The sequence below is a fragment of the Streptomyces sp. NPDC017529 genome (assembly GCF_044329785.1).
Lineage (GTDB): Bacteria > Actinomycetota > Actinomycetes > Streptomycetales > Streptomycetaceae > Streptomyces.
The window spans coordinates 564,394-621,089 of sequence record NZ_JBIRJY010000001.1; the positions used below are offsets into that span (position 1 = coordinate 564,394).

At 73.0% G+C, this 56,696-nt stretch carries 47 protein-coding genes and 1 tRNA gene (1 of these 48 running past the window's edge); 14 read left to right on the forward strand and 34 right to left on the reverse strand.

Features of this window, described 5'->3' with window-relative positions; all coding sequences use genetic code 11:
* The 4 genes from ACH4K4_RS02085 to ACH4K4_RS02100 all read right to left on the reverse strand — a co-directional run.
* A partial coding sequence (locus ACH4K4_RS02085; protein WP_398164107.1) for a hypothetical protein occupies nt 1-1,489 on the reverse strand: 1,489 nt, incomplete at its 3' end.
* 98 nt (nt 1,490-1,587) lie between these two features.
* Complete coding sequence (locus ACH4K4_RS02090; RefSeq protein ID WP_398164509.1) at nt 1,588-2,409, reverse strand: SAM-dependent methyltransferase; 822 nt, start codon at nt 2,407-2,409, stop codon at nt 1,588-1,590.
* 92 nt (nt 2,410-2,501) lie between these two features.
* Nucleotides 2,502-2,783 (reverse strand): DUF397 domain-containing protein, encoded by a 282-nt coding sequence (locus ACH4K4_RS02095; protein ID WP_398164108.1) that lies wholly within the window; start codon nt 2,781-2,783, stop codon nt 2,502-2,504.
* Between the two features lie 3 nt (nt 2,784-2,786).
* The gene (locus ACH4K4_RS02100) at nt 2,787-3,653 is read right to left on the reverse strand and encodes a helix-turn-helix domain-containing protein (RefSeq protein WP_398164109.1); all 867 of its coding nucleotides are present in this window, start codon (nt 3,651-3,653) and stop codon (nt 2,787-2,789) included.
* A 136-nt stretch (nt 3,654-3,789) separates the two neighbouring features.
* Here ACH4K4_RS02100 and ACH4K4_RS02105 point away from each other — a divergent pair, with 136 nt between their 5' ends.
* Complete coding sequence (locus ACH4K4_RS02105; RefSeq protein WP_398164111.1) at nt 3,790-4,248, forward strand: ATP-binding protein; 459 nt, start codon at nt 3,790-3,792, stop codon at nt 4,246-4,248.
* 51 nt (nt 4,249-4,299) lie between these two features.
* Here the strand turns inward: ACH4K4_RS02105 and ACH4K4_RS02110 are convergent, their stop codons facing one another.
* Nucleotides 4,300-5,100 carry an SGNH/GDSL hydrolase family protein gene (locus tag ACH4K4_RS02110; protein ID WP_398164113.1) on the reverse strand — a complete coding sequence of 267 codons (801 nt, stop codon included), beginning with the start codon at nt 5,098-5,100 and terminating at the stop codon, nt 4,300-4,302.
* 299 nt (nt 5,101-5,399) lie between these two features.
* Between ACH4K4_RS02110 and ACH4K4_RS02115 the strand changes: the two genes are divergently transcribed.
* Entirely contained in the window at nt 5,400-6,209 is an 810-nt protein-coding gene (locus ACH4K4_RS02115) for a tyrosine-protein phosphatase (protein ID WP_398164115.1), read from the forward strand.
* Nucleotides 6,210-6,297: 88 nt separating this feature from the next.
* On the opposite strand, the gene ACH4K4_RS02120 is transcribed toward ACH4K4_RS02115, so the two are convergent.
* The 17 genes from ACH4K4_RS02120 to ACH4K4_RS02200 all read right to left on the reverse strand — a co-directional run bounded on the left by ACH4K4_RS02120 (nt 6,298) and on the right by ACH4K4_RS02200 (nt 26,750).
* Nucleotides 6,298-7,680 carry an aspartate aminotransferase family protein gene (locus tag ACH4K4_RS02120; RefSeq protein ID WP_398164116.1) on the reverse strand — a complete coding sequence of 461 codons (1,383 nt, stop codon included), beginning with the start codon at nt 7,678-7,680 and terminating at the stop codon, nt 6,298-6,300.
* Between the two features lie 13 nt (nt 7,681-7,693).
* Entirely contained in the window at nt 7,694-9,574 is a 1,881-nt protein-coding gene (gene dxs, locus ACH4K4_RS02125) for a 1-deoxy-D-xylulose-5-phosphate synthase (RefSeq protein ID WP_398164117.1), read from the reverse strand.
* 37 nt (nt 9,575-9,611) lie between these two features.
* On the reverse strand, nt 9,612-10,805 hold the full coding sequence (gene ispG, locus ACH4K4_RS02130; RefSeq protein ID WP_398164119.1) for a flavodoxin-dependent (E)-4-hydroxy-3-methylbut-2-enyl-diphosphate synthase: 1,194 nt from the start codon (nt 10,803-10,805) through the stop codon (nt 9,612-9,614).
* A 4-nt stretch (nt 10,806-10,809) separates the two neighbouring features.
* Nucleotides 10,810-11,832, reverse strand: a complete 1,023-nt coding sequence (gene hpnH / locus ACH4K4_RS02135; RefSeq protein ID WP_398164120.1) for an adenosyl-hopene transferase HpnH — start codon at nt 11,830-11,832, stop codon at nt 10,810-10,812.
* 5 nt (nt 11,833-11,837) lie between these two features.
* Nucleotides 11,838-12,524 (reverse strand): 1-hydroxy-2-methyl-2-butenyl 4-diphosphate reductase, encoded by a 687-nt coding sequence (locus tag ACH4K4_RS02140; protein WP_398164121.1) that lies wholly within the window; start codon nt 12,522-12,524, stop codon nt 11,838-11,840.
* A complete protein-coding gene (gene shc / locus ACH4K4_RS02145; RefSeq protein WP_398164122.1) occupies nt 12,524-14,539 on the reverse strand; it encodes a squalene--hopene cyclase in 2,016 nt (671 codons plus the stop codon). Before shc ends, ACH4K4_RS02140 begins: the two co-directional genes overlap by 1 nt.
* A gap of 145 nt (nt 14,540-14,684) precedes the next feature.
* Nucleotides 14,685-15,806, reverse strand: a complete 1,122-nt coding sequence (locus ACH4K4_RS02150) for a polyprenyl synthetase family protein (RefSeq protein ID WP_398164123.1) — start codon at nt 15,804-15,806, stop codon at nt 14,685-14,687.
* Nucleotides 15,803-17,263 carry a hydroxysqualene dehydroxylase HpnE gene (gene hpnE / locus ACH4K4_RS02155; protein WP_398164125.1) on the reverse strand — a complete coding sequence of 487 codons (1,461 nt, stop codon included), beginning with the start codon at nt 17,261-17,263 and terminating at the stop codon, nt 15,803-15,805. The genes ACH4K4_RS02150 and hpnE overlap by 4 nt, the downstream gene beginning before the upstream one ends.
* Before the next feature lie 118 nt (nt 17,264-17,381).
* Entirely contained in the window at nt 17,382-18,359 is a 978-nt protein-coding gene (gene hpnD, locus ACH4K4_RS02160) for a presqualene diphosphate synthase HpnD (RefSeq protein ID WP_398164126.1), read from the reverse strand.
* Nucleotides 18,356-19,306, reverse strand: a complete 951-nt coding sequence (hpnC, locus tag ACH4K4_RS02165; protein WP_398164127.1) for a squalene synthase HpnC — start codon at nt 19,304-19,306, stop codon at nt 18,356-18,358. Before hpnC ends, hpnD begins: the two co-directional genes overlap by 4 nt.
* A 424-nt stretch (nt 19,307-19,730) precedes the next feature.
* The gene (locus ACH4K4_RS02170) at nt 19,731-20,528 is read right to left on the reverse strand and encodes an ABC transporter ATP-binding protein (RefSeq protein ID WP_398164128.1); all 798 of its coding nucleotides are present in this window, start codon (nt 20,526-20,528) and stop codon (nt 19,731-19,733) included.
* Nucleotides 20,521-21,450: an ABC transporter permease gene (locus ACH4K4_RS02175; RefSeq protein ID WP_360123356.1), complete on the reverse strand. Its 930-nt coding sequence runs from the start codon at nt 21,448-21,450 to the stop codon at nt 20,521-20,523. Before ACH4K4_RS02175 ends, ACH4K4_RS02170 begins: the two co-directional genes overlap by 8 nt.
* Before the next feature lie 79 nt (nt 21,451-21,529).
* Nucleotides 21,530-22,402, reverse strand: a complete 873-nt coding sequence (locus tag ACH4K4_RS02180) for a glycosyltransferase family 2 protein (protein ID WP_398164129.1) — start codon at nt 22,400-22,402, stop codon at nt 21,530-21,532.
* Nucleotides 22,403-22,416: 14 nt separating this feature from the next.
* Nucleotides 22,417-23,196, reverse strand: coding sequence for a CDP-alcohol phosphatidyltransferase family protein (locus ACH4K4_RS02185; RefSeq protein WP_398164130.1), 780 nt, complete (start codon nt 23,194-23,196; stop codon nt 22,417-22,419).
* Complete coding sequence (locus ACH4K4_RS02190; protein ID WP_398164131.1) at nt 23,174-24,235, reverse strand: iron-containing alcohol dehydrogenase family protein; 1,062 nt, start codon at nt 24,233-24,235, stop codon at nt 23,174-23,176. The genes ACH4K4_RS02185 and ACH4K4_RS02190 overlap by 23 nt, the downstream gene beginning before the upstream one ends.
* Complete coding sequence (locus tag ACH4K4_RS02195) at nt 24,223-24,960, reverse strand: sugar phosphate nucleotidyltransferase (RefSeq protein WP_398164132.1); 738 nt, start codon at nt 24,958-24,960, stop codon at nt 24,223-24,225. Before ACH4K4_RS02195 ends, ACH4K4_RS02190 begins: the two co-directional genes overlap by 13 nt.
* Nucleotides 24,957-26,750, reverse strand: a complete 1,794-nt coding sequence (locus tag ACH4K4_RS02200) for a DUF5941 domain-containing protein (protein WP_398164510.1) — start codon at nt 26,748-26,750, stop codon at nt 24,957-24,959. The genes ACH4K4_RS02195 and ACH4K4_RS02200 overlap by 4 nt, the downstream gene beginning before the upstream one ends.
* A 697-nt stretch (nt 26,751-27,447) precedes the next feature.
* Here ACH4K4_RS02200 and ACH4K4_RS02205 point away from each other — a divergent pair.
* Nucleotides 27,448-28,368, forward strand: a complete 921-nt coding sequence (locus ACH4K4_RS02205) for a cation diffusion facilitator family transporter (protein ID WP_398164511.1) — start codon at nt 27,448-27,450, stop codon at nt 28,366-28,368.
* A gap of 57 nt (nt 28,369-28,425) precedes the next feature.
* Nucleotides 28,426-29,034: an isopentenyl-diphosphate Delta-isomerase gene (gene idi / locus ACH4K4_RS02210; protein WP_398164133.1), complete on the forward strand. Its 609-nt coding sequence runs from the start codon at nt 28,426-28,428 to the stop codon at nt 29,032-29,034.
* Here the strand turns inward: idi and ACH4K4_RS02215 are convergent.
* The 4 genes from ACH4K4_RS02215 to ACH4K4_RS02230 form a co-directional block, all read right to left on the reverse strand.
* Entirely contained in the window at nt 29,009-29,506 is a 498-nt protein-coding gene (locus tag ACH4K4_RS02215) for an ATP-binding protein (RefSeq protein WP_398164134.1), read from the reverse strand. The genes idi and ACH4K4_RS02215 overlap by 26 nt on opposite strands.
* A gap of 105 nt (nt 29,507-29,611) precedes the next feature.
* Nucleotides 29,612-30,271 (reverse strand): HdeD family acid-resistance protein, encoded by a 660-nt coding sequence (locus tag ACH4K4_RS02220; protein WP_398164136.1) that lies wholly within the window; start codon nt 30,269-30,271, stop codon nt 29,612-29,614.
* Nucleotides 30,272-30,388: 117 nt separating this feature from the next.
* Nucleotides 30,389-30,462 (reverse strand) — tRNA-Met (locus ACH4K4_RS02225).
* 65 nt (nt 30,463-30,527) lie between these two features.
* Nucleotides 30,528-32,180 (reverse strand): ABC-F family ATP-binding cassette domain-containing protein, encoded by a 1,653-nt coding sequence (locus tag ACH4K4_RS02230; RefSeq protein WP_398164137.1) that lies wholly within the window; start codon nt 32,178-32,180, stop codon nt 30,528-30,530.
* A 55-nt stretch (nt 32,181-32,235) separates the two neighbouring features.
* On the opposite strand from ACH4K4_RS02230, the gene ACH4K4_RS02235 reads away from it, so the two are divergent.
* Together ACH4K4_RS02235 and ACH4K4_RS02240 are read left to right on the forward strand one after the other, a co-directional pair.
* On the forward strand, nt 32,236-32,988 hold the full coding sequence (locus ACH4K4_RS02235) for an enoyl-CoA hydratase/isomerase family protein (protein WP_398164138.1): 753 nt from the start codon (nt 32,236-32,238) through the stop codon (nt 32,986-32,988).
* A gap of 189 nt (nt 32,989-33,177) precedes the next feature.
* Nucleotides 33,178-35,271 (forward strand): hypothetical protein, encoded by a 2,094-nt coding sequence (locus ACH4K4_RS02240; RefSeq protein ID WP_398164140.1) that lies wholly within the window; start codon nt 33,178-33,180, stop codon nt 35,269-35,271.
* On the opposite strand, the gene ACH4K4_RS02245 is transcribed toward ACH4K4_RS02240, so the two are convergent.
* Together ACH4K4_RS02245 and ACH4K4_RS02250 are read right to left on the reverse strand one after the other, a co-directional pair.
* Nucleotides 35,255-35,893, reverse strand: a complete 639-nt coding sequence (locus ACH4K4_RS02245) for a DJ-1/PfpI family protein (RefSeq protein ID WP_398164141.1) — start codon at nt 35,891-35,893, stop codon at nt 35,255-35,257. The genes ACH4K4_RS02240 and ACH4K4_RS02245 overlap by 17 nt on opposite strands.
* 66 nt (nt 35,894-35,959) lie before the next feature.
* Nucleotides 35,960-36,928, reverse strand: coding sequence for a GlxA family transcriptional regulator (locus ACH4K4_RS02250; protein WP_398164143.1), 969 nt, complete (start codon nt 36,926-36,928; stop codon nt 35,960-35,962).
* 168 nt (nt 36,929-37,096) lie between these two features.
* Between ACH4K4_RS02250 and ACH4K4_RS02255 the strand changes: the two genes are divergently transcribed.
* The 3 genes from ACH4K4_RS02255 to ACH4K4_RS02265 all read left to right on the forward strand — a co-directional run bounded on the left by ACH4K4_RS02255 (nt 37,097) and on the right by ACH4K4_RS02265 (nt 41,396).
* Entirely contained in the window at nt 37,097-37,966 is an 870-nt protein-coding gene (locus tag ACH4K4_RS02255; RefSeq protein WP_398164145.1) for a hypothetical protein, read from the forward strand.
* Between the two features lie 99 nt (nt 37,967-38,065).
* On the forward strand, nt 38,066-38,803 hold the full coding sequence (locus ACH4K4_RS02260) for an SAM-dependent methyltransferase (RefSeq protein ID WP_398164146.1): 738 nt from the start codon (nt 38,066-38,068) through the stop codon (nt 38,801-38,803).
* 160 nt (nt 38,804-38,963) lie between these two features.
* Nucleotides 38,964-41,396, forward strand: coding sequence for a Tex family protein (locus ACH4K4_RS02265; protein ID WP_398164147.1), 2,433 nt, complete (start codon nt 38,964-38,966; stop codon nt 41,394-41,396).
* A 45-nt stretch (nt 41,397-41,441) separates the two neighbouring features.
* Here the strand turns inward: ACH4K4_RS02265 and ACH4K4_RS02270 are convergent, their stop codons facing one another.
* The 3 genes from ACH4K4_RS02270 to ACH4K4_RS02280 all read right to left on the reverse strand — a co-directional run bounded on the left by ACH4K4_RS02270 (nt 41,442) and on the right by ACH4K4_RS02280 (nt 45,148).
* Nucleotides 41,442-41,669: a hypothetical protein gene (locus tag ACH4K4_RS02270; protein WP_398164148.1), complete on the reverse strand. Its 228-nt coding sequence runs from the start codon at nt 41,667-41,669 to the stop codon at nt 41,442-41,444.
* Nucleotides 41,670-41,843: 174 nt separating this feature from the next.
* Nucleotides 41,844-43,841 (reverse strand): FUSC family protein, encoded by a 1,998-nt coding sequence (locus ACH4K4_RS02275; RefSeq protein WP_398164149.1) that lies wholly within the window; start codon nt 43,839-43,841, stop codon nt 41,844-41,846.
* Between the two features lie 269 nt (nt 43,842-44,110).
* A complete protein-coding gene (locus ACH4K4_RS02280) occupies nt 44,111-45,148 on the reverse strand; it encodes an oxidoreductase (protein ID WP_398164150.1) in 1,038 nt (345 codons plus the stop codon).
* Nucleotides 45,149-45,285: 137 nt separating this feature from the next.
* On the opposite strand from ACH4K4_RS02280, the gene ACH4K4_RS02285 reads away from it, so the two are divergent.
* Nucleotides 45,286-46,248 (forward strand): FAD-dependent oxidoreductase, encoded by a 963-nt coding sequence (locus ACH4K4_RS02285; protein ID WP_398164151.1) that lies wholly within the window; start codon nt 45,286-45,288, stop codon nt 46,246-46,248.
* Nucleotides 46,249-46,452: 204 nt separating this feature from the next.
* The gene (locus ACH4K4_RS02290) at nt 46,453-46,821 is read left to right on the forward strand and encodes a hypothetical protein (RefSeq protein WP_398164152.1); all 369 of its coding nucleotides are present in this window, start codon (nt 46,453-46,455) and stop codon (nt 46,819-46,821) included.
* Here ACH4K4_RS02290 and ACH4K4_RS02295 read toward each other — a convergent pair.
* The 3 genes from ACH4K4_RS02295 to ACH4K4_RS02305 all read right to left on the reverse strand — a co-directional run bounded on the left by ACH4K4_RS02295 (nt 46,818) and on the right by ACH4K4_RS02305 (nt 52,125).
* A complete protein-coding gene (locus tag ACH4K4_RS02295) occupies nt 46,818-48,512 on the reverse strand; it encodes a BCCT family transporter (RefSeq protein ID WP_398164513.1) in 1,695 nt (564 codons plus the stop codon). The two genes, ACH4K4_RS02290 and ACH4K4_RS02295, sit on opposite strands and share 4 nt — an antisense overlap.
* A gap of 110 nt (nt 48,513-48,622) precedes the next feature.
* On the reverse strand, nt 48,623-49,936 hold the full coding sequence (locus ACH4K4_RS02300; RefSeq protein WP_398164153.1) for a M14 family metallocarboxypeptidase: 1,314 nt from the start codon (nt 49,934-49,936) through the stop codon (nt 48,623-48,625).
* 98 nt (nt 49,937-50,034) lie between these two features.
* Entirely contained in the window at nt 50,035-52,125 is a 2,091-nt protein-coding gene (locus tag ACH4K4_RS02305; RefSeq protein WP_398164154.1) for a Xaa-Pro dipeptidyl-peptidase, read from the reverse strand.
* A gap of 113 nt (nt 52,126-52,238) precedes the next feature.
* Here ACH4K4_RS02305 and ACH4K4_RS02310 point away from each other — a divergent pair, with 113 nt between their 5' ends.
* From ACH4K4_RS02310 to ACH4K4_RS02320, 3 genes are all read left to right on the forward strand, one after another.
* Complete coding sequence (locus ACH4K4_RS02310) at nt 52,239-53,750, forward strand: M1 family metallopeptidase (protein ID WP_398164155.1); 1,512 nt, start codon at nt 52,239-52,241, stop codon at nt 53,748-53,750.
* Between the two features lie 198 nt (nt 53,751-53,948).
* Entirely contained in the window at nt 53,949-54,941 is a 993-nt protein-coding gene (gene sph, locus ACH4K4_RS02315; RefSeq protein ID WP_398164514.1) for a sphingomyelin phosphodiesterase, read from the forward strand.
* A gap of 96 nt (nt 54,942-55,037) precedes the next feature.
* A protein-coding gene (locus ACH4K4_RS02320) for an MFS transporter (protein WP_398164156.1) crosses the window boundary here: on the forward strand, nt 55,038-56,696 show its 5' portion. 252 nt of this gene lie beyond the right edge of the window; only the first 1,659 of its 1,911 coding nucleotides appear in the window; it begins with the start codon at nt 55,038-55,040; its stop codon lies beyond the right edge, outside the window.

The following is a 56,696-nucleotide window of genomic DNA, read 5'->3' on the forward strand; positions in this document are numbered from 1 at the left end:
GGGGGGGGGGGGGGGGGACAAACACCCCCCCCCCCCCCGGGGGGGGGGCCCCCCCCGGGGGGGGGGGGGGGGGGGGGGGGGGGGGCGCCGGGGGCCCCCCCCCCCGCGGCAGCAGGAGGGTGCGCAGGACCATGCGCGGGGCCATCAGGCGGGACGGCGGAGCGGTGAGGCACAGGACGTCGCGGAGGGTGGCGCCGACGACGGGGTCGGTGGCGGCGCGCTCGGTGAACCGGCGCACGTACCAGCTGGTCAGCCGTTCGCGGCGGCTCGCACGGGCCTCGGGGCCGCTCGCGTAGGGGCGGTCGGCGCCGGCCGCGGTGACCCAGGCGGCGTCGGCGGCACGGGCCACCGCGCGCTGCGCCTCGCCCGCGAGCCCCGGCCGCAGGCCGCCGGTCTCCAGGACCCGGCGCAGCGCCCTGGCGCCGAGCGCGGCCACCGACATGCCCTGCCCGTAGATGGGGTTGAAGGTGCAGTTGGCGTCACCGAGGACGACGAAGCCCTCGGGCACCGCACCGGGCCGCTCGTAGTGGCGGCGGCGGTTGGAGGTGTCCCGGAAGCCGTGCACGGGCGAGACCGGTTCGACGTACGGCAGCAGCCCGTGGATGTACGGGTCGCCGATGGTGGCGGTGAAGTCGGCGAACCCCTGGCCGTCGGTCGGCGGGTGGTGGCCGCGCACCCCGGCGGCGGTCAGCAGCCACTTGCCGTCCTCGACCGGTACGTACACGGCGCCGCGCGGACTCCCCGGCCAGGCCGGGATGTTGACGCCGGCGTCCGGGGCGCCGGCCGGGGCGGTGGGCCGGAAGATCCGGGTGGCGTACGCGATTCCGGCGTCGACGGTCTCTTCGCGCGGGGCGGCGCGGCCCAGACCGGCGAACCACTGCGGCGCCTTGGAGGTGCGTCCGGAGGCGTCGACGACGAGCGCGGCGGCGACGACCCGCTCGTCCGTGCCCTCGCCGGCCGGTTCCCCGCCGCCGGGTCCGCCGCGCGTCCGTACCCGTACCCCGGTGACCCGGCCGGCGTCGCCGGTCAGGCCGACCGCCTCGGTCGCCTCCAGCACCTCCAGCCGGGTCGCGGACCCGGCGGCCGCCTGCAAGGCGCGTTCCCGTACGACGCTGTCGATCACCGGGCGGGTGGCGGACAGGCAGGAGTGGCGCCGCTCGTCGAAGCGGAGCTGCCAGCCCACGGCCGTGCGGGTGACCAGGTCGCGCGGCAGGTAGAGGGTGCGCGCCCCGGCGTCCGTGAGGGCCTGCGTCGCGCCGGGCAGCAGCTCTTCCAGGGCGCGCCGGCCGCCGCTGAGGAAGACGTGCAGATGGCGGGCCTGCGGTACGCCCTTGCGGAAGGCACGGCCGGCCGGGTAGCGGTCGCGTTCGACCACGGTGACGGCGTCCACGTGCCCGAGCAGGGCGGTGACCGCGAGCATCCCGGCGAGCCCGCCGCCGATGACGACCGCGTGCCGCTCCCCCGCCGTCTCGGCAGCCTGTCCCGGCATTTTCCCCCCGTTTCACCACTTGGGTGACCGCTCCCGTCCGGCGGCAGCGCCGCCGGACGTGCACCGGCTCCCAGCGTCGGCCCGCCGGGCCGACGCTGTCAATCGTCGGCGCCCGGTCCCCGCTTCCGGCCCACCCCGCCGTAGAAGATGGTGTCGTTCAGCTCCGCCGGGCCCGGTGGCGGGCCGTCAGGGCGCCACAGCGGCACCCGCACCACGCCCGGGTCGAGCAGCTCGAACGGCCCGAAGAGCGGCTCGACTTCGGCCTTGGTGCGCAGGTTCAGGGTGGCCGTCGCGTTCTTGTAGACGTCCAGCACGCCGTCCCGCGCCTGCTCGTCCGTCCGGCCCTGCGTGTACGCCTCGTACGGCTCGCCCGTCGCGTGGGACATCACCAGCGCGCTGCCCGCCGGCAGCGCCCGGGCCAGCGTGGCCACGATCCCGGCCGGGTCCTCGTCGTCCCGGACGAAGTGCAGGACGGCGACCAGCAGCAGTGCCACCGGCCGGTCGAAGTCGATCAGCGCACGCACGGTGGGGTGGCCGAGGATCGCCTCCGGGTCGCGCACATCGGCCAGCACGAACCCGGTGTCCTCGGTGGTGGTCAGCCGCGCGCCCGCGTGCGTGGCGACGATGGGGTCGTTGTCGACGTACACGACCCGCACGCCGGGTGCCGTCTCCCGGGCCACCTCGTGGGTGTTCGGGGAGGTCGGTATGCCCGTGCCGATGTCGATGAGCTGCCGGATGCCGCTGCCCACCACCTCGCGCACGGCGCGGTGCAGGAAGGCCCGGTTGGCGCGGGCGCTCAGCCGTACCTGCGGGTGCGCCGCGATGACGCGCTGCGCGGCCTCCCTGTCGACCTCGTAGTTGTCGCGCCCGTCCAGGTAGTAGTCGTACATCCGGGCGGGGTGCGGCCGGCTGGTGTCGATCTCGTCGGCCTTGAAGACCGCCGCGTCCTGGAGCCCGCGTGAGCCGTCCTCGTCCCACGAGCCGACCGCGGCCCGGGAGAACTCCGCTTCCTTCACGCCGTCCTCCGTTCGGTGCCGCACGCACCGGGCGCGGCGGTGAGCAGGAAGTCGGCCTCGCCCGCCTTCGCGCCCTCGATGAAACTCTTGATCTCGCCGTGGGTGTAGATCAGGGCCGGGCCGTCGGGGTCGGTGGACTGGCGCAGCGCCACCCGTCCGTCCCCCAGCCGCAGCGCCTCCACGCACTCGCCGCCGTTGCCGCCGCTCCACGGCTTGCGCCAGCCTTCACGGCCCAGCTCCGTGGCGGGCATGCCGTTGTAGATGCGTATGCGATCCATGGTTCAGATCTCCTTGCGAAAGCCGCCCAGAAGGGCCTCGGTGGTCTGCGCCGGCGCGGCTTGCGCGCACATCCGGTCGAGCGCCTCCAGCAACTGCGAGACGTCGTCGCGCTGGTCGAAGTACACGGCGCCCACCAGGTTCTCCGTGTACGCGATGTCGGGCAGCTCCGGGATCGGGAACCGGAAGATGTGGAACGGCCCGTACATCGAAGGGTGGGGTCCGGCCGCGAACGGGATGATCTGGAGCCGGACGTTGGGCAGCGCGGTGGCCTCGGCCAGCCGCGCGATCTGGTCGCGCATCACCCGCGGCCCGCCGATCGGGCGCCGGAAGACCGTTTCGTCCATGACGATCCAGAGCATGGGGGCGTTCTCGCGGGTGAGCAGCGACTGCCGCTCCAGGCGCAGCGCGACCGCGCGGTCGATCTCCTCGCGTGCCGCGTGCGGCTTGCCCGCCCGCAGGACGGCGCGCGCGTACTCCTCGGTCTGGAGCAGGCCGGGTACGTAGTGGGGCTGGTAGCCCCGGATGAGGTTGGCCTCGCTCTCCAGGCTCACGTACGCGCTGAACCAGTCGGGCAGGACGTCACGGAAGTTGTGCCACCAGCCGGGCCGGTTGGCCTCGCGGGCCAGCTTGAGGAAGCCGTCGATCTCGTCCTGGTCGGTGACCCCGTAGGTCGCCAGCAGCTTCTCCACGTACGGGATCTTGAGGCCGACCTCGGCCTTCCCCATGCGCCGTACCGTGGCGTGCGTCACATCGAGGGCGCCGGCCGCCTGTTCGTAGGACAGCCCCGCCTTCTCGCGCAGGTCCTGCAGCCTCTTGCCGAGCACCACCCGCAGGACGGTCGGAGCGCCACCCGACCGTGCATCCGCCACTTCTGATCCCCTCCAACCGACGTGAGTGATCAGCAGTGTGTCATGTCGTCAGCAGACCGAACAGACTGCGTTTGCGATTCTGCAAATTACACATTGATCCTTGCCATCGGTGACCAACATCGCACATAGTTGCGGAGTGGCTTCCTCCAACAACGCTCCTTCGTTAGGGCGCTGTGGCGGCTTCATCGCCGAGCGTCTCCAGGACGCGTTCCACTTGCCGGCGCGCCGCACCTCCGTCCCGGAGGCGCGCAGACGCGCACTCGCGGTACTGCACGAGTGGGGCGCGGCACAACAGGTCCGCGACGACGCCGAGTTGGTGGTTTCGGAACTCTTCACCAACGCCGTGCGGCACACCGACAGCGACAAGGTCGCCTGCGAACTGACGCTCCTCGGCGCCTTTCTGCGCGTGGAAGTCACCGACCAGGGCCGGGGCGCCTCGGCGCCGCACGTACAGCCCGGCAGCGTGGACAAGGAATGCGGCCGCGGCCTCTTCCTCGTGGGCGCGCTCTCCGAAACCTGGGGCGTACGCCCCGACCCCACCGGGCGCGGCCGCACCGTCTGGGCCGATCTGCCCTACGGGCGCGCCACACACTGAACCGCCGCCCGCGTGGTGGCCACGGACGGCGGCAGGCGCTCCAGCGGGGCCCTACAGGGGAAGCAGGTCCGGCCGCTTCGGCTCGACGTGATCGCCGGAGGATTCGCCACGCAGCCGGCGGCCGATCCACGGCACCAGGTGCTCACGCGCCCAGTGGATGTTGTCCCGCCGCGCCTCGGCGGCGGACCGCTCGGTCTCCGGCGGCCAGGCCTGGTCCGGGTCGGCCGGCACGTCCAGGCCCAGCACTTGGGCGGCGCGCAGCGCGACCCGCGTGTGCCCGTCGGCCGACAGGTGCAGCCGGTCGTCGCTCCAGGCCCGCCGGTCCTGCACGGACTTCAGCGACCACAGGTCCAGGACCGGGCAGTCGTGCCGGTCGGCGATCGCCCGTACGTGTGCGGTGTACGTCGCGATCTTGCCGCGCAGATGCCGCAGTACCGGCACGCCGCGGGTGTCGAACCCCGTGCACAGCAGCACGGTACCGACCTTCTCCCGCAGATCGGCGACGGCCGCCTCGTAGCGCTCGGCCACCGCGTCCGGGTCCGAGCCCGGCCGCAGGATGTCGTTGCCGCCGGCGCAGAACGTCACCAGGTCGGGGGCCAGCTCCTTGGCCCGCGGCACCTGCTCCTCGACGATCTGGTCCAGCAGCCGGCCGCGGACCGCGAGGTTGGCGTAACGGAACCCGCCCTCCGCGCGCCGGTCCGACAGCAGAACCGCCAGCCGGTCCGCCCAGCCGATGTACGCCCCGTCACGGCCGGGATCCCCGACTCCCTCGGTGAAGCTGTCCCCGACGGCTGCGTACGACCCGATGGCGCCATATGCGCCACTGCTCATCTTCTTCGAATCGTCTGCCACGTCAGGACATAATTCACCCCCGGAAGTGACTTACGCCACCGTAACCAGGGGTTGACGTGGGGTGATTAATACCACCCGGTCAAATTCTGCTCAAGTCGGAATAAGGAACGGGCATGGTGAGCGACCATATTCGGCCGTCCGGGAGCGTGCGGGCGTGGCCGGACGACAGCCGTCGGCACCCCGTACCACGCGGGTGACCGGCCGCCGACGGCCTGATTGCCGGTTGCACCAATGTCGTATCGTCGGAGTGGCCCGCCTCGTCGACGAGCAGCGTCGGCGACCGATACGGAGGAGCGCCCGTGACGCAGCAGACCCCGGAGGTCCCGTCGACCGACTCGGAGCTCGCGGAGGTGCGCAACTTCCGTGACGTGGGCGGGCTGCCGACCGTCGACGGCCGCCGGGTGCGCAAGGGCCGGCTCTTCCGCAGCGGGCACCTGGCGTCGGCCACCGAGGCGGACGCGGCCTTCCTCGGCGGCCTCGGGCTGCACACGGTCTTCGACTTCCGCAACGCCGCGGACATCAAGCTGGAGGGCCCCGACGTCACCCTGCCCGGCGTACGGAACGTGAACATCCCGCTCACCGACCCGGCCGACGGCGCGGAGTTCTGGGCGATGGTGCGCGACGGCGAGCTGGGCCACCTGCGTACGGCGCTGGGCGACGGCAAGGCGGCGGGCCGGATGGCCGAGACCTACCGCAACATCATCACCACCCGCACCGCGGACCACAGCCGTGTCCTGCACGCGCTCGCCGAGGACAGCGTCCCCGCCCTCATGCACTGCGCGGCCGGCAAGGACCGGGCGGGCCTGTCCATCGCCGTCACCCTCCTCGCGGTCGGCGTCGAACCGGCGGCCATCGAGGCCGACTACCTTGAGTCCAACGCCGCACACCGCCGCTACAAGGTGCGCCGCTCCGACAACTCGGTGGCGGGCATGTCCCCCGAGGTCATGGAACTCCTCGCCCCCCTCTTCGACGCCCGCGCCGAATACCTGGCCGCGGCCTTCGACACCATCACGACGACCTGGGGCTCCACGGAGACCTACCTGAGCGAGGGCCTCAAGCTCTCCCCGGAAACCCGCGAACGACTGCGGTTCCAGCTGCTGGAGGACTGAAATTCCCGGCCCTGGTGGCGGGCACCGGCCTGCGGCTTCCGTACGGAAGACCGCGGGCCGGTCGCGTTCCGGGCTCCGGTGACCCGGCTCAGTTCCTCGTGGGCAGCGCCTTCAGCAGCGTCCGCCCGAAGTCCCACATCAACCCGCCCCCTTGGTGGGCGTCGTCCATGACGGCGGTGAAGGCGCCGACGAAGCGGTCGACCTCCCGTTCGCCGATGGTCAGGGGCGGGATCAGCTTGATGACTTCCAGGTGGTCGCCGGAGACCTGGGTGAGGATGCGGTGGTGCTGGAGGAGGGGGACGACGACCATCTGCGCGAAGAGGCCCTTGCGGGCGGCCTGGAGCATGGTCCAGTGGCCGCGGAGTTTCAGGGACCTGGGGCGGCCGAACTCGATGCCGATCATCAGGCCGCGGCCGCGTACGTCGTGGAGGAGTTCGTAGCGGTCGGTGAGGGCGGCGAGTCTGGTGCGGAGCAGGTCGCCGGTGTGGCGGGCGTTGGCGACGATCTGTTCGTCCTCCATGACCGAGAGGACCGCCAGGCCCGCGGCCATCGCCTGGGCGTTGGAGCCGAAGCTGGCGGAGTGGACCAGGACGCGGTCCATGGACGAGTAGACCTTTTTGAAGATCCAGTCCTTGCCCAGGGTCGCGCCGACCGGGATGTAGCCGCCGGAGAGTGCCTTGGCGACGCAGACCAGGTCCGGTTCCACGCCGTCCTCGTGCTGGTAGGCGAAGAAGTCGCCGGTGCGGCCCAGGCCGGTCTGCACCTCGTCGGCGATCAGCAGGGCCTTGTGCCGGTGCAGGAGTTCCTGCGCGGCCCGCAGGTAGCCGGGCGGGGTGGGGTGGACGCCCTTGCCCTGGATGGGTTCGACGACGAAGGCCGCCACGTCGCCGCGGCGCAGTTCCCGTTCCAGCGCCGCGAGGTCGCCCATCTCGACGGCGGTGTCGGGCAGCAGCGGTGCGAAACCGTCGCGGAAGCCGCTCTCGCCGTTGACCGAGAGGGCTCCGGTGGTCAGGCCGTGGAAGGCGTGGGCGCAGTACAGGACGCGCGGTCTGCCGGTGGCGTAGCGGGCGAACTTCAGGGCGGTTTCGACGGCTTCGGTGCCGCTGTTGCCGAAGAAGACGCGGTCCAGGTGGGGGGCGTGGGCCAGCAGCTTCTCGGCGAGCAGGCCGGGCAGCGGCTGGCAGTCGAAGCGGGTGAGGTCGGCGAGCTGTGCGTCGAGGACGTCGTGCAGGGCCTGGCGTACGACCGGGTGGTGGCGGCCGAGGCCCATGACGCCGAAGCCGGCGAGCATGTCGAGGTAGTCCCGGCCGTCGGCGTCCCAGAAGTAGGCGCCCTCGGCCCGCTCGTAGACCTTGTCGAAGCCGATGGTGTGCAGCATGCGCGGCAGTTGGTGGTTGACGTACTTGGTGTGCAGTGCGTAGCGCTCGGCGCCGCGTTCGGCGAGCAGCTTGTTCAGGTCGAAACCGGTCACGATCCGTTCTCCGTCACGAGTCGTTCTCCTTACGGGCCGGCGGGGCGCTGATGCGGCCGGCGATCTCGGCCGGGGTGAGCCCGATGTCGGCGAGCACCTCGCCGCGCTTGGCGTGCGCCAGGAACTGGCCGGGGATGCCGAAGGTCCGCAGCGGTACGTCCACGTCCGCGTCGCGCAGGGCCTGGCCGACCGCCGATCCCACTCCCCCGTCGCGGCTGTTGTCCTCCACGACGGCCACCGAGGCGTGCCGCGCGGCCAGCCGGACGATCGCGGGGTCGACGGGTTTGACCCAGCGGGGGTCGACGACCGTGACGCCGATGCCGCGTTCGGCGAGCAGTTCCGCGGCCTCCAGGCAGACCGGGGCCATCACGCCCACCGAGACCAGCAGGACGTCCTCGCGCTCGCCGCGGCCCAGTACGTCCACGCCGCCGTCGCGCTCCAGCGCCGGGACCGCCTCGCCCACCGACTCCTTCGGGAAGCGCAGTACGGTCGGCGCGTCGGCCACCTCGACGGCCTCGCGCAGCTGGGCGCGGAGCTGGTCGGCGTCGCGTGGCGCGGCGATCCGCAGGCCGGGGACGACGCCGAGGACCGACAGGTCCCACATGCCGTTGTGGCTCGGCCCGTCCGTGCCGGTCACGCCGGCCCGGTCGAGGACGAAGGTGACGCCGCACCTGTGCAGCGCGACGTCCATCAGGACCTGGTCGAAGGCGCGGTTGAGGAAGGTGGCGTAGACGGCCACGACCGGGTGGAGGCCGCCGGTGGCCAGGCCCGCCGCCGAGACGGCCGCGTGCTGCTCGGCGATGCCCACGTCCCACGTACGGTCGGGGAAGGCCGCCGCGAACTTGCCGAGGCCGACGGGTTGCAGCATGGCCGCCGTGATCGCGACGACGTCCGGCCGTTCCGCGCCGATCCGGACCATCTCGTCGCCGAAGACGGAGGTCCACGACGGCGGTCCGGGCGGCGCGACGGGGGCGCAGGTCAGCGGGTCCATGGCGCCGACCGTGTGGAACCGGTCGGCCTCGTCCTCCAGCGCGGGCCGGTAGCCGCGCCCCTTCTCCGTGAGGCAGTGGACCAGTACCGGCCCGTGGAAGCGGGCCGCGCGGCGCAGCGCGGACTCGACGGCGGCGATGTCGTGGCCGTCGATCGGGCCGACGTACTTCAGCCCCAGGTCCTCGAACATGCCCTGCGGGGCGAAGGCGTCCTTGAAGCCCTTCTTCGCGCCGTGCAGCGATTCGTACAGCGGGCGGCCCAGGACCGGGGTGCGCTGCACGATCTCCTTGCCCCAGGCGAGGAAGCGTTCGTAGCCGTCGGTGGTGCGCAGGGTGGCGAGGTGGTTGGCGAGGCCGCCGATGGTGGGCGCGTACGAGCGCTCGTTGTCGTTGACGACGATGATCAGGGGGCGGTCCTTGGCGGCGGCGATGTTGTTCAGCGCCTCCCAGGCCATGCCGCCGGTCAGCGCGCCGTCCCCGATGACGGCGACGACGTGGTCCCGCCTGCCGCGGACCTGGTTGGCCTTGGCCAGGCCGTCGGCCCAGCCCAGCACGGTGGAGGCGTGGGAGTTCTCGATGACGTCGTGCTCGGACTCCTCGCGGGAGGGGTAGCCGGACAGACCGCCCTTGCCGCGCAGCTTGGAGAAGTCCTGGCGCCCGGTGAGCAGTTTGTGTACGTACGACTGGTGGCCGGTGTCCCACAGGATGCGGTCGGCGGGCGATTCGAAGACCCGGTGCAGGGCGATGGTCAGCTCCACCACCCCCAGGTTGGGCCCCAGGTGGCCGCCGGTCCGCGCCACCGCGTGCACCAGGAACTGCCTGATCTCCTCGGCCAGTTCGCCGAGGGATCCGCCGGGAAGCGCCTTGAGGTCACGCGGGTCGCGGATGTTTTCCAGCATCGGCATGCTCGGTCCCCCTCCTACGGGTACGGCCTCTACGGGTTCAGCTGACGCTCACGTCGGGGGTGCCGGGCACCGCTCCTTCCGCCTCCATGCCCGCCGCGATCTTCAGGGCCTCTTCGACGAGGGTCTCGACGATCTTCGACTCGGGCACGGTCTTGATCACCTCGCCCTTGACGAAGATCTGGCCCTTGCCGTTGCCGGAAGCGACACCGAGGTCGGCCTCGCGGGCCTCGCCGGGGCCGTTGACGACGCAGCCCATGACCGCGACGCGCAGCGGCACCTCCATGCCCTCCAGGCCCGCGGTGACCTCGTCGGCCAGCTTGTACACGTCCACCTGGGCGCGGCCGCAGGACGGGCAGGAGACGATCTCCAGGCGGCGGGGCCGCAGGTTCAGCGACTCCAGGATCTGCAGGCCGACCTTGACCTCCTCGGCCGGCGGGGCCGACAGCGAGACGCGGATGGTGTCGCCGATGCCCTCGGAGAGCAGGGCGCCGAAGGCGACCGCGGACTTGATCGTGCCCTGGAAAGCCGGACCGGCCTCCGTCACCCCCAGGTGCAGCGGATAGTCGCACCGGGCGGCGAGCTGCCGGTAAGCGTTGACCATCACGACCGGGTCGTTGTGCTTGACCGAGATCTTGATGTCCCGGAAACCGTGCTCCTCGAACAGCGAGCACTCCCACAGGGCGGACTCGACGAGCGCCTCGGGCGTGGCCTTGCCGTACTTCTCCAGCAGGCGCTTGTCCAGCGAGCCGGCGTTGACGCCGATCCGGATCGGCACCCCGGCGTCGGACGCCGCCTTCGCGATCTCCTTCACCCGGTTGTCGAACTGCCGGATGTTGCCCGGGTTCACGCGGACCGCCGCGCATCCGGCGTCGATCGCGGCGAACACGTACTTCGGCTGGAAGTGGATGTCCGCGATCACCGGGATCTGCGACTTCTTCGCGATCACCGGCAGCGCGTCGGCGTCGTCCTGGGTCGGGCAGGCGACGCGCACGATCTGGCAGCCGGAGGCCGTCAGCTCGGCGATCTGCTGGAGGGTCGCACCGATGTCCGCGGTGTTCGTCGTGGTCATCGACTGCACCGAGACGGGGGCGCCGCCGCCCACCGGCACCGGCCCGACCTGGATGCGGCGCGAGAAGCGCCGCTGCGCCAGCGGCCGGGCCGGCACCTCGGGGAGCCCCAGTGCGACGCCGGTACCGGAGGGGTTTCCTCCGGGAGGCTCACCAGTGCTCATCACGTCACCCGCGGTTTCCTGCGACGGTCTCGCGGGCGGCGCGCAGGGACTCCTTCAGGGAGCCCATGGTGGCCAGGACGGCGGTGGGCTCGTAGCCGCAGTGCGCCATGCAGTTGGCGCAGCGCGGGTCCTTGCCGCGGCCGTATTTGTCCCAGTCGGTCTCCTCGATCAGCTGCCGGTACGTGGGGACGTACCCGTCGCTCATCAGGTAGCAGGGGCGCTGCCAGCCGAAGAGCGAGTAGTTGGGGATCGCCCACGCGGTGCAGGGGAAGTCGGCCTTGCCTTCCAGGAAGTCCAGGAAGAGCGGGCTGTGGTTCAGGCGCCAGCGGCGCCGGTTGCCGCCGGCGAAGGCCTTCTTGAACAGCTCCCTGGTCTGCTCGACACCGAGGAAGTGCTCCTGGTCGGGCGCCTTCTCGTAGGCATAGGCGGGCGAGAGCATCATCTCGTCGACCTGGAGGTCGTCGTTGAGGAAGTTGAGCACCTCGATGATGGTCTGCGGGGTGTCGGTGTTGAAGAAGGTGGAGTTGGTGGTGACCCGGAAGCCGCGCCGCTTGGCCTCCTTGATCGCCTCGACCGCCTCGTCGAAGACGCCTTCCTTGGCCACCGACTCGTCGTGCCGCTCGCGCATGCCGTCGATGTGCACCGCGAAGGCGAAGTACGGGGAGGGGGTGAACTTGTCCATCTTCTTGCGGAGCAGCATCGCGTTGGTGCACAGGAAGACGTACTTCCGCTTGGCCACCAACTGCCGCACGATCTCGTCGATCTGCGGGTGCATCAGGGGCTCGCCGCCCGCGATGGAGACCATCGGCGCACCGGATTCCAGGACCGCGCCGACCGCCTGGGCGACCGGCATGCGCTGTTTCAGCACGCCGGCCGGGTGCTGGATCTTCCCGCAGCCCTCGCATTTGAGGTTGCACGCGAAAAGGGGTTCCAGTTCGACGATGAGCGGGAACTTCTCCCGCTTGCGCACTTTCTGTTCAAAGAGATACGTACCGACCCGGATGGACTGGCGGAGCGGCATGGCCATCTGGCTCACCTCCTGGGGAGCAGCAAAGAACGGTGCCATTCGAAAAAGACGGGAAGGATGGAGCGCAGCACACGAAATGCCGACATTCCACCGCGCAAAGTACTAATTCGCACAAGTTCATGTTCTGGAGCGTCCACGATCACCCGTACGGCCGCAACCGGACGGTCGCCGCCGCGGGTCGCCGCGCGCAGGGTCGCGGCGGATTCCATGTCCACCGCGACGGCACCCCCGGCGCGCAGCCCGGCCCGCTCCGCGCCGCGCACGACGTGGTCGGAGCCGCGCAGCAGGCCGGTGTGCACGGTCAGGCCGCGCTCCTTGAGGGAACGCAGCAGCGGTCCGTTGTCGGCGCAGGGCACGTCCGGCGCGCCCGGCAGATGGCCCCGCGTGGCCTCGGCGACGACCACGTCCCCCGGCCGCATCCCGGGGACCAGGCCCGCGCAGAACCCGGTCGCGACGACCGGCGCCCGCTCGGTGACGGACCCGTCCCGCAGCGCGTGCGTGACGGCGTCCGCCGCCGCCCGCGGGCCCATTCCGGTACGGAGCATGACCACGGGCGCGGTCGCCCCGCCGCGGTCGCCGCCGCGCAGCGCGAGCCGCTCGATGCCGAGCGCGCAGGCGACCAGCAGCGGCGGCGCTTGCGGCAGGGCGGGCCGGCCGGCCGGGCCGGTGCGCCTGCCGTGCGACGCCGCCATCAGGCCCCCTGGGACGCGCCGGCCGGTCCGCCGTTGACGTAACGGCCGAGGGCCGTCAGCGGGAAGACCTGCCGGTACAGGTGGTAGTTGATCGAGAAGTCCCAGGGGAAGCCCGTACCGGTGAAGTACGGCTCGTCCCAGGACCCGTCGGCGCGCTGGGTCTCCGCGAGCCAGCGCACCCCCCGCTCGACCGCCTCGCTCTCCCGCTCGCCCGCCGCGAGCAGCGCCAGCAGCGCCCACGCGGTCTGCGAGGCGGTGGACGCGCCGCGGCCCGCCCACGCCTTGTCCTGGTAGGAGCGCTGGTCCTCGCCCCAGCCGCCGTCCTCGTTCTGGACCCGCTCCAGCCAGCGCACGGCGCGGCGGACGGCGGGGTGCGAGGCGGGGATGCCGGCGGCGGCCAGGGCCGGGAGCACCGAGCCGGTGCCGTAGACGTAGTTGGTGCCCCAGCGCCCGAACCACGAGCCGTCCGGCTCCTGTTCGGCCAGCAGCCAGCGCACGCCGCGCCGCACCCGCGCGTCGTGCGTCAGGCCGACGTCGGCGGCCATCTCCACGACGTGCGCCGTGACGTCGGCCGACGGCGGATCGATGACCTCGCCGAAGTCGCAGAACGGCAGCCGGTTGGGGAACGGGCTGGTGTTGTCGGCGTCGAAGGCGCCCCAGGCCCCGTTCCCGGACTGCATGCCCAGGTTCCAGCGCACGGCGCGCCGCACGGCCCGCTCCACCCGCTCCGGGTCCGGGTGCTGGACGCGGCGGAGCGCGAGGACGACCTCCGCGGTGTCGTCGATGTCCGGGTAGTTGTCGTTGTCGAACTCGAACGCCCAGCCGCCGGAGGGCAGTTGCGGTCTGCGTACGCTCCAGTCGCCCGGCCGGTCGATCTGTTCGGCGAGCATCCAGTCGGCCGCCTTGACCAACTGCGGGTGGTCGGCGGGCAGTCCCGCGTCGGCGAGCGCGATGGTGGCCAGGCAGGTGTCCCAGACCGGGGACTGGCAGGCCTCGACCATGCGGACGGGCGCGCCGTTCCCGTCCTCGCGCCAGACGGCGAAACGGTCCAGCGACTCAAGGCCCTGGCGCAGCACCGGGTGTTCCAGGTCGTAGCCGAGCAGGTGCAGCGCGATGACCGAGTAGACGGCCGGCGGCTGGATGCCGCCCCAGCAGCCGTCGTTCTCCTGCCGCTCGATGATCCAGGAGGCCGCCGCCCTCATGGCCGCGCGGCGCAGCCTGCGCACGGCGACCTTGCGGTACCGGTGCAGGCCCTTGTCCAGCCGCTGGAAGAGGCCGTCCCAGCTGGCGGCCGGGGCGAGCGGCTGCCGCGGGTTCGGGTCGGCGGGGTCGGTGTGCAGCTCGTCCAGGGCGAACGGCGCGGGGCGTACGGGGCGCTTGGCCGAGACGATCGTCAGTGCCACGATCGTCTGCCGGGCCCAGCACGCGAAGTCGTAGATGTTGAGCGGGAACCACTTCGGGAAGTAGATCAGCTCGGGCGGCAGTTCGGGCAGGTCCTCCCACTTCCACCAGCCGAAGAGCGCCAGCCAGATCCGGGTGAAGACACGGGAGGCGGCGATGCCGCCGCGCTCGCGGATCCAGGTGGCGGCCCTGGCCATGTGGGCGGCGTCCGGCGCGTCGCCGGCCAGCCGGAGGGCGACGTACGCCTCGATGGTGGCGGACAGTTCGCCGGGGCCGCCGTGGAAGGTGGCCCAGGTGCCGTCCGCGCGCTGCTCGCCGCGGATGTGGCGGGCCGCGGCCTCGGTGGTGCGCGGGTCCCCGATCCCCAGGAACTGCCGCAGCAGCAGGTCCTCGGCGTCCATGGTGACGTTGGTCTCCAGGTCGCCCTTCCACCAGCCGGCCTCGTCCTGGACGGACAGCAGGTAGTCGGTGGCGCGGGCCGTCGCGCGCCGGGCGGCGGCCGCGGTGCCGTCCGCGGCGGCCTTGTCGTGCGTGGTGTTCTCAGCGGTGGCATCGCTGGCCGAAGGGGTCCGGGGCGGCAGCGCCCCGGTACTTCCGTCGGTCGTCGCTGTCATGGCTTCCCCTTCTGCAGTGAACTGTGAAGCGTGCTCAGGGATTCCGTCGGCCGGCGCCCGGGGCCCGTATTCGGAGAACGGGGCCCTGCGACTGCGGATGGGGAGCGCCGGCCGGCGACTGCGATCTAGATCGGGTCGATGGCGATCATCTCTCTCGTACGACGACGAAGTCCGCGAGCGCGACGAGCTGCGCGCGGACCGGTGCGGGCATGTCCACCTCGTCCAGTGCGGCGATGGCGGTGGTGTGCTGGCGGCGGGCCTCCTGGGAGGTCCACTCGCGGCCGCCGGCCTCCTCGATGAGGGCCGCGCGGGAGGCGAACTCCTCCTCGGTGAAGTCCGCGATCTCGTCCTCGCTCTTCTTCGCGTCCGCCGCGAGGATGCCGGCGAGCCGTTCGGCGGCGGGGTTGTCGGCCGCCAGGGCGGCGACGACCGGCAGCGACTTCTTGCGCTGGCGCAGGTCGCTCCAGGTCTGCTTGCCGGTGGCCTCCGGGTCGCCCCAGATGCCGAGCAGGTCGTCGACGGCCTGGAAGGCGAGGCCGAGGTGGTAGCCGTACTTCTCCAGGATGTCGGCGGTGCGGTCGTCGGCGCCGCCGAGGACGGCGCCGACCGAGACGGCGCAGGCGAGCAGCGCGCCCGTCTTGTTGCCCTCCATCTCCAGGCACTCCTCGACGGTGACCCGCTCGCGGTGCTCGTAGGAGATGTCCTGGGCTTGGCCGTCGATCAGCTTGCGGGTGGCCACGGTGAGCCGGCGGGTGGCGCGGCCCGCCTCGACGGTGCCCAGTTCCAGCAGTATTTCGTTGGCGAGGGCGAACAGCGCGTCGCCGACGAGGATGGCCTGGGCGGGGCCGTGTACCTTCCACACCGTGTCGCGGTGGCGCCGCTGCTCGTCGCCGTCCATCAGGTCGTCGTGCAGCAGCGAGAAGTTGTGGACCAGTTCCACGGCGACGGCGCCGGGGATGCCCACCTCGGGGGGCTGCCCGGCGGCCTGGGCCGAGAGCAGCGCGAGCGCGGGGCGTACCGCCTTGCCGCCGTCGCCGTCCGCGGGCCGCCCCGCGGCGTCGATCCAGCCGAAGTGGTACGCGGCGACGGTGTCCATGGGGGGCGCGAGCCGGGCCACGGCGGCACGCAGCACGGGCGTGGCGAGCTGCCGCCCGCGCTCCAGCAGCGCGGTGACGGTCTCGGTGTCGATAGCTGGGGAAGCCGGGTGCACGGTTTCTCCTCTGTTTCCGGTGCTCGTGCTCGTGCGAGAGCTCGTACTCGTGGTCATGCCGCCTCCTGGGGCAACTGGCCCTGGGGGAAGCCGAGTTCGGTGAGTGCCTCGCGAACGGCGCCGAGGCCGCTGCGAACAGCGCTTTCCATGGTCGCGGGCCACCCGGTGGCGGTCCACGCACCGGCCAGGTACAGGCCGGGGGTCTTGGTGCGGGCGGCGGGCCGGAGCCGGCCGACGCCCGGGGCGGGGGCGAACGTCGCGGTGCGTTCGCGGGTGACGAAGAAGTCGCGGACGGCGGCGCCGCGCGCGGCGGGCAACAGCCGCTCCAGCTCCGGCAGGTAGCGCTTGCGCAGCTCGGCCACCGGCCGGTCGATCTCGTCCTGCGCGGCGGACTGCGACACGGCCAGGTACTGGCTGCGGGCGCCGCCGGGCAGCGCGGCGAGGCCGGAGGCCTCCGTACGGTCGAAGACCCACTGGACCGGCGAGCCGAGCGCCGCGAAGAACGGCTGCCTGAGCACCGGCCGGTCGTAGACGACGTGCAGGTTGAGGATCGGCGCGGTGCCGATGTCCAGCAGCCGGTCCTGGTCGTCGAGGCTGCCTTCGGGCAGCAGGCCGTGCGCCTCGCGCTGCGGCAGGGCCAGCACGACCGTTCCGGCGTCCAGCTGCGCACGGCCGTGCGGGCCGTTCTCCACCGTCACCCGCCAGGCACCGTCCTCCGCGCGGGCGAGGGCGCTCGCGCGGGTCCGCAGCTCGACGCGGACGCCCGCCTTCTCCAGGGCCTCGCGCGCGAGCGTGTCGTGTACGTCGCCGAGCGGCACCCGGGACCAGCCGATGTCGGCGGCGCCGTTGTCGGAGAGCAGGCCGGTCTTGAAGACCTTGGCGGCCAGGCCCAGCGACGCGTCGCCGGCCCGCGCGTTGAGCGTCGCGACACCCACCAGGTCCCACAGCGCCTCGACGGTGCGCGGCGACTGGCCGTGCCGGGCCAGCCAGGAGGCGAAGTCGACGCGGTCCAGGGCTGGGTCCTCGGGGTCCAGCTTCTTCAGGGCCAGCGCCGCGCGGCCGACGTTCGCCCGCTCGGCGAGCGTCAGGTGCGGGTAGGTGGCCAGGCTCTTCGCCAGGTGCAGCGGTACGGGCAGGCCGGTGCGCCGCAGCCGGCCCAGCCGCAGTCCCTCGGCGTCCAGTACGGGGACGTCCATCCGGTCCTGGAGGGGCACCAGGCCGCGGCCGCCCACCCGGTCGAGGAACCCGTCGTAGGCGGTGCAGCAGCGCAGGTAGACGTGCTGGCCGTTGTCGACGGTCAGCTCCCCCACCGCCGAGTCCCGGCGGAAGGAGAAGACCAGCCCGCCCAGCCGGGGCCGCCCCTCGACGAGGGTGACGCGCAGCCCCGCGTCGGCCAGCGCCAGCGCTGCCGTGATTCCGGCGAGACCGCCCCCAATGACCACCGCAGCCGCCCCATCGGGGCGGCCTGCCTCATGTGCATCGTGCCGGTCGGGCCGCATCGGTCCCGATGTCATTCGCCCTCCCTGATTACTGACGTCAGGGACGCAGCGGACGGGCGGAGGGTTGCCCGCCGCTTGTTCCGTCGTACGGCCCGTGAGCTGGGCTCCCCCGCCTCGCCCGTCTCCTGGCACCTCATCCGCGCCTCCTGGCCGGCGGCCGGCCCGCCGCCCTGGCCGCCTGGCGGCGGCCGATGGCCCGTGCGTCGAATCCCGACAGGCCGCGTACGGCCACGAACGCCTTCTCCCGGCCGGGCAGCGAGACCCGGCCGCGGAGCACGGCCGCCGGGTCCGCCGCGATCCTCGACAGGAGGCGGTGGTAGATGCCGGCCATGGCGGCGACGCAGGCCCCGCTGCGCCGGTCGAGCATGGGCAGCAGCCTGAAGCCCTGGTCGAACAGCGCGCGGGCGCGCCTGACTTCGAAGTGGACGAGTCCGGTGAAGTCCGCGCCGGGCGGCGGGACCGGACTGTGGAAGCCCACCGCGCAGCCGAACTTGGCGAGGTCGTCGGAGGGGAGATACGTACGGCCGTTTCCCGCGTCCTCGCGAACGTCTCTCAGGATATTGGTCAGTTGCAGGGCCAGCCCGAGCGTATCGGCGTACTCGGCGGCGCGCTCGGCGTCCGGCGCGCCGGGCACGGTGCCGAACACCCCCAGCGAGAGCCGGCCGATCGCCCCCGCGACGCAGCGGCAGTAGGCCTTCAGGTCGTCCCACGTCTCGTACGTCTCGCCGCGCACGTCCATCAGGACGCCGTCGATCAGCTCGTCGAGCCCGCCGAGCGGGATCGGGAAGCGCCGGGCCGCGTCGGACAGCGCGACCGCGACCGGGTCGGTGTCGTCCTCGTCGACCGCGCCGTCCTGGATGCGCCCGAGCAGGGCGCGGGTCTCCTCCAGGCGCTGCTGCTTGGCGGCGGCTTCGAGCACGCCGTCGCCGATGTCGTCGACCCGGCGCGAGAAGGCGTAGAGCGCGGACATGGCCTGCCGCTTGTCGGCCGGCAACAGCCGGATGCCGTAGGCGAAGTTACGCGCCTGCTGCCCGGTCACGGCCTCGCAGTAGCGGTACGCAGCGAGCACCGGCGCGGACGTGTGTGCGAAATCCTCCACGGTCCGACTCACCCCTCTCTTCGCAATGTCGCCCCCACCTCGCGCAGCAGACTGAGCTTGGTCGGCTTGGGCGGTCCAGGGAGTACGTCGTGGTCGGCGGCGGCGACCGCCCGGAGTGCGGCACGTCCGCCGGCGACGAAACCGGCGAGCAGCAGTTTGAGCCTGCCGTGGACGCTACCCACCAGCGGGGTGCCTTCATTCAGCAGTTCGCGGGCGCGTTCCGCCTCGTACGCGATCAGCGCGCGCACCGGTGCGCCCCCCGTGCGGGCGGCGAGGTCCGCCTCCGTGACGCCGAAGCGCCGCATGTCCTCGCCGGGCAGGTAGATCCGGTCGCGGGCGAGGTCCTCGGCGACGTCCTGGAGGTGCTCGACGATCTGCAGCCCCGTACAGACGGCGTCCGAGCGCCGGACGCGCTCGGGGCTGGTGGTGCCGGTGATGCCCAGGACGAGCCGGCCCACGGGGTTGGCGGACAGCTCGCAGTAGGCGAGCAGGTCCCCGTACGCCGGGTAGCGGCCGACCCGCTGGTCCTGCCGGTTGGCCTCGATCAGACGCAGGAAGGGCTCCGGCGTCAGGCCGCAGCGGCGCACGGTCGGGCCGAGGCGGCGCATCAGGGGGTGCAGCGGGCCGGGGGCCCGGTCGCTGAAGACGCGGTGCAGGTCCGCCTCCAGCGCGTCGAGCAGCGCGACGCGGTCTCCGCCTTCGGCCGCGCTCGAACGGTCCAGGCCGAGGAGTACGGCGTCCTCGCCGCCGGGCGCGAGGTCGCCGTCGCCGATGTCGTCCACGAGCCGGGCGAAGCCGTAGACGGCCATCAGGTCCCCCCGCCAGGCACGGGGCAGGAAGAACGGCGCCACCGGGAAGTTCTCGTGCGCGGCCTTGGCCAGGACGGTGCGCGACGCCGCGTCGCCCCGGCCGTCGTCCGGCGCACCGGGCCGGACGGGGACGCCGCGCGCCCGCGTCATCCCTCGGCTCACCGGAGGCTGCCCGGCGCGTTTCGGAGCCGGAGAGTTCCAGTAGCCATTGCCGTCACGCCTCCCGTTCTACACCGCCAAGCCAAAACATCCCATTTCGGACACGCCGCATGCCGCGACCGGCCCGATCGGACCCCGATCGCCAGGACGGGTAAGCATTGCCCGACTTGTGCCACTTGTGCTGTTCAGTACCCGTACAGCTTACGCCGTACATCTCTCCCGCGTCCGAGGGGGTACCGAACCGCGAAGCAACGATCCGGTCAACATCCAGCCAGCCCGAACTGTTCCCGGATCCAGCGGAGTTGACCAACTGTTAACGATCAGCAGACCGGCGGACAACCTTCGGCGGCCGGCCCGCCAACGATCAACGGCCCCCGCGAGCCGGACTCGCGGGGGCCGTGCGGCGCGCTGCGGGCTACTTGCCCGACTCCTTCTCGTACGCCTTGATCACTTCGTCCGTCGGGCCGTCCATCAGCAGCTCGCCCTTCTCCAGCCACAGCACGCGGTCGCAGGTGTCCCTGATCGACTTGTTGTTGTGGCTGACCAGGAAGACCGTACCGGCCTCCTTGCGCAGCTCGCGGATGCGGGCCTCGGAGCGCTTCTGGAAGGCGCGGTCGCCCGTCGCCAGCGCCTCGTCGATCATCAGGACGTCGTGGTCCTTGGCCGCCGCGATGGAGAAGCGCAGCCGCGCCCCCATGCCGGAGGAGTACGTGCGCATCGGCAGCGAGATGAAGTCGCCCTTCTCGTTGATGCCCGAGAAGTCCACGATGCTCTGGTAGCGCTCGCGCACCTGCTCGCGGGACATGCCCATCGCCAGACCGCCGAGGACGACGTTCTTCTCGCCGGTCAGGTCGTTCATCAGGGCCGCGTTCACGCCCAGCAGCGACGGCTGGCCGTGCGAGTAGACCCGGCCGCGCTCCGCCGGCAGCAGGCCGGCGACGGCCTTGAGCAGCGTCGACTTGCCCGAGCCGTTGGAGCCGATCAGGCCGATCGACTCACCGCGGTAGGCGGTGAAGCTGACGCCCTTGACCGCGTGCACCTCGCGCACGCCGCTGGAGGGCTTGCGGCGGATGATGCGGTTCAGGGCCGCGGTGGCGCTGCCCTTGCCCGCTCCGGTGCCGTACACCCGGTACACGATGTGCAGGTCGTCCGCGATCACGGTGGGGACGCGGTTCCCGTCCGCCGTCTGCACGGCGTCCTCTTGCTCAGCCACGGCCGTACCGCTCCTCAGCCTTCCAGAAGTACACGAAGCCGGCGATGCCCATCACCAGCGCCCAGCCCAGGGCCAGCGGCCACACGTGCGGGGGCAGCTTGTCCGAGGTGAAGCTGTCGATCAGCGCGAAGCGCATCAGGTCGATGAAGATCACGGCCGGGTTGCAGTCCAGCAGGACGTGCACGAAGGCCGGGACCGCCTTCTCCTTGAGGATCACGTCGATGCTGAACATCACGCCGGACGCGTACATCCACGTCCGCATGATGAAGGGCATCAGCTGCGCGAGGTCGGGGGTCTTGCTGCCCAGCCGGGCCATGACCATCGCGAGGCCGGTGTTGAAGACGAACTGCAGCACCAGGGCCGGGATCGCCAGCAGCCAGGACCAGGTGGGCACCTGGCCGTAGCCCAGCAGGATGAGGACCAGCACGCCCATCGAGAAGAGCAGCTGCTGAAGCTGCATCAGGCAGAACGAGATGGGCAGGCAGGCGCGCGGGAAGTGCAGCGCGCGCACCAGTCCCAGGTTGCCGGAGACCGCGCGGGTGCCGGCCATCACCGAGCTCTGCGTGAAGGTGAAGATGAAGACGCCGGTGACCAGGAAGGGCACGTAGTCCTCGACACCGCGGCTGGTGCCGATCAGCAGGCCGAAGATGAGGTAGTAGACGAGCGCGTTCAGCAGGGGCGTCACCACCTGCCACACCTGGCCCAGCTTCGCCTGGCTGTACTGCGCGGTCAGCTTCGCGCTGGAGAAGGCGCGGATGAAGTGCCGCCGGTCCCACAGCTGCCGCACGTACTCCGGCAGGCTGGGCCGCGCGCCGCTCTGCGTGAGCCCGTACTTGCGGGCCAGCTCGGCACGGGACAACCCGTCGTCGGGTGTTGGCGGGGCACTCATGGCGACCGCACTGTCGTGCGTAGTCTCGCTCACTGTTGACACTTTCGTCCTCAAGGTGCGCTGCCGGGGTCGCGCCCCGGGTTCGCGCCTGATGCTCTCAGATACGAGCTTGTCAGATGACGGGCGGGCGGCCCAGCCGGGTCAGGCGCCAAACGGTACGCCACTTCATGGGACGCCTGGGACCACAGGGAGTGGCCCAGCCCTCCTTGAAGCCGCCCAGCCACGCGCGCAGCGCGGGCCGCGAGGGGCGCCGGGCGAGGGTGAGCAGGAACCAGACACCGAGATAGACCGGAACCAGCGGAGCCGGAAGGTTGCGGCGGGCCAGCCAGACCCGGTTGCGGGCCACCATGCGGTGGTAGACCGCGTGCCGGCTGGGGGCGTGCGTGGGGTGCAGCAGCACCATGTCCGACCGGTAGTCGATCAGCCAGCCCGCGTCCAGGGCCCGCCAGGCCAGGTCGGTCTCCTCATGGGCGTAGAAGAAGTCGTCGGGCAGCCCGCCGACCTCCTCGAAGACCTTCGTACGGACCGCGTTGGCGCCGCCCAGGAAGGTGGTGACGCGGGAGGACCGCATCGGGTCGGAGGCGCGCAGCCGCGGCACGTGCCGGCGCTGGGTCTCGCCGGTGTCCGGGTCCGCGATGCGGAAGCTGACGATGCCCAGCTTCTTGTCGCGGGCGAACGCCTCGCGGCACAGTTCGGCGGTGTCCGCCCGGTCCAGCAGCCCGTCGTCGTCCAGGAACAGCAGCACGTCCACCTCGCTGCCCCCGGGGCCGAAGGCCTCGATGCCGACGTTGCGCCCGGCCGGGATGCCGACGTTCTCCGACAGCTCCACGGTCCGTACGCCCTCGGGCAGCGGCGGCAGCGGCGAGCCGTTGCCGACGACCACGACCTCGATGGGGTCACCGTGCTGCTTGGCGACCGAGTCGAGCAGCGCGCGCAGCTCGTCGGGGCGGTTGCCCATGGTCAGGACGACAGCGCCGACCTTCATCTCTCGCGCCCCCGTCACTTGAGCCTGCTGGAGGCGAGGATGGACACCAGGTGCAGCGCGGTCTGCAGCAGCGCGATACCGGCCATCACCGCGACACCGAGCCGCGAGAAGAACAGATCGCCCCTGGCCGAGTCCACGATCGCCAGGACCAGGATCACCAGCGACGCCTCGATCCCGAGGATCAGCCGGTGGAACTTGAGCGCGGCGGCGGCCTTGCGGGCCAGCGCCATCCCGGACGAGCGCGGCTCGGACGCCGACTCCTTGACCGGCGGCAGCCCGCCCTGGTGGCGGGCCACGCCGACCAGGTCGGTCTCCGCCTTGATCAGGATCGCGCCGAGGGCGGCGAGGGTGCCGAGGAAGGCCCACAGCCAGTCGATCCGCCCGGAGCCCCACAGGTCGGCGGCGCGCAGGCCGAAGCCGACCAGCACGGCGGCGTCGGTGAGGTAGGCGCCGACCCGGTCCAGGTACACCCCGCCGAGCGAGAACTGCTTCTTCCAGCGGGCGACCTCGCCGTCCACGCAGTCGAGCAGCAGGTAGAGCTGGACCATCAGCACGCCGAGCACGGCCCCCCAGATCCCCGGCACCAGCAGGGCCGGGGCCGCGAGGACGCCGAAGAGGGTCATCACATAGGTCAGCTGGTTGGGCGTGATCCTGGTGTTCACCAGGTACCGGTCGCAGCGCAGCGAGATCTCCCGCATGTACAGGCGCCCGGCCCAGTGCTCACCGCTGCGCCGGTCCTTGACACCCGCGGGGTGCACGACCGGGCGGAGTTCAGCTACTGACGGCTTGTGCATAGTCGGCGTATGCGTCCCTGATCTGGTCGGTGGACAGGTCGAGGTGTTCGAGGATCGTGTAGCGGCCGGGGCGGGTCTGCGGCGCGAACTCGACGGCCTTGACGAACTCCTCGTCACTGAAGCCGATCTCGCCGGGCGTCACCGGCAGGCCGTGCCGCCGCAGCACCTCGATCATCAGCGCGCAGGTCTCCTTGTCCCCGCGCAGGTGCGTGGCGAAGGCGGCGCCGAGGCCGCACTGCTCGCCGTGGCTCGCCGCCCGCTTGGGGTAGAGGATGTCGAAGGCGTGGTTGATCTCGTGGCAGGCGCCGGAGGCCGGGCGGCTGTCGCCGGCCACCGACATCGAGATGCCGGTCAGGACCAGGCCCTCGGCCAGCACCTGGAGGAAGCCGTCGTCGCCGACGCCACCGGGGTGGCGCAGCACGGCCTCGCCGGCCTGGCGCGCCATGGCGGCGGCCAGCCCGTCGATGTTCTCGCCGGTCTCGCGGTGCGAGAGCTCCCAGTCCGCGACCGCGGAGATGTTGGAGATCGCGTCGCCGATCCCGGAGCGTACGAAGCGGACCGGGGCCTCGCGGATGACGTCGAGGTCGATCACCACGGCGATCGGGTTGGGCACGCCGTAGGAGCCGCGGCCCGCGTCGTTGTCGAGGGTGGCCACCGGCGAGCACAGGCCGTCGTGCGACAGGTTCGTCGCGACGGCGACCAGCGGCAGGCCGATCCGGGCCGCCGCGTACTTCGCACAGTCGATGATCTTGCCGCCGCCCAGGCCCACGACCGCGTCGTAGTGGCCCTTCTTCATGGCGTCGCCGAGCTTGATCGCGTCGTCCAGCGTGCCGCCGCCGACCTCGTACCAGTCGGCGCCGGGCAGCGCGGGGCACAGCCGCTCCCGCAGCCGGGCGCCCGAGCCGCCGCTGATGGCGACGGCGAGCTTCCCGGACGCGGAGATGCGCTGATCGGCCAGCAGGCCCGCCAGGTCGTCCAGTGCGCCGGCGCTGATGTCAACGACGACCGGGGACGGAATCAGGCGGGTCAGTACCGGCATGCGATCTCACGGCCCTTCGCGAGGTCGTCGTGGTTGTCGATCTCGACCCACGCGACCTCGCCGATCGGCGCCACGTCCACCTTGAAGCCGCGGTTGACCAGCTCCTGGTAGCCGTCTTCGTAGTACAGGTCGGGGTCGCGCTCGAAGGTGGTCTTCAGCGCGTCCGCGAGTTCCTCGGCGGCCGAGCCCTCGATGAGGGTGACACCGATGTACTCGCCGGTGGCCTCGGCGGGGTCCATCAGCTTGGTGATCTTCTGGACGCCCTTGTCGGGGTCGACGACGACCTTCATCTCCTCGTCGGCGAGCTGCTTGGCGGTGTCCAGCGCGAGAATGATCTTCTTGCCGTCGCCGCGGGCGGCGAGCAGCGTGCGCTCGACGGAGACCGGGTGCACGGTGTCACCGTTGGCGAGGATCACGTCGTGCTTGATCGCGTCGCGGCCGCACCACAGGGAGTAGGCGTTGTTCCACTCCTCGGCCTTGTCGTTGTCGATGAGGGTGAGCTTGAGGCCGTACTTGGCCTCCAGCGCGGCCTTGCGCTCGTACACGGCCTCCTTGCGGTAGCCGACGATGATCGCGACCTCGGTGAGACCGATCTCGGCGAAGTTGCCGAGCGTGAGGTCCAGGATGGTCGTGTCGCCGTCCACCGGCACCAGGGCCTTGGGCAGGGTGTCGGTGTAGGGACGCAGACGCCGTCCGGCGCCGGCGGCCAGCACGAGGCCGATCATGCGGGTTCTCCTTCATCGTGTACGGCGGGTGCTTGGGAGGACACCCAGAAACGGATGCTCTCCACGAGCACCAGCAGCGCCAGGACCAGTGCCAGGACCGTCAGCGCGATTGTGAAACCTGAGCCGTGCAGCAGGGCCGCCAGGAGGACAACGAGCAGCGTGCGCCCCTCGTGCCCGCCGGCCGCCCGCACCAGCCAGCGCGGCGGGGCCCCCGTGCCGACGCGGATCCGGTAGACGGTGTCGTAGTGATGGTAGGCGACCGCCGCGACCAGGCCGAACGCCGCGGGCAGCGCCTGGTCGGCGTCCGAGCGGGCCGCCACGACCAGGATGGCGACGTACTCGCCCGCCCGGAACAGCGGCGGCACCAGCCAGTCGAGCGGGCCCTTGAGCGGGCGGGCGACGGCCTGGCCCGAGAAGAGGGCGTAGATGACCGCGACGACCACGGTCGTCCACGTCACGGGCCCGTCCTGGAAGATCACCCAGGTCAGCAGGCAGGCGGCGCCGAGGAAGGCCATGACGGGGGCGGTGAAGGAGCCGCCGCTGCCGCCCCGGGCGAACAGTGCGGCGAGCGGCCCGGAGTCGGCCAGGTCGGCGAGGGCGCCGGCGGCGCGGTCGGTGCGCCGCGCGCGCCTGGTCAGCGAGCGCAGCACGCGGCCTGCCGTGGTGTAGCAGGCGGCCAGGGCGCAGCCGGCGAGCAGCGCGTAGAAGACGATGCGCGGGGTGGTGCAGGCGGTCAGTACGGCGATCATGGCCCAGCGTTCGCCGATGGGCAGCACGATCATCCGGCGCACCCAGACCGTCCAGCCGACGCTGTCGAGCCGGTCGGACAGCGCCGCGGTGGGGCTGGTGTTGCCGGTGGCGTCGTGGTTGGCCTCGTTGAAGGAGAAGTCGACGACATGCCGGCAGGTCTGGAGCACCATGGCCCCCAGAGCCAGCGCCCACACGTCGTCGCCGCCCCGCGCCGCGCCGAGCGCGAGGCCCGCGTAGTACGCGTACTCCTTCGCGCGGTCGAAGGTCGCGTCGAGCCAGGCGCCCATCGTCGAGTACTGGAGCGAGTAGCGGGCGAGCTGCCCGTCGGTGCAGTCCAGGACGAAGGAGAAGATCAGGAGCAGTCCGGCGGCGATGAAGCCGCCGCGGCTGCCGGTGGCCGCGCAGCCCGCCGCGATCACCGCGGTGAGCAGCGACGCCGTGGTGACCTGGTTGGGGGTCAGGCCGCGGCGCGCGCACCAGCGGGCCAGGTAGCGGGAGTACGGGCTGATGCAGAAGGTCGTGAAGAACCCGTCGCGGGCCTTGACGGCGGTACGCAGCCGTACGGCCTCGTCGTCGACGGCGGCGACGGCCTCCTCGGCCGTGGCGCGCTCGGCGGGCGTCAGCGGGACGGTGGCGACCAGGCTGCCCAGCTCGACGCGCTGCGGCGCGGCGTCCCCGGCCTCCATGGTCTCGGCGAACGCGTCGGGGAGGACGTCCACGCGGTAGCGGGTGCCGGGGCCCGCGGGAACCGCGGTGGCGGCGCGCTGGAGCGCGGCGCGCGCCTCGGGCTGGGCCGTGACGGCGCCCGGCACGGCCGCGGCCGGGAAGCGCGGGTCGGTCAGCGCCAGCCGGAGGCTGTGCAGGTGGCCCACGAAGCGGGGATCGACGAGGGCGACGCGTTCATCGGCCGGCACCGCGGCGAGCGCGTCGGCCACGGCCGCGGCACCGTCCGCCGTACGGACGTCGAAACCCAGCGAGCGCAGGTCGGCTTCGAGCGACGACCCGGCGACCGGCTGACCGGTGAGGATGGCGGTCGACAGACGAACTCACTCCTTGGAAGCTGGCAAGGCCGCGCCGGTCGGTCCGCATTCGATACGGGCTACCCGGGCAGCGGGCGTGGCACACCTGGACCCCCGAGGGGGTGGGTGGGCACGTCGGCAGAGGCTATCGGATCGCCGGATGCGGCCGTTCACCGCGCATTCACCGCTCGACCGAGTGACCGACGGCTGCGCCTGCCGCGATCATCATGGTGGATCAACGCACTCAGGAACAACTGACCCCCGGACGGCTGCTCTGACATCGCGCCGGTTATGGGGCCACTGGCCAGCTGTGGGCGGAATGCCCCGGGGCGACAGGGGTGGGCGGGGGCGTTGGGGGTTGGGCGGGGGCGGGGGCCGCCGGGCGGGGTGGCGGGCAGGGCCGGGGCGGGGTGGCGGGTGGCCGCGGGGTGACGCGCGGGCGCGGGGTGGTGGGCGACGCCCGGGCGAGGTGGCCGCCGGGCGGTGCCCCTACAGGCCAAATCGAACCTCACGTTCCCCCACCGGGGGCTTACCCAGCGGAGGCGGACGGGAAGCGGGGCGGGCCGGGAGCGTTGCCGTCGTGGCGTGTTTTCGCAGGTCAGCGCATGACAACGGTGTTCAGTGCCGCGTTGCCACATACCCCCCACCCGTAGTTCACTTCAAGGGTCACCGGCGTCCGCCGGGTGGCGTGGGAGCGACGCTCCGGGAGGCGTACGGCATGGGCGCGGGACACGGGCACGGGCAGACCGGCACCGCGGCGGCCGCGTACCGGGGCCGGCTGCTGGCGGCACTGGCCCTGACGGCGACCGTCATGGCCGCCCAGATCGTCGGCAGCGCGGTCACCGGCTCGCTGGCGCTGCTGGCCGACGCCGGGCACGCGGCCACCGACGTGGTGGGGCTGACGATGGCGCTGGTGGCCATCCGGTTCGCCAACCGGCCGCCGTCGCCGCGGCGTACCTTCGGGCTCGCGCGTGCCGAGATCCTCGCGGCGGTGGCCAACGCCCTGCTGCTGTTCGGTGTCGGCGGTTACGTGCTGTGCACGGCGGTCCCCCGGTTCTTCCGCCCGGTGGAGATCGAGGGCGGCGCGACCATGGTCTTCGGTGCCGTCGGGCTGCTGGCGAACCTGGTCTCGCTGGCCCTGCTGATGCGCGGGCAGCGCGAGAGCCTGAATGTGCGCGGCGCGTTCCTGGAGGTGGCGGCGGACGCGCTGGGGTCGGTGGCGGTCGTCGTGGCGGCGCTGCTGGTCACCCTGACGGGCTGGTCGGCCGCCGACCCGATCGCGTCCCTCGTGATCGGTCTGATGATCGTGCCGCGGACCTGGAAGCTGTTCCGGGAGTCCCTGGACGTCCTGCTGGAGGCGGCGCCGAAGGGCTTGGACATGCGGGAGGTACGGGCGCACCTGCTGGCGCTGCCGGGCGTGGCGGACGTACACGACCTGCACGTTTGGACGATCACCTCCGGGTTGCCGGTGCTCTCCGCCCACGTGGTCGTCGACCGGGGGACGCTGGACGAGGCGGGCCACGAGAGAATGCTGCACGACCTCCGGAGCTGCCTGAGCGGCCACTTCGCCGTCGAACACTGCACTTTCCAGCTCGAACCGCCGGGGCACGCGGTGCACGAGGCGAAGCTCTGCCACTGATGCGGGCGCGGCTAGGGCAGACTTGAGCGGGCGAGGAGACCGACGACAAGGATGGGCATGCCGATCACACCTGCCAACGGACAGACCGCCGGGACCACGGAGGCGAACCCACCGGTCGCCGCCGAACCGATCTTGCTGGAGCTGGTCGACGAGGACGGTACGACGATCGGCACCGAGGAGAAGCTCACCGCGCACCAGCCCCCCGGTCTGCTGCACCGGGCGTTCTCGGTCTTCCTCTTCGACGACCGGGGGCGGCTGCTGATCCAGCGCCGGGCGCTGGGCAAGTACCACTCCCCCGGCGTCTGGTCCAACACCTGCTGCGGCCACCCCTACCCCGGGGAGACCCCGTTCGCCGCCGCGGCGCGGCGCACCGCCGAGGAGCTGGGCCTCGCACCGACCCTGCTCGGCGAGGCCGGTACCGTCCGCTACAACCACCCGGACCCGGAGTCCGGGCTGGTGGAGCAGGAGTACAACCACCTGTTCGTGGGGCTGGTGCAGGCCGCGCCGGCGCCGGACCCGGACGAGGTCGGCGAGATCGCGTTCGTGACGCCGCAGGAGCTGGCCGAGCGGCACGCGCAGGCGCCGTTCTCGGCGTGGTTCATGACCGTGCTGGACGCGGCCAGGCCCGCCGTGCGGGAGCTCACCGGACCCGCGGCGGGCTGGTAGTCCCGCCCACCGGGGCGAGCGGCAGTTCGGCCCAGACCGCCTTGCCGCCGCTCGCCGTGTGCTGCACGTCGCACTTGCCGCCCGCCTCGACCGTGAGCATCTTGACCAGCCACAGGCCGCGGCCGCCGACGTCTCCTTCGTCCGCCTCGACGGCCTTGGGGCGGTACGGGTGGTCGTCCTCGACGGCGACCCGGACCCAGTTGGCGCCGACGGTGACCTCGACGGTGATCTCCGGGGAGAGCAGCGCGGCGTGCTGCACGGCGTTGGTGACCAGTTCGGAGACGATCAGCAGCAGGGCGTCGACGATCTCACCGGCTGCCGGTACGCGCTGCCCGGCGAGCAGGTCCCGGACCGCGTGGCGCGCCTGGGGCACCGACGACTGGAGTGCCGGTGCGGTGAAGCGCCAGACACCTTCGTACGCGAACGGGGCGGCCAGCTCCTCGGGGGGTTCGGCGGGGGGTCCGGAAGGCATCCTCACCCTCCGAGTGTTGGTACTGAGCTGGTCCGTACCGACCCGCTGAACAGAAGTCAGCCTGTATCGACGCCTTCTGACCGATTCCGCAATCAGTGATCGTCTCTACGACTGGTCCTGATCTTTTTGTTTGCTGTTCAAGGACTGCCCGGAAGCAGCAGAACCACCCGCCACCATGCCGACGATCCGGCGGCCACCGACGCCCATGGCGATCAGGCCGAGCCCGTCGAAGAGCAGCGCGAGGGAGAAGAAGCAGCCGATCACGTACCGGCTGCTGTGCGGCCAGTCGCCGAGCACCAGCACGCCCAGCAGGATGCCGAAGGCCCCCTGCACCAGCGTCCAGCCGAACTGCGGTCCCCGTACGACCGCGCCGCCGACCAGCCGGAAGACGCCGCCGGTGAGGAAGAGCAGCGCCGCGAACATCGTCAGCCCCGCCGCCGCGACCTCCGGCTGCCGGATGACGACCACGCCCGCCGCGATATTCAGCGCGGCCACGATCGCCGCGAGCCAGAAGAAGCCGGCCCCGCGCGACTGGATCGCGTGCAGCAGCCCCACCACGCCGCCGACCAGCAGCAGCCAGCCGAAGAGCAGCATCGAGGTGAGGGTGGCGAACCCGACGTACGCCAGGCCCACCAGCCCCGCGATCACCAGGACGGCCCCGAGCACCGCGAGCAGCCCGAAGCTGCGTTTCAGCTCGCCCGCCGGTCGTGTCCGCTGGGAGGGTTCCCGCGCCGGGGACTTCGAGAATCTGCTTCTGCCGGCCATCACGGCCCTCCTCACAGACGCCTTTGTCCCGGTATACCTCCTCTGAAGGCAGATGGCAGCGCGCACAAACGACGGCAGGCCCGGCGCTTGTGAAAAGCGCCGGGCCTGCCGTGGAAGTAGCGGGGACAGGATTTGAACCTGCGACCTCTGGGTTATGAGCCCAGCGAGCTACCGAGCTGCTCCACCCCGCGTCGGTGAACCCGACTCTACGGGGCGACCGGGCCGAGCACCAAATCCGCCGGTCGGCCCCGGTCTCTCACACCGTCCGCTCGGTGACCCGCCCGGACGCGACCTCGACGCGGCGCGTGGTGTCCACCGCTTTCAGCATCCGCCGGTCGTGCGTCACCAGCAGCAGCGTGCCCCGGTAGGAGGCGAGCGCGGACTCCAGCTGCTCGATCGCCGGCAGGTCCAGGTGGTTGGTCGGCTCGTCCAGGACCAGGAGGTTCACGCCGCGGCCCTGCAGGAGGGCGAGGGCGGCGCGGGTCCGCTCGCCCGGGGAGAGCGTGGCGGCGGGCCGCAGTACGTGGGACGCCTTGAGCCCGAATTTGGCGAGCAGCGTCCGTACGTCGGCCGGGGACATCTCCGGTACGGCGGCGCGGAAGGCGTCCGACAGCGGCTCGTCCCCGAGGAAGGCGCCGCGGGCCTGGTCGACCTCGCCGACGACGACGCCGGGGCCCAGGGAGGCGTGCCCGGCGTCCAGCGGCAGCCGGCCCAGCAGGGCGGCGAGCAGCGTGGACTTGCCGGAGCCGTTGGGGCCGGTGATCGCGACCCGGTCCGCCCAGTCGATCTGGAGGTCCACCGGGCCGAAGCGGAAGTCCCCGCGCCGGACCTCGGCACCGCGCAGGGTCGCCACCACCGCGCCCGCTCGGGGCGCCGCGGCGATCTCCATGCGCAGCTCCCACTCCTTGCGCGGCTCCTCGACCACCTCCAGGCGCTCGATCATGCGCTGGGTCTGCTTGGCCTTGGCGGCCTGCTTCTCGGTGGCCTCGACCCGGGCGTTCCGGCCGATCTTGTCGTGGTCGGTGGCCTTGCGGCGGGCGTTCTTGACGCCCTTCTCCATCCAGTTGCGCTGGAGGTGGGCGCGGGCCTGGAGGGCGGCCTTGGTGTCCGCGTACTCCTCGTAATCCTCGCGGGCGTGCCGCCGGGCCCGCTCGCGCTCCTCCAGGTACGAGACGTACCCGCCGCCGTAGGTGTTGACCTGCTGCTGCACGGGGTCCAGTTCGACGACGCGGTCGACCGTGCGGGCCAGGAACTCGCGGTCGTGGCTGACCAGGACCGTGCCGGCGCGCAGGCCGGTGACGAAGTCCTCCAAGCGCGCCAGTCCGTCCAGGTCCAGGTCGTTGGTGGGCTCGTCCAGCAGGAAGACGTCGTAGCGGGAGAGCAGCAGCGAGGCGAGGGAGGCGCGGGCGGCCTGGCCGCCGGACAGGGAGGTCATCGGCTGGTCGAGGCCGACGGCCAGGCCGAGCTGCCCGGCCGTCTCCTCGGCGCGTTCGTCGAGGTCGGCGGCGCCGAGCGAGAGCCAGCGCTCCAGGGCGGTGGCGTACGCGTCGTCGGCGCCCGGCTTCCCGTCGACCAGGGCCTGGGTGGCGGTGTCCAGGGCGGTCTGGGCCGCTGTGACGCCGGTGCGGCGGGCGAGGAAGGCGCGTACCGACTCCCCGGGGCGGCGGTCGGGCTCCTGCGGGAGGTGGCCGACGGTGGCGGTGGGCGGGCTGAGGGCCAGCCGGCCTTCCTCGGGGGTGTCCAGCCCGGCCAGCAGGCGCAGCAGCGTGGACTTGCCGGCGCCGTTGGCGCCGACCAGGCCGACGACGTCCCCGGGGGCGACCACCAGGTCGAGGCCGGAGAACAGGACGCGCTCGCCGTGGCCGGCGGCGAGGGACTTGGCGACGAGGGTGGCAGCGGTGTCAGACATCAGGCCGCCGATCGTATCGGGCTGCCCGCCGGCCGGTCGCTCTAATATCCGGGGCATGGAACCGGGCATCGTCACGCACGTCAGCGGCGGCACAGCGACCGTCACCCTCGGCAACCCCGCCAAGCGCAACGCCATGACGACGGGGATGTGGCGGGAGCTGCCGCCGCTGCTGGAGCGGCTGGCCGCGGACCGTGCCGTACGGGTGCTGGTGCTGACCGGCGCGGGCGACACCTTCTGCGCCGGCGCGGACATCGGGTCGCTGCGCGGGTCGGCGGGGGCGGAGAAGGGGCTGGCGACGGCCGCGGAGGAGGCGCTCGCGGCGTTCCCGAAGCCGACGCTGGCGGCGATACGCGGGTACTGCGTCGGCGGCGGTTGCCAGCTGGCGGCGGCGTGCGATCTGCGGTTCGCGGAGGAGGGGGCCTTGTTCGGGGTGACGCCCGCGAAGCTGGGGATCGTCTACCCGGCCTCCGCGACCCGGCGGCTGGTGCGCCTGGTGGGGCCGTCGGCCGCGAAGTACCTGCTGTTCTCCGGTGAGCTGATCGACTGTGCGCGTGCGCTGCGCACCGGGCTGCTGGACGAGGTGCTGCCGGAGGGCGGGCTGGACAAGCGGGTGGCCGGGTTCACGGCCGTGCTGGCGAGCCGGTCGCAGCTGACGCAGGCAGCGGCGAAGGAGTTCGCGGACGGTGCCGCCGACGCGGAGCGGGAGGCCCACTGGGAGGCGCAGGCGCGCGGCAGCGGCGACACCGCGGAGGGTGTCGCCGCTTTCCTCGAACGCCGGACGCCGCGTTTTACCTGGTCGACGAGGTGATGTGGGCCGCGGGGAGACGTTCGGGCCGCTTCGCCGTCCGTCGCCGGCGCCGGGCGCCTCCCCCCGAGACGCCGGTTGGACCGACACCAGGAAGCTACCGGCGGCGGGCGGCCGGAAAGCAGCCCGTCACGGGTCCGCTGCGCGTCCGACGAGGGTCCGTTCCGGCCGCTTGGGCCACATACTTGTCGGGTGACCGACCGGTTGGGCGACCGGCTCGTGGCGGCGCGCGAAGAGGGCTTTGCCGGCCGCCGCGGTGAGTCCGCGGCCTTCGGCGCGCTGCTGGCCGCCGGGCGCGGCGCGGTGGTGTACGTGCACGGCCCCGGTGGCATCGGCAAGACCACGCTGCTCCACCACTTCGCCCGGCTCGCCAGGCGCGCCGGGCGGCCCGCGGTGTGGCTGGAAGCGGCCGAAGTGCGGGCGGAGGGGCCGGTGTTGGGGGAACGCGTTCCGGACCGGCCCGGCCTGGTGCTGTTCATCGACGGCCTGGACGACCCGCGCGAGGCGCGCGACACCGTGCACCGCGAGCTGCTGCCCCGGCTGCCCGCCGACGCGCTGGTCGCGCTGGCCGGCCGGGCGGCGCCGCCGCTGTCCTGGCGCCTGGACCCGGCATGGCAAGGGCTGCTGCACCTGCTGCCGATCGGTCCGCTGGACGAGGCGGACAGCCGGGACCTGCTCACCCGCCGCGGTGTGCCGCGTGCCGTCCAGGACCGGGGGCTGGCCTTCGCCCGCGGCTATCCGCTGGCGCTCGCGCTGGTGGCGGACGTCGCCGCGCACGGCGGCGAGGCGGTGGGGCCGGGTCCTTTGCCGCAGATCGTGCGGGCGCTGCTGACCAGCCTGCTCGAAGCGGTGCCCACGCCGCTGCACCGGGCCGCGCTGGAGGCGTGTGCGCAGGTGCTCTCGACGACCGAGCCGCTGCTCGCCGCGCTCCTCGGAGTGGGCGACGCCCGGCCGTACTTCGACTGGCTGTGCGGGCTGTCCGCCGTGGAGAGCGGGACGCGCGGGGTGTATCCGCACGACCTGGTACGGGACGCGCTGGACGCGGAGCTGCGCTGGCGCGATCCGGAGCGCCGGGCGGCGCTGCACCGGCGGGCGAGCGCGTACTACCAGCGGCTGTTCACCCAGGCGGACGACCGGGCGCGGCAGCGGGCGGTGCTGGCGGACTTCGCGTACCTGCACCGGGAGAGCCCGGTTGTCGGGCCGCTGCTGGAGCCGGTGGCGCGGGGTGGCGCCGGGGCGGCCCGGCTGGACCGGCTCACCGTCTCGCCGGGCCCGGTCGCGGGCGGCGAGCTGGTGGCGGCGTGCACGATCGCCGCGATCCACGAGGGCATCGAGGCGGCCGGCCTGGTGCACGACTGGTCGCTGCGCCCGGAGGCCGAGACGTACACCGTGCGCGGTCCGGACGGGGTGGCGGCGGGCTTCTACACGCTGATCAGGCTGGCCGGCGTCCCGCCGCGCGGCGGCCCAGACGATCCGGCGGTGCGGGCCGCCTGCGGCTGGCTGGCGGCGCACGGCGCACTGCGCGGCGGGGAACGGGCGTTGCTGGTGCGCTTCTGGATGAGCCGCGACGAGTACCAGGCCGTCTCCCCCGTGCAGACCCTGATCACGCTGCGTCTGACCCACCACTACCTCACGGGCGACCGGCCCGCGCTGACGCTGCTGCCGTTCGCCGACCCGGAGTTCTGGGAGCCGGACTGCGCGTACGTGGACTTCGCCCGGCTGCCGGCGGCGGACTTCACGTCCGGCGGGCGCGGCTTCGGGATGTTCGCGCACGACTGGCGGCGGGTGCCGGGGCTGGCCTGGCTGTCGATGCTGACCGAGCGGGAACGGGCCGAGGACCCGTTCGCCGTGGCCCCGCCCGTGGTGCCGGACCCCTTGCGCGTCCTGGACCGGGACGCGTTCGCGCAGGCCGTACGGGACGCGCTGCGCGGCCTCGCGCGGCCGGACGGCCTGCGGGGCTCCCCGCTGCTGGGGACGCGCCTGGTGGCCGCGCGGTGCGCGGCGGACGAGGCGGGGGCCGGGGAGCGGGCGGCGGCCCTGCGGGACGCGGTGCGCGCGGCGGCGGCCGCGCTGGAGGCGTCGCCGCAGGACCGCCGGGCCTTCCGGGCGCTGCACCACACGTATCTGCGTCCGGCGGGCAGCCAGGCGCGTGCGGCGGAGCTGCTGCGCCTGCCGATGACGACGTTCCGGCGTCATCTGGCCGCCGGGGTCGGCCGGCTGACGGAGCTGCTGTGGCAGGAGGAGCTGGAGGGCGGCGGCCCGCCGGAGGTCAGCCGTCCGGAATGAACCGGCTCCGGGCCCGCATCGCCGCGGTGATCCCGGCGGGGGCCTTCTCGGGCGAGCCCGCGTCGTACGGCGGTTCCGGGTCGTATTCGATGCCGAGCTGGACGGTCTGCGCATGGGTGTCACCGGCGATCCGGCCCACCAGCGCGAGGCCCATGTCGATGCCGGAGGACACGCCCGCCGCCGTCACGTACTTGCCGTCGAAGACGACGCGCTCGCCGGTCGGTTCGGCGCCGTGGGCGGGGAGCCGGTCGAGCGCGAGCCAGTGGGAGGTGGCGCGGCGGCCCTTGAGGAGGCCCGCGGCGGCGAGCAGCAGGGAGCCGGTGCAGACGGAGGTCGTCCAGGTGGTACGGGTGTCCACGGCGCGCAGCCAGTCGTGCAGCGGCCCGTCGTCCATCAGCGCGGCCTGGCCGGTGCCGCCGGGGACCACGAGCACGTCCGGGGCGGTGACCTCGGACAGCACGGCGTCGGCGGTCAGCGCGAGGTCGCCGCTGCCGGTGCGGTGCTCGCCGGTGCGCTCGGCGACGAAGACGGTCTCGGCGCCCGGGAGGCGGCTGAGGGTCTCGTACGGGCCGATGGCGTCCAGGGCGGTGATGCCGTCGTAGAGGAGGATGGCGATCTGCATGGGGTGCCTTTCGGTGGCGGGCGTGGTGAAGAGGCCGGGGTGTGGTGGCGAGGCCGCGGCGGGTGGTCAGGGGAACGGCGGCGGGGCCGCGGGCCGGAAGCGGCGGCGGTATTCGGCCGGTGCGGCGCCCAGCGTGCGCAGGAAGGCGCGGCGCATCGCCTCGGGAGTGCCGTAGCCGCAGCGGCGGGAGATGCCCTCGACGCCGTCGGCGGTGTCTTCCAGGAGGCGCCGGGCGGCCTCCAGGCGCACCCGGTCGACGTAGCGGCCGGGTGTCATGCCCACCTCGGCGCGGAAGGCGCGGGCGAAGTGCCGGGGCGACAGGCCCGCGCGGCCGGCGAGGGTTTCCACGGACAGGTCGGCCGCCGGGTTCTCGGTGATCCACTGCTGTACGTCGCGCAGCGGGCGCCGGTCCGCGGTCTGCGCGGCGAGCTGGGCGCTGAACTGGGTCTGGTTGCCGGGGCGGCGCAGGAAGACGACCAGATGGCGGGCGACGGCCAGCGCGAGGTCGCGGCCGAGGTCCTCCTCCACCAGGGCCAGGGCGAGGTCGATGCCCGCCGTCACTCCGGCGGAGGTGGCCACGTCGCCGTCGCGTACGTAGATCGGCTCCGGATCGACCCGTACGGCCGGGAAGGCGGCGGCCAGCTCGGCGCACCGGGACCAGTGGGTGGTCACCCGGCGGCCGTCGAGCAGCCCGGCCGCGGCGAGCAGGAACGCCCCGGTGCACACCGACACCGTGCGGCGGGCCCGGGGCGCGTGCAGCCGCAGCCAGTCGACCAGGCGGGCATCGGGTTCGCGGGCCCCCCGCCCGCCGGGCACGAGCAGGGTGTGCGGCGGCCCCGCGGCGGGCAGCGCGAGGTCGGGGGTCACGGTCAGCCCGCTGCCCGTACGGACCGGGGCGCCGTCGAGCGAGGCGGTGCGGACCGGGTAGGCGCCGGGTACCCGCAGGGCCGCCTGGGTGAAGACCTCCAGCGGGCCGGTGACGTCGAGGCTCTGCACGCCGTCGAAGAGGACGACCAGCACGTCGCGCTGTTCCATGGCGCCCATCCTGCGGGGGCGTTCGCGATGGCGGCAATGACGAATAACCCACCTTTACGGCCATCGGCGCCCGCGTGGACGCCCTGGACGGCCGCCGGGCGCGGTCGCGCGCAGGCCCGCCGCGGGCCTGCCCTCCCCTCCATACCAACGGGTCGGTAACCTGCGGGCATGACCACGACCTCGCTTCCCGCGCGCGCCGGCCGACACTGTCACAACGTCGTCAACCCGCTGCACTCGACCGTCTACTTCTCGCCGGACCTGCCGGCCGAACTCGCCGAGCTCGGCGTGGAGGACCCCAGCGCCGCCTACTTCGTCGGCCGGGCAGCGGCCATGGGCCCGGTGGGCCCCGGCACCGTCGCCGCGACCTTCTACAACTTCTCGTACGACCTCATCGCCCGGCACATACCGCGGATCTGGTCCGTCGCCACGCCGGAGGACGTGCTCGCCGCCCGGCTGCGGGCCGCCGACCGCACGCTGCGGCGGCTGCTGGGCGACGCGGCGGTGGAGTCGCCGGAGATGGCCGAGGCGGCGCGGCTGGCCCTGCGCGCCGCCGAGGCGGGCGCCCGGCACGCCCGGCCGCTGTTCGCCGCGCATGCCGACCTGCCGGTCCCGGAGGCCCCGCACCTCGCCTACTGGCACGCGGCGACGCTGCTGCGCGAGCACCGCGGCGACGGCCACCTGGTGGCTCTGCTGGACGCCGAGCTGGACGGCGTGGAGGCGCTGGTCACGCACACCGCCAGCGACCGCGGCGCGAGCCGCAAGTGGGTGCTGGCGACCCGCGGCTGGTCGCTGGAGGACTGGCAGGCGGCGGAGGAGAGGCTGCGCGGGCGCGGCCTCCTGGACGGTGCGGGTGCGCTGACCGAGGCGGGCACCCGGCTGCGCGCGGACCTGGAGGACACCACGGACCGGCTGGACAGGGCGCCGTACGAGCACTTGGGCGCGGCGGGCGTGGCCCGGCTCACCGAGCTGGCCGCCGGGTTCACCCAGACCGCGGTGGAGGCGGGCGCGTTCCCCGCCGACCTCTTCGGCAAGGGCTGATCCGGCCGGGGTGACGACACCGGCTCCCCGGCCTGGCGGTGTCCCGCGCACGAGGAAAACCGGGTGCGCGGGACCGGCCGCCGCTGCCAGGCTGCGCCGATGGACCGTCAGCGGATCTCCCGGATCGCCCATGCCCGCCACCCGGTCGCGTCCCCGCTCGACGACGACTCGGTACGCCTCCTCCTGGAGCACGGCGTCCCGCGTGGCGACGAGCGCGTACTCGACCTCGGCTGCGGCGGCGGGGAGTGGCTGCTGCGCGCGCTGGCCCGGTACCCGCGACTGCGGGCCGAAGGGGTCGACGTCAGCGAGGTCTCCCTGGCGGACGCCCGCGCGGCCGCGGAGGAGCGAGGGGTGGCCGGCCGGCTCGTCCTGCACCACGCGGACGCCGCGGAGTTCGCCGCCCCGCACGCGTTCGACCTGGTGGTCAGCGTCGGGGCCGCACACGCCTTCGGCGGCCTGCCGCCGACCCTGGCGGCGGCGCGGCGGCACCTGGCTCCCGGCGGGCGCGTCCTGGTCGGTGACGGGTTCTGGGAACGCACGCCGTCCGCCGAGGCCGTGGAGCTGCTCGGCGACTTCGCCGACCTGGCGACCACGCTGGAGCGCGTCACCGCCGACGGGTGGACGCCGGTCCACGGGCACGTCAGCACCCGCCGGGAACTGGACGCCTACGAATGGTCCTGGACGGGGTCGCTGGCATCGTGGGCGCTGGACCGCCCCGCGGGGCCCGACCGCGACCAAGCGCTCGCCGCGGCCGACGCGCACCGTACGGAATGGCTGCGCTGCTACCGCGACAGCTGGGGCTTCGTCAGCCTGGTCCTGCGCCGCACCGCCGGCTGAACGCCTGCCACACGCCCGGCCGTACGCCCCGCACGTACCGCCCGTCGTGCGTGCGGCTTCTCACACCTCGCCGCGGTGGCCCGGGTCGCGCGACAGTGCGGCCCGGCAACCTGCACAATGCAGGCTCAAGCAAGCGCTGGAAGGCGGGGCAGGAATCAACGTGACGGCATCCACCGAGGCCAACGGGGCGTCCGGGACCATCGGATCCATCGAAGCGAGGATCGCCGGCGAGCTCGGCGTCAGGGAGCGGCAGGTGAAGGCCGCGGTCGAACTGCTCGACGGCGGTTCGACCGTGCCCTTCATCGCCCGGTACCGCAAGGAAGCGACCGAGATGCTCGACGACGCGCAGCTGCGCGCGTTGGAGGAGCGGCTGCGCTATCTGCGGGAGCTGGAGGAGCGGCGCACCGCGATCCTGGAGTCCGTCCGGTCCCAGGGCAAGCTGGACGCCGCGCTGGAGGCGCAGATCCGCGGCGCGGAGTCCAAGGCCCGCCTGGAGGACATCTACCTGCCCTTCAAGCCCAAGCGGCGCACCAAGGCGCAGATCGCGCGCGAGGCGGGCCTCGAACCGCTGGCGGACGGCCTGCTGGCCGACCCGTCGGTGGAGCCGGCGGCCGCCGCGGCGGCGTTCGTGGACGCGGACAGGGGCGTCGCCGACCCGGCCGCCGCCCTGGAGGGCGCGCGGGCCATCCTGACCGAACGGTTCAGCGAGGACGCCGACCTGATCGGCGAGCTGCGCGAGCGCATGTGGACGCGGGGCCGGGTGGCGGCGAAGGTCCGCGAGGGCAAGGAGGAGGCGGGCGCGAAGTTCGCCGACTACTTCGACTTCGCCGAGCCCTTCACCGCGCTGCCGTCACACCGCGTCCTGGCGATGCTGCGCGGTGAGAAGGAGGAGGTCCTCGACCTCGCGCTGGAGCCGGACACCGAGCCGGTCGAGGGCACCACCTCCTACGAGCAGTCCATCGCCCGCAAGTTCGGCATCGCCGACCGCGGCCGGCCGGCCGACAAGTGGCTCAAGGACACCGTGCGCTGGGCCTGGCGTACCCGCGTCCTGGTCCACCTCGGCATCGACCTGCGTCTGCGGCTGCGGCAGGCCGCCGAGGACGAGGCGGTACGGGTCTTCGCGTCCAACCTGCGCGACCTGCTGCTGGCGGCGCCCGCCGGCACCCGCGCCACGATGGGCCTGGACCCCGGCTTCCGTACGGGCGTGAAGGTCGCCGTCGTGGACGCGACCGGCAAGGTCGCGGCGACGGAGACGATCTACCCGCACGTGCCGCAGCAGAAGTGGGACCAGTCGCTGGCCACGCTGGCGCGGCTGGCCCGGGAGCACGCCGTCGAGCTGATCGCCATCGGCAACGGCACCGCGTCCCGCGAGACCGACAAGCTGGCCGCCGACCTGATCGCGGCGCAGCCGGAGCTGAAGCTGACCAAGGTGATGGTCTCCGAGGCGGGCGCCTCGGTGTACTCGGCCTCGGCCTTCGCCTCGCAGGAACTGCCGGACCTCGACGTGTCGCTGCGCGGCGCCGTCTCGATCGCGCGCCGCCTCCAGGACCCGCTGGCCGAACTGGTCAAGATCGACCCGAAGTCGATCGGCGTCGGCCAGTACCAGCACGACCTGTCCGAGGTGAAGCTGTCGCGCTCGCTGGACGCCGTGGTCGAGGACTGTGTGAACGGCGTCGGCGTGGACGTCAACACCGCCTCGGCGCCGCTGCTGTCGCGGGTGTCCGGCATCAGCTCGGGGCTGGCCGAGAACATCGTGGCGCACCGCGACACCAACGGCCCCTTCAAGGCCCGCAAGGCCCTCAAGGACGTGGCGCGGCTGGGCCCGAAGGCGTACGAGCAGTGCGCGGGCTTCCTGCGCATCCGCGACGGTGAGGACCCGCTCGACGCGTCCAGCGTGCACCCGGAGGCGTACCCGGTGGTGCGGCGGATGGTGCGGACGGCGGGCGGCGAGGTGTCCTCGCTGATCGGCAACACGGCGGTGCTGCGCACGCTGAGGCCCGCCGACTTCGTCGACGACTCCTTCGGCCTGCCGACCGTCACCGACATCCTCCAGGAGTTGGAGAAGCCGGGCCGCGACCCGCGCCCGGTCTTCAAGACGGCCACCTTCAAGGAGGGCGTGGAGAAGATCGGCGACCTCCGGGCCGGGATGCTCCTGGAAGGGGTGGTCACCAACGTCGCCGCCTTCGGCGCGTTCGTCGACGTCGGTGTCCACCAGGACGGCCTGGTGCACGTCTCCGCCATGTCGAAGACCTTCGTCAAGGACCCGCGCGACGTGGTCAAGCCCGGCGACATCGTGCGGGTGAAGGTGATGGACGTCGACATCCCGCGCAAGCGGATCTCGCTGACGCTGCGGCTGGACGACGAGCCGGGCAAGGGCGGCGGCGCGGCCGACGGCGGGCAGCGCGCGGGCGCGCCGCGCGACGCCCGCCGCGGCGACCGGGAAGGCCGGCAGCAGCGCGGCGGCACGCCCCGGCAGCGCCAGGGCGGCAACGAGCGCCGCGGCGGCCAGCGGGACGCGGCCCCGGCGAACGGCGCCATGGCCGACGCCCTGCGCCGCGCCGGCCTCCTCGGCAAGGAGCGCGGCGGGCGCTGAGCGGACGCGGCCGGGACCGGTACGGGCCGGTCCCGGCCGCCCGGGTCACCCGGACCGGTCCTCGCGCGGTACCGGGCCGGGGGCCCGGCGGTGCTTCCCGGTGCCCGAAGGGCCCACGTGGCTCACCCAGCGGCCGTCTTCCTGCGACACGTAGCTCTCCCCGACGCCCGCGGCCTCGCCGGCGCTGCGGTCCGGGGCGGCGGGCGCGTCCTCCTGTGCCGCGCGCTCTGCCCGGCGCTCCCGTTCGGGGCGGTTCTTCGACTTGTCGTCCATGCTGGCTCCCGGCTCGCGGTGGAATCGGTGGCGCCGCGGCGGTGCCGCCCGGCCCCTCCAGTACCGCACCGGCCCGGCCGCGTCGGCATGCCCGGCGTGCCAAGCGGGTGGCGGCCGGCGGCGGCCGTGCCCGGCGCGTGTCCCCGGTCCGCCGCGTACCCGCTGCGGGCGGGTTCAGGCCGCGCCCGCGTAGCCCCGGATGCGTTCCAGTTCGGCGGCGACGTCGGTGAGCGTCGCGCAGCCCGGTACGGGCGGGATCTGCGCCGCGAGCGCGGGCGGTCCCGGCCTGGCCGGGTCCTCCAGGGCGTCCGCCATGGCGGTCAGCGCCGCACGCAGCCGCCGGGCCTCCTGCTGTGTCGGGCGGCGGGCGCCGTGGTCGAGGCGTACGGCGCAGGCCGTGGCCGCGTCGACGATGCGTTCGGCGGCGGTGACGACCGTGAGCCAGTCCGGGTTGCGGCCGCGTGCCGCGAGGAGTTCGGCGGCCGCGGTCTCGGCCGCACCGCGGGCCTCCCCCAGCGCCCGGTAGGCCGCCCGGCGCAGCACCAGCCGCTCGCCCCTGTCGTGCCCCGGCTCGGTCCTGAGCACCTCCGCCAGGTACGCCTCGATGCCGCGCAGCGCCGCGGTGACCCGCTGGCCGACGCGGCGGCGCGGATCGCCGAGCCGCGGCAGGTGGCCGACGACGAGCACCAGGCCGCAGGCGGCCGAGGTGTCCACGATCCGTTCCAGCGCGGCCTGCGGGTCGCCGCTGACGTGCACGAACGACAGCACCATGAGGGTGATCGCGACGGTTTGCAGCGCGAAGTGGCGGGTGGCGAACGGCAGCAGCGCGCCGCCGGCCCCGGCGACCAGCGCCGGCCACCAGGACCCGGTCCCGTTCAGCGCCGCGCCCGCCCCCGCGAAGACCAGCACGCCCGCGACGGTGCCGGCGAAACGATTCACCGTACGGGAGAAGAGCGGGCCCAGGTCCGGCTTGACGAGGAAGGTGACGGTGGCCGGCAGCCAGTACCAGTGCTCGGCGCGGAGCGCGAGGGCCACCGCCGCGCTCGCGGCGATGCACAGGCCGACCCGCAGCCCGTAGTCGCGCCCGGCGGGCCCGAACACGCCGCGGCCGCGCCGGGCGGCGGGACCGGCCGGCCGGCGGAGCGCGGCGAAGCGGCGGCGGGGCGGCGCGGGCACGGCCCCCGAGATCGCCGCGGGACCGCCGTCGGCTCCGGCGGCGTCCAGCGGTTCCGTACGGGCGAAGACGACCGCGGCCTCCAGGAGGGCGCGGTCGAAGGCGCCGCGGGCCGGGGAACTGCTCTCCGGCGCGGAGAGCCTGCCCGGTGGCCGCCCGGTGCGCAGCGCGTCGGCGAACCGGCGCGGGCTCTCGGCGACCCTGGCCGGCACCGGCCTGGCCTCCCACAGCAGCGCGACGCTGGCCTCGCACAGCGCGGTGCCCGCGGCCAGCCGCTCGGCGAGCAGCCGTTCGCCGGCGCGGGGGCGGCGGCGCAGCAGCCGGCGCAGCCGCAGTGCCTCGTCGGCGCGGTCGAGGGCGGCGGTGAGCCGGCGCCTGGCCGCTTCGGCGCCGGGCCCGCCGACGGCTTCGAGCGCGTCCGCGAGTGCGTCGAAGACGGTGGCGACGGCCGCCCGCTCGCCGCTGAGCGGCCCGCCGACCGGGCGGGGCGGGTGGAGGACCAGGCGCAGCAGGAGCAGCCAGAGGCAGCCGGCGAGCAGGTAGAGGGCCTTGAGCCACGGGGCCCCGGACAGCGGCATGCCCGCGCCGAGGACGGTGCTGGCCAGCATCTGCATGCCCGCGTTGGAGCGCACGGGGCCGGCGACGCTGCCCGCTCCCGAGACGTAGCCGACGGCGAACAGCGCGGGGACCACCCACCAGCCCGCGCCGGCCGCCTGCAGCGTGGCGCCCACCAGCATGCCGAGCGCCGACGCCAGGGCGGGCAGGCCGATGTGCACGATGCCGCGGCGGCGGGTGCCGGGGCGGTCGTTGACGCCCGCGAGCATGGAGCCGAGCCCGGCCAGCACGCCGGCCGCCGGGTTGCCGGTGGCGACACCCGCGCCGAGCAGCGGGCCCGCGCACAGCGCGCCGCGGGCCACGGCGGCCCAGGGGACGGGCAGCCGCTGCCAGCGCAGCGGGTGGGCGAGCCAGGTGGGCACGGCGCGCGGGGCGCGGGGCATGGGCCTCCTTGGTACGGCCGATGAAGGGCGTGACGAACTTATTTGTACGTACCCGTATGTACCGGTACGTTCCGCCTTACGGAGTGACGGCACACGGCATACGGGAGCCGGGGAGCGTGCGGGGTCCGAGGGGCGTCATCGGCCGACGGTGCCGATGACCAGCTTAAGGTCCGGATTCGTACGGATCACGACCGGCGGGTTACCGGAATGTCAAGATCACATTCAGCCGCGTCGAACGCGCCGCGGCACACCGCGCCCGTACACCCCGCCTACGCCTCCGCCACCGCCGCGGCCAACACGCTCCCGCCCGACCGGGCGACGACGTACGCCTTCCCCTTGGTCGCCCCCGCGTCCACCGCCAGGCGGTGCGTCCCGGCCGCCACCTGCCCCGCGAACAGCTCGGCCGTCCTGGTGCGCGAGAGGCGGTCCAGGCGGTACGCGGTGACCCGGACCCGGCACGGCGCGGCCGCCGCGAGCGTGACCTCGCCGCGCACGGCGGCCAGCCGCAGCAGCAGCCGCTGGTCCTGCGGACAGCGGTCCAGCGCCTGCTCGACGAGCGCGACGAGCAGCGGGACGACCGGCACCGGCAGGTCCACGAACACCGCGGAGGAGCCCGCCGCCGCGAACGCGGCCCGCACGGCCGCCCGCTCCGCCTCCCCCATCGCGCTCCCGAAGGCCACCGCGCCGTACGAGCGCAGTTCGTCCGGCGAGGCGCCCGCCGCGTCCCGGCTGATCTCCGCGCCGATGCCGATGCCGCGCAGCGCGGCCGCCAGCCTGGCCGGGAGCGCGACCCGCTGCCCGACCAGCAGGACGCGCCGGGCCGCCGCCGCGCCGGGCGCGGGGCCGCCGTCGGCCAGCAGGCGTTCCAGCTCGGCGCGGTACTGCGCGCCGTGGAAGCGGAACGGGCCGATGCCCGGGTAGCCGTCGCGGGCCAGGTCCGCGGCCTCCCCCGTCTGCCAGGCGAAGTCCCGCCAGACGATGTCGGCGCCGTCGCGCTCGATGACGGCGGTGACCGCCCCGCACTCCAGCCCCTCGCACTCCGGGCACCCGTAGAGGACGTACCGCCCGCCGGCGAGCGGAGCCTCTTCCTCCAGGAGCAGCCGCCGGACGTGCGCGGTGAAGAGGGACGGCCCCAGGTCGGCGGCGAGCGGGGAGACCGCGTCGAGGTCGGCCAGGCGCAGCAGGAGCGGTCTGCCGTCGACGATGAAGTCCAGGAAGTCGCGGTGGACTTCGTACGCGCCGTTGGACAGGACCGCTCCGGCGCGCGTGGCGGGGGCCAGTCCGAATGTCGCGTGCTGCGCAGCCATGTCCCGAGTATCCCCACGCGACCGCCGATATGAGCCCGGCATCGGGCAATTCAGATGGAGGCGATCATTCCGGAATCCGCCTCCGTACGCCCCGCCGGACCGTCGCCCCCGGCGGACGCAGCGGATAGCGTCCGGACATGACGACGAGCGATGTGATCGTGATCGGTGGCGGGGTGATCGGCCTGACGACCGCCGTCGGGCTGGCGGAGAGCGGGCGCGCGGTACGGGTCGTCAGCCGGGATCCGGCCCTGGACACCGCCTCCGCCGTGGCGGGCGGCCTGTGCTGGCCCTACCGGGTACGGCCCGAGGACCGGGCGGTGGCCTGGTCCGTCCGCTCCCTCCACGTGCTCGCCGAACTCGCGGCGCGCCCGGCGCAGACCGGCGTGCGGATGGTGCCGGGCACGGTGGCCGAGGCCGGCGACGGCCCGGACGGGTGGCACGCGGCGGTGCCGGGGCTGCGCCGGGCCACGCCGGACGAGCTGCCCCGGGGCTTCGGCCCCGGGTGGCGCGCCCGGATGCCGCTGGTGGACATGCCCGCCCATCTGCGATATCTGGAGCAGCGGCTGGCGGCCGCCGGCGGGACCCTGCAACGGCACCCGTTCACCTCGCTCGCGGAGGCCGCCCGTGAGGCCGGCACGGTCGTGAACTGCTCCGGCCTCGGCGCCCGCGAACTGGTCCCGGACGTGGCGGTGCACCCGGTCCAGGGGCAGGTGGTGATCGCGGAGAATCCCGGCATCGAGGAGTGGTTCGTGTCGGCCGCCGGACACGCCGAGACCATGACGTACGTCCTGCCGCAGCCGTACGGGGTGGTGCTCGGCGGCACCGCGCGGGAGGGCGCCTGGTCGCGTGAACCGGACCCGGCGGCCGCCCGGGCGATCGTGGAACGCTGCGCGCTCGTCCACCCGAAACTGGCACACGCCCGCGTCCTGGCCCACCGGGTGGGCCTGCGCCCCGCCCGCACCGCCGTGCGCCTCGAAGCGGAACGCCTGCCGAACGGCGCCCTGTGCGTCCACAACTACGGCCACGGCGGCGCGGGCGTCACGGTGGCGTGGGGCTGCGCGGACGAGGTGCTGCGGCTGACGGCGGACGGAGCGCCGTGAGCGAGTCCCGGCAGGCCAGGCCCGCCATCGCGATGTCCGCGCGGCCTGGCAGCCACCCGCTCCTCGTCGCGGTGGACGGACGGCCGGTGGCCGAGGCGACCGTTCACGTGGCGCCCGCCAAGCGGCCGGAATTCTCCGTGTCCGCGTCGCCCGAATGGGCCCGGCGACGCCGACTTCCGCGGGAAGCCCGGCGGAACGTTCAACGTGCTGTGGTCGGACGCGTCCCCCGACCCGGGCGAGGAGACGGCGCTGACCGCCACCTCACCCGCCTTCCCACGCCCCGTGCGTCTCAATCGCGATGACAGCAAGGCAGCCGACGGGGCCGATCCGCGCTACTACGCCACCGACCGCATCCGCCCGGACCTCGCCCCCGGCAGCTACCCGGCCACCGTCGTCAGCCACCACCGGCGCGTGCAGAAGAGCGGCCGGGTCCTCGTCACGGGCGAGCGCCGGGCGGCACGGGCTTCGTGTTGTGGCGGCGCCGCGTGGCACGGACGGCCGGAACCGTCTGAGGGAGGACCGGCCACCGTGCCGGCCCTCCCCCGGGCATGTCGCTCCGTACGGCGCTGCTAGGGCTTGCCCTCCTCGCCGGGCGTGGCCGAGGGGGCCGGGCCGGTGGTTCCGTTGCCCGGTCCGATGCGGATCTCGAAGTCGCCGTCGTAGCGCTCGTCGCCCGCGATGACGGCCAGTCCGACGGCCTCCTCGCCCTTCTGCCCGCGTACGATCAGCGGATCGCGGCGCAGGTCCTTCATCAGCGCCCAGCACATGGCGATCATCACCAGGGTGAAGGGCACCGCGACGAGGATCGTCAGGTTCTGCAGCCCGGTGAGCGCGTCGTCCGAACCGCCGCCGATCAGCAGCATGATCGCGGCGACCGCGCCGGTGACCACGCCCCAGAAGACCACCACCAGCCGGGTCGGTTCGAAGGAGCCCTTCTGGGAGAGCGTGCCCATCACGATGGACGCGGCGTCCGCGCCGGAGACGAAGAAGATCCCGACGAGGATCATGACCAGGATGCTCGTGAGGGTGGCCGCCGGGTACTGGTGCAGCACGTCGAAGAGCTGCCCCTCGGGCGTGGTCTCGCCCGAGAGCCGCTTCGCGTCCTGGAGGTGCATCGCCGAGCTGCCGAACACCGCGAACCACAGCAGGCTCACCACGCTCGGCACCAGGATCACCCCGCCGATGAACTGCCGGATCGTGCGCCCGCGGCTGATCCGGGCGATGAACATGCCCACGAACGGCGTCCAGGAGATCCACCACGCCCAGTAGAAGACCGTCCAGCCGCGCAGCCAGTCGCCGACCTGGTCCCCGCTGCTGGCCTCCGTGCGGCCGGCGAGCTGCGGCAGTTCGCCGACGAAGGTGCCGATGGAGGTCGGCAGCATGTTCAGGATGAGGATGGTCGGCCCGGCGACGAAGACGAAGACGGCCAGGATCAGCGCCAGCACCATGTTGATGTTGGACAGCATCTGGACGCCCCGGGCGATGCCGGAGACCGCCGACAGGACGAAGGCCACGGTCAGCACGGCGATGACGGTCACGAGCAGGGTGGTGCTGACCTTGTCCATCCAGCCGAGCACCTTGATGCCGCTGCCGATCTGGAGCGCGCCGAGCCCCAGCGAGGCGGCGGAGCCGAAGAGCGTGGCGAAGATGGCCAGGATGTCGATGACCTGCCCGCCCCAGCCGTTGGCGCGCCGCTTGCCGATCAGCGGGGTGAACACCGCGCTTATGGTCTGCCGCCTCCCCCGCCGGAAGCAGCTGTACGCGATGGCCAGCCCCACGACCGCGTAGATCGCCCAGGGGTGCAGCGTCCAGTGGAAGAGCGTGGTGGCCAGCGCCGTGTCCATGGCCTGCGCCGCGTCCTTGGGGTCGGTGCCCGGCGGCGGCGTGCCGAAGTGCCCCAGCGGCTCGCTGACCCCGTAGAACATCAGGCCGATGCCCATGCCCGCGCTGAACATCATCGCGACCCAGGACACCGTGCGGAACTCGGGCTGCTCGCCCTCCTTCCCGAGCGTGATCCGGCCGTACTTGCTGACGGCCAGCCAGATGGCGAAGACCACGAAGCCGGAGGCGGAGAGCACGAAGGCCCAGCCGCCGTTCTTGATGATCCAGTCCAGCATCGTCGACGAGGCGCTCTTGAGCGACTCGGTGGAGGTGGCGCCCCAGACGATGAAGGCGAGGGTGAGCAGCGCCGTGACGCCGAAGACCACGCGGTCGGTCTGCGGGGGGCCGGTGCGGTGCGGCTCGCCGGGGAGGCCGGCCGGCACCGGCGCGCCTCCCCCGCCGCCCGCGTCCTTGTCTGTGTCCGACACGTGTCGACCTTTCAATTGGCCAGTTATTCCCTACCCGTTACCCCCTACCACACGGCGGGACGCGTTCAGCAGCCCTGGAGCGGAGTCGCGGCCGTAAGGTGATATTCGGCCCGGCCGTCCAGCAGCAGCGGAACCAGGGCGCGCAGCGGCTGGCGCAGCGGCACCACGGCACCGCCCTTCCCGCCCCGGCGCAAGGACACGCCGTGCAGCACCAGTTCGTCCTTGACCTCGGCGTACTGCCGTGCGTCGAGGCGGTACGCGCAGGGCGGGTCGCCGAGGACCTTTCCGGGCGCGGGCGGTTCGTTGTCGGCGCCGCCGAGGTAGACCGGCCCCCGGTCGGCGTAACCGGCCACCCGGGCCCGGGTGGTGGCGGACTCGATACGGGCCCTGCGGTCGCCCGTATATTCGAACAGGCTCTTCAGCCCGGCCAGTTGCGAGGTGACCCGGCGGCGGTTGTTGAGCGCCGGGTCGGCCTTCTCGGCGTCGGTCAGCGCGTCGACCCGGGTCTCCACGAGGAGCCCGACGGAGTTCTTCACCCCGGCGGTGTTGCGCAGGATGCGTTCCTGGCCGTCACCGGCCACCTGCTTGACCGGTTCGCCGGTCTCCGGGTCGGTCCAGATGCCGTAGACGCCGGTGCTGAAACCGGCCGCCGCCGCGCCGGGCCGCACGTACTTCTCGGACAGCGTGGCCGATTCCCGGTGCACCGCGTGCGCCGTGTTCAGGTTGCGCGGCCACAGGGACAGCACGTCCTTCATGTAGTACGGCACGGTGGGTCCGTATTCGTGCAGGTCGTAGACGATGTCGGGGCGGTAGTCGCGCTGTACGGCGGCCAACGCGCGCGCCTCGGCGGTCTTCAGGGCGAGGTGGTCGCGGTTGATGTCGGCGCCGGCGGAGTTGCCGCGGGTGTCCGCGGCCCGGCCGTCCGGGTTGGCGGTCGGCACGACCAGCACGCTCGTGCGTTCCAGGAAGCGCCGGGTGGCCCGGTCCCGGGCGAAGGCGAGATCGCGGACCGTGGACAGGCACGCCTCCCGTCCGGACGGCTCGTCGCCGTGTTGCGAGCAGATCAGCAGGACCGTGTTGCCGTGCCGTACGCCGTCGGCGCTCGCGGGGGCCGGCGCGCCGATGCGTACCAGCCGGAGCGGGCGGCCCTGCGCGGTCGTGCCGATCCGGTCCATGCGCACGCGGTCGCCGGCCCGGTCGACGGCGGCGAGGAAGTCCCGCTCCTCCGGCTGGGTGGTCCAGCGGGCGCCGTCGCTGGTCTCGAAGCCGGTGCGGGGCGGCCGCGGTCCGGCGGCCCCGGCGGGTGGCGAGGCCGGCAGGGACACGGTGAGTGCGGCGGCCAGCGCCCCGAGGGCGAGGCCGCGGGAGAGAGTGGACACGAGGGGGTGCCTCCGGTGTCGGACGGTGGGGCGGACGGTGGAGGAAGCGGGCGTCGCGGGTACGGGCGGGGCGCGGTGCCCCGGCCCCGCCCGTACCGTCAGCGCACGTCCGGTACGCGGCTCGGCAGCGGCGGCGCGACGCCGTGCAGCGGTGCCGGTGCGACGCGTGCCGGGCCGCCGGTCCCCGCCGTGGCCGCGGCCAGCGCCTTGCCGCCGCCGACGACGGGCAGGCGCGCGGCGGTGCGGGCGAGGTCGAGGGTCAGGCGCGGGGTCGTGGACGGCGGGTCGATCAGATCGGCGTCCGTTCCGGCGATGATGAGCGCGAGCCGGTGCCCGGCGGGTACGACGTGGTCGCTCGCGGCCAGGTCGAGGGTGATCGTGTAGGGCTTGCCCGGGGTCAGCGGGCGCCCCTTGCCCGGGTTCGCCCAGTTGCCCAGGTCGGCCCAGCCGCGGCTGAAGACGGTGTGGCCGACGGCGACCGTGTCGGCCTTCGTCTCCTTGTAGCAGGCGCTGTCACCGGTGGTGCTCGCGCCCCAGCAGGTGCGGTCGGCGAGCGTGGTGATGCCCTCGCCCGCGGCGCCGTAGTTGCGGATGGTGTCGGGGCCGAGATCCACCAGGACGGCGGAGAGGTGGGCGGTCGCGGTGCTGGGGGTGGCGGTGACGGTCACCTTGCCGCTGCCGGACAGGCGCAGCGGTTTGGCGAGGGGCTTGGTGGTGAAACCCGCCTTGGCGGGGGTGGAGGTGTCGATCTGCGCGGCCCAGTCGGCCTCGTTCAGGCGCGGGTCGTCGGTGAAGGTCTCGGTGGCGCCGTGCGGCGCGCGCCGGGTGCCGAGTTCGCCGACGCCGGGGGCGGTGCCGTTGCGCGGCCGTACGGTGGTGGCCGAGGTGCCGGCGGCGGGCCAGACGCGGTCGGTGGTCCACCGGTCGGGGGCGCGCTCGACGTCGGCCATCGGCTCGTCGTCGATGCCGTTGTCGTAGCCCATGAGGTAGTGGTCGAACCAGCGGTGCAGGGTCGGCACCCAGTCGGCCCTGCGGAAGTCGAAGGGGTCGACGTGGCCGGTCTGGGAGAGCCAGATCTTGCGCTCGACGCCGTTGTCGGCGAGCGCGTCCCACCACTGGCCGAAGTGCTTGGTGCGGACGTTGAGGTCCTGCATGCCGTGGACGACGAAGACGCTGGCGGTGACGTTCTGCGCGTCCTTGACGTAGTCGCGCTCGGTCCACAGCCGGGTCCGGTCGCCGGTGCGCGGGGCGCCTTCGGCGAGCTTCTTCTGCACGGCGTCGCAGCGCAGGCGCGCCTCGGGGCTGTTGACGCGGTTGGCCAGCGCGTCGGGCCCGGAGTTGTACAGCGGGGCGCCCTTGGCGAAGTAGTAGTCGTACCAGGAGGAGATGGCGGCGATGGGCACGATGGTCTTCAGGCCCTCGACGCCGGTGGCGGCGACGCCGTTGGCGATGGTGCCGTCCCAGCTCTTGCCGATCATGCCGGTGTCACCGTTGGACCATCCCGCGGTGACGCGTTTGCCGCCCGTGCGTGAGTCGTAGGCGCGGCCCCGGCCGTTGAGCCAGTCCACGACGGCGCGCGCGGACTGGATGTCGGAGCGTCCGCCGACGTCCACGCAGCCGTCCGAGCGGTTGGTGCCGGCCAGGTCGACCAGGACCGTCGCATAGCCGCGCGGTACGAAGTAGTTGTCGTAGAACAGCGGGAACTGCACCGGCTTCCCGGTGCTGTCGTAGGTCTTCTTCTGGCTTTCGTTGCCGCGCCCGCAGCAGGAGTAGTAGGGGCTGGCATCCATGATCACGGGAACCTTGCGGCCCTGCTGCGCGGGCTCGCGCGGCCGCACGATGTCCACGGCGACCCGGTCGGTCCGCCCGTCCGAGTCGCCGTCGATCCTCGTGTCCACCCAGACCGATTCGCGTATGGCGCGGTCGTAGGAGTACACGGGTCTGGACTCGCCGGGGGCGGCCCGGGCGGCGGTGGCCGGTCCGGCGAGCGTGGTCAACAGGGCGACGGCGACCGCCGCCACGAGCGCTTTCCAGGGGACGCGGCTGATCCGCGCGCTAATGGTCACGGGGCGGACGGTAGCGCGGGGGAACTCGTGTGCGTAAGGGTGCGCATGAGGGCCGGGAGCACGTGGAGGAAGTCCCGGGAGGGGCGTTGCGGGAGCGCCGTGTGTCGTCCCGATGTCGGTCATGTGTCAGATGGCGCCATGGACATGACGGCCAGGTTCCGAGTACATAGGGTCTGCATTACCGACTATCTGACGAGCCGAACGGCTTGCACCTCCCCTACCAGTTGGAGGATTTTGTGCGTCACAGACTCATCGTTCCGGGTGCGGCCGCCCTCAGCCTGCTGCTGGCGATCCCGGCTTCCGCGGCCGGTTACACACCCGGCGCTCCGGGCGTGGGCGACTCCTACTACCCCGAGAGCGGCAACGGCGGGTACGACGTCTCCCATTACGACCTGCGGCTGAAGTACCAGCCGAAGACGGACCTGCTGGAGGGGACGGCGACGCTGCTCGCCACCACCACCCAGGACCTGAACCGCTTCAACCTGGACTTCGGCCTCAAGGTCAGCGAGATACGCGTCAACGGCAAGAAGGCCTCCTTCGCCACTTCCGGCAAGCACGAGCTGGAGGTCACCCCGTCCGCGCCGCTGCCGAAGGGCAAGCAGATCAGCGTCGTGGTGCGCTACGCGGGCAAGCCGTCCGAGCTGAAGATCGACGGCTTCTCCGCCTGGCACCGTACGCCCGACGGCGGCGTGATCGCGCAGGAGCCGGCCTCCGCCGTGTGGTGGTTCCCGAGCAACGACCACCCGACCGACAAGGCGACGTACGACGTCTCGGTCTCGGTGCCGGACGGCAACCAGGCGCTGAGCAACGGCGTGCTGCTGTCGCAGTCCTCCAAGCTGGGCTGGACGCGCTTCAACTGGCGTTCGGACAAGCCGCAGGCGACGTACCTGACCACGCTCGCGGTCGGCAAGTTCGACGTCACCAAGGACACCACGGCCAGCGGCCTGCCGGTGATCAACGCCGTCAGCAAGGACCTCGGCGCCTACGAGGGCTCGGCGCGCGCGAGCATCGAGCGCACCACCGAGGTCACGGAGTGGCTGGAGTCGGTCTTCGGCCCGTACCCGTTCAACTCCGTCGGCGGGTACGTCCCCAACGTGAAGGCCGGGTACGCGCTGGAGACGCAGACCCGCCCGTTCTACGGCAAGGAGGCGTTCGCCAACGGCACCAACGTCTCCGTCGTGGTGCACGAGATCGCGCACCAGTGGTACGGCGACAGCGTCTCCCTCAAGGACTGGAAGGACATCTGGGTCAACGAGGGCTTCGCCCGCTACAGCCAGTGGCTGTGGTCGGAGAAGGAGGGCGAGGGCACCGGCCAGGAGCTGGCCGACTACGTCTACGCCCAGCACCCGGCCGACGACCCGTTCTGGAAGGTCAAGCCGGGCGACCCGGGCCCGGACAACCAGTTCCACGGCGCGGTGTACGACCGGGGCGCGCTCGCGCTCCAGGCCCTGCGCAACAAGGTCGGCGACCAGGCCTTCTTCGGGCTTCTGAAGTCCTGGCCCACCGACAGGCAGTACGGCAACGCCTCGGTGCGGGACTTCGTGACGTACGCTGAGCGCAAGACCGGCCAGCCGCTCGCCGAGCTGTTCGACACCTGGCTCTACCAGCCGGCCAAGCCCGCGGCCGCCACGGCCAAGGCCACCCTCGGCGCCCGCGCCGCGGCCCCCGCCAAGGCCCCGGCGCAGCCCAAGTCCTGGAAGTCCATCCAGGCGACGAACGGCATCCACGACCACGAGCACGACCACTGACCCACGCGGCCACGTGCAACAGGGCCCCGGCGCACCGCGCCGGGGCCCTGCGCGCGTCAGCCCGTGTCCGCACGCGCCCCCACGCGCCACGACCTGTCCACCCCGGCGCCGTCTGCCGGTCATCCGGAAGTTAGCGCAGCTGATTTGATGTCCGGCGGATCACCCCCCATCCCACCACCGGGAGTTTCCGTGCAGCATATGACGCCGGGCCGCCACCGCCGAACCGCTGCTATGACGGCGCTGGCCGTGACAGCGCTTCTCGCCACGTCCACCGCGGCGTCGGCCGCTCCGCTGACCGCAGCCCAGGTGCCCGTTTCCGCGCCCGCGTTGAAGGTGCTTTCTTACAACGTCTTCCTGATGAGCAAGAATCTTTACCCCCATTGGGGACAGGACCACCGGGCCCAGGCGATCGCGTCCGCCGATTTCTTCCGGGGGAAGGATGTCGTCGTACTCCAGGAAGCCTTCGACAATGCCTCTTCGGAGGCGCTCGCCTCGTATGCGGCGAAGCAGTATCCGTACCGGACGCCGGTGGTCGGGCGGGGGAAGAGCGGCTGGGACGCCACTGGCGGCGCCTATTCCGCCACCACTCCGGAGGACGGTGGTGTCATGCTCTTGAGCAAGTGGCCGGTGCTGCACAAGGAGCAGTACGTGTACAAGGACGCTTGTGGGGCGGATTACTGGTCCAACAAGGGTTTCGCCTACGCCGTGTTGAATGTCCGTGGCGCCAGGGTGCATGTGGTCGGTACGCATGCCCAGTCGACCGACCCGGGGTGCAAGGCGGGGGAAGCGGCCGCCGTCCGGGGGAAGCAGTTCAAGGAGTTGGACGCTTTTCTGGACGCCAAGAACATTCCGGCGGGCGAACAGGTCATGGTCGCCGGTGACTTGAATGTGGACGCGCACGGGCCCGAATACGGTTCGATGCTCGCCGATGCCGGGCTCGTGGCGGCCGACGCGCGTACGGGGCACCCGTACTCCTTCGACACCCGGGAGAACTCCGTGGCGAAGTACCGCTATCCGGACGACCCGCGCGAGGACCTGGACTACGTCCTGCACCGTCGGGGGCACGCCCGGCCCGCCACCTGGCGCAACGAGGTGGTCAAGGAGAGCTCCGCGCCCTGGACGGTGACGAGTTGGGGCAAGGAGTACACCTACCGCAACCTTTCCGACCACTATCCGCTGGCCGCGGGCTGAACCGGCCGCGCGGAGACCGGGCGGGAGGGGCGTGTAAGGGGCGCAGACCACGGACGCCACTTGCCTTCCTGGACACAGTGGGCCCAGGATGCCGGAGTGACCGAGACCTCCGCCGATCCCGCGGCCACGTCCGCGCGGCTCTCCCCCACGCCCGTCTCCGCCCCGCGCCCAGGACCGCTGCTCGCCGTCCTGCTGTCCGCCTGGTTCATGGCCCAGTTCGACTTCTTCGTGGTCAACGTGGCGGCGCCGTCGTTCGAGAGAGACCTGCTCGCCGGGCCGGCGGCGCTGGAACTGATCGTCGGCGGCTACGCCTTCGCGTACGCCAGCGGCATGATCACCGGCGGTCGGCTCGGCGACCTGTTCGGGTACCGGCGCGCGTTCATCGCGGGCCTGGCCGCCTTCGCGGTCACCTCCCTGCTGTGCGGCATCGCCACGAGCCCCGGGCAGCTGATCGGCTTCCGGCTGCTCCAGGGCTTCGCGGGGGCCGTGATGGTGCCGCAGGTGCTCGCCACGATCACCGCCTCGTTCCCGGCGCACGCGCGGGGCCGGGCGATGGCGTGGTACGGCGTCGCCGGCGGTACGGCGTCGGTCGCCGGCCAAGTGCTCGGCGGACTGATGCTGGACGCCGACATCCTGGGCCTGGGATGGCGCGTACTGTTCCTGGTCAACGTGCCGATCGGCGCGGCCGCGGCCCTGCTGGCGCTGCGGTACCTGCCTTCGGTGCGCCCCGCCCGCCGGGCCCGGCTCGACCTGCCCGGCGCGGGCGGCGTGGCGCTGGCGCTGGGCCTGGTGCTCGTTCCGCTGGCCATGGGGCGGACCGCCGGCTGGCCGGTCTGGACGTGGATCTGCCTGGCCGCCGCCGTGCCCGTGGGCGTGGCCACCGTGCTGTGGCAGCGGGCCCTGGCCGCCAGGGGCGGCGATCCCGTACTCGATCTCACGCTCTTCCGTGAGGGCTCCTACCTCGCCGGCGTGGTGACGGGGGCGGCCTTCATGGCGTACTGGGCGAGCGTGATGTTCACCCTGACACTGCTGCTCCAGGGCGGTTTCGGGCTGGGCCCGTTCCAGGCCGGGCTGGCCTTCGCGCCGACCGGTGTGTGCTTCGCCGGCAGCGCGCTGCTGAGCCGGGCGCTGGTCCAGCGCTTCGGCCTGCGCGTCCTTCAGCTGGGCAGCATCGTGACGGTGACCGGCCTGGCCGCGCTCAGCCTCGTCCTGTACGTCCAGCCGGACCGCGGGGCGCTGCCGTGGGTCGTCGTCACGATGGCGGTGGCCGGGCTGGGCAACGGCCTCACGTTCCCGCAGCTGATCGGCGCCTCACTGGTCCGTGTTCCGCCGCAGCGGGCCGGCACGGGGGCCGGGGTGCTGACCACCGCGCAGCAGTTCGGCGGCGCCGCCGGTGTGGCGGTCATCGGGGCGGCCTTCTTCGCCCTGGCCGGCGCGGCGCCGAGCGCCGCGGGACACGCCCGTGCCGCGATGTGGACCACCGTCATCTCGGTCGCACTGACCTGCGTCGTCACGGTGCTGACCACGGTCATCCGGCGCGCGGCCGACCGCGCGGCGCGGGCGGCGCGCGAAGAAGGGGCGGTGGCGGGGGGGGGGGGGGGGCGGCCCCCCCCCCCGGCCCCCCCCCCCCCCCCCCCCCCCCCCCACCCCCCCCCCCCCCCCCCCCCCCCCCCACCCCCCCCCCACCCCCCCCCCCCCCAAACCCCCCCCCAAAAATCCCCCGAGGAAAACAAAAAAAGCCCTAACCCCCACCAG

Bases quoted from the DNA above. Each gene is read 5' to 3' on its own strand.
- ispG (WP_398164119.1), bottom strand. From the start codon at position 10,805: ATGAGCACTGGTGAGCCTCCCGGAGGAAACCCCTCCGGTACCGGCGTC.
- hpnE (WP_398164125.1), bottom strand. From the start codon at position 17,263: ATGACATCGGGACCGATGCGGCCCGACCGGCACGATGCACATGAGGCA.
- ACH4K4_RS02230 (WP_398164137.1), bottom strand. From the start codon at position 32,180: ATGTCTGACACCGCTGCCACCCTCGTCGCCAAGTCCCTCGCCGCCGGC.
- ACH4K4_RS02220 (WP_398164136.1), bottom strand. From the start codon at position 30,271: ATGGCCGGCAGAAGCAGATTCTCGAAGTCCCCGGCGCGGGAACCCTCC.
- ACH4K4_RS02195 (WP_398164132.1), bottom strand. From the start codon at position 24,960: ATGATCGGCCTCGTGCTGGCCGCCGGCGCCGGACGGCGTCTGCGTCCC.
- sph (WP_398164514.1), top strand. From the start codon at position 53,949: ATGACGCCGGGCCGCCACCGCCGAACCGCTGCTATGACGGCGCTGGCC.
- ACH4K4_RS02185 (WP_398164130.1), bottom strand. From the start codon at position 23,196: ATGCACAAGCCGTCAGTAGCTGAACTCCGCCCGGTCGTGCACCCCGCG.
- ACH4K4_RS02280 (WP_398164150.1), bottom strand. From the start codon at position 45,148: ATGGCTGCGCAGCACGCGACATTCGGACTGGCCCCCGCCACGCGCGCC.
- shc (WP_398164122.1), bottom strand. From the start codon at position 14,539: ATGACAGCGACGACCGACGGAAGTACCGGGGCGCTGCCGCCCCGGACC.
- ACH4K4_RS02235 (WP_398164138.1), top strand. From the start codon at position 32,236: ATGGAACCGGGCATCGTCACGCACGTCAGCGGCGGCACAGCGACCGTC.
- dxs (WP_398164117.1), bottom strand. From the start codon at position 9,574: ATGCCGATGCTGGAAAACATCCGCGACCCGCGTGACCTCAAGGCGCTT.
- ACH4K4_RS02180 (WP_398164129.1), bottom strand. From the start codon at position 22,402: ATGAAGGTCGGCGCTGTCGTCCTGACCATGGGCAACCGCCCCGACGAG.
- ACH4K4_RS02215 (WP_398164134.1), bottom strand. From the start codon at position 29,506: ATGCCTTCCGGACCCCCCGCCGAACCCCCCGAGGAGCTGGCCGCCCCG.
- ACH4K4_RS02150 (WP_398164123.1), bottom strand. From the start codon at position 15,806: ATGACCACGAGTACGAGCTCTCGCACGAGCACGAGCACCGGAAACAGA.
- hpnH (WP_398164120.1), bottom strand. From the start codon at position 11,832: ATGGCCATGCCGCTCCGCCAGTCCATCCGGGTCGGTACGTATCTCTTT.
- ACH4K4_RS02260 (WP_398164146.1), top strand. From the start codon at position 38,066: ATGGACCGTCAGCGGATCTCCCGGATCGCCCATGCCCGCCACCCGGTC.
- ACH4K4_RS02095 (WP_398164108.1), bottom strand. From the start codon at position 2,783: ATGGATCGCATACGCATCTACAACGGCATGCCCGCCACGGAGCTGGGC.
- ACH4K4_RS02305 (WP_398164154.1), bottom strand. From the start codon at position 52,125: ATGACCGACATCGGGACGACACACGGCGCTCCCGCAACGCCCCTCCCG.
- ACH4K4_RS02205 (WP_398164511.1), top strand. From the start codon at position 27,448: ATGGGCGCGGGACACGGGCACGGGCAGACCGGCACCGCGGCGGCCGCG.
- ACH4K4_RS02270 (WP_398164148.1), bottom strand. From the start codon at position 41,669: ATGGACGACAAGTCGAAGAACCGCCCCGAACGGGAGCGCCGGGCAGAG.
- ACH4K4_RS02245 (WP_398164141.1), bottom strand. From the start codon at position 35,893: ATGCAGATCGCCATCCTCCTCTACGACGGCATCACCGCCCTGGACGCC.
- ACH4K4_RS02140 (WP_398164121.1), bottom strand. From the start codon at position 12,524: ATGGCGGCGTCGCACGGCAGGCGCACCGGCCCGGCCGGCCGGCCCGCC.
- ACH4K4_RS02275 (WP_398164149.1), bottom strand. From the start codon at position 43,841: ATGCCCCGCGCCCCGCGCGCCGTGCCCACCTGGCTCGCCCACCCGCTG.
- hpnC (WP_398164127.1), bottom strand. From the start codon at position 19,306: ATGACGCGGGCGCGCGGCGTCCCCGTCCGGCCCGGTGCGCCGGACGAC.
- ACH4K4_RS02190 (WP_398164131.1), bottom strand. From the start codon at position 24,235: ATGCCGGTACTGACCCGCCTGATTCCGTCCCCGGTCGTCGTTGACATC.
- ACH4K4_RS02285 (WP_398164151.1), top strand. From the start codon at position 45,286: ATGACGACGAGCGATGTGATCGTGATCGGTGGCGGGGTGATCGGCCTG.
- ACH4K4_RS02250 (WP_398164143.1), bottom strand. From the start codon at position 36,928: ATGGAACAGCGCGACGTGCTGGTCGTCCTCTTCGACGGCGTGCAGAGC.
- ACH4K4_RS02255 (WP_398164145.1), top strand. From the start codon at position 37,097: ATGACCACGACCTCGCTTCCCGCGCGCGCCGGCCGACACTGTCACAAC.
- idi (WP_398164133.1), top strand. From the start codon at position 28,426: ATGCCGATCACACCTGCCAACGGACAGACCGCCGGGACCACGGAGGCG.